32 protein-coding genes and 12 pseudogenes (1 of these 44 running past the window's edge) are annotated in these 57,671 nt (G+C 48.7%); 22 read left to right on the top strand and 22 right to left on the bottom strand.

What is annotated here, in order from left to right:
* From JCM11969_RS05985 to proB, 4 genes are all read right to left on the bottom strand, one after another.
* On the bottom strand, positions 1-3,346 hold the 5' portion of the coding sequence (locus tag JCM11969_RS05985) for a PD-(D/E)XK nuclease family protein (RefSeq protein ID WP_054709401.1). 224 nt of this gene lie to the left of the window's left edge; the window shows 3,346 of its 3,570 coding nt (coding positions 1-3,346); its start codon is at positions 3,344-3,346; its stop codon lies off the left edge, out of view.
* Between the two features lie 478 nt (positions 3,347-3,824).
* A complete protein-coding gene (locus JCM11969_RS05980) occupies positions 3,825-4,181 on the bottom strand; it encodes a hypothetical protein (RefSeq protein WP_054709398.1) in 357 nt (118 codons plus the stop codon).
* Positions 4,182-4,822: 641 nt separating this feature from the next.
* Positions 4,823-6,055, bottom strand: coding sequence for a glutamate-5-semialdehyde dehydrogenase (locus JCM11969_RS05975; protein WP_054709395.1), 1,233 nt, complete (start codon positions 6,053-6,055; stop codon positions 4,823-4,825).
* The gene (proB, locus tag JCM11969_RS05970; protein ID WP_054709392.1) at positions 6,048-6,884 is read right to left on the bottom strand and encodes a glutamate 5-kinase; all 837 of its coding nucleotides are present in this window, start codon (positions 6,882-6,884) and stop codon (positions 6,048-6,050) included. Before proB ends, JCM11969_RS05975 begins: the two co-directional genes overlap by 8 nt.
* 674 nt (positions 6,885-7,558) lie before the next feature.
* Here proB and JCM11969_RS05965 point away from each other — a divergent pair.
* Positions 7,559-8,583, top strand: a pseudogene (locus JCM11969_RS05965) (IS30 family transposase).
* A 454-nt stretch (positions 8,584-9,037) separates the two neighbouring features.
* Positions 9,038-10,375, top strand: a pseudogene (brnQ, locus tag JCM11969_RS05960) (branched-chain amino acid transport system II carrier protein).
* A gap of 110 nt (positions 10,376-10,485) precedes the next feature.
* Here brnQ and JCM11969_RS05955 read toward each other — a convergent pair.
* Positions 10,486-11,073 carry an NAD(P)H-binding protein gene (locus JCM11969_RS05955; RefSeq protein WP_054709389.1) on the bottom strand — a complete coding sequence of 196 codons (588 nt, stop codon included), beginning with the start codon at positions 11,071-11,073 and terminating at the stop codon, positions 10,486-10,488.
* A gap of 230 nt (positions 11,074-11,303) precedes the next feature.
* Here JCM11969_RS05955 and JCM11969_RS05950 point away from each other — a divergent pair, with 230 nt between their 5' ends.
* From JCM11969_RS05950 to JCM11969_RS05920, 7 genes and pseudogenes are all read left to right on the top strand, one after another.
* Entirely contained in the window at positions 11,304-12,617 is a 1,314-nt protein-coding gene (locus JCM11969_RS05950; RefSeq protein WP_054709386.1) for an NCS2 family permease, read from the top strand.
* Positions 12,618-13,254: 637 nt separating this feature from the next.
* On the top strand, positions 13,255-14,451 hold the full coding sequence (locus tag JCM11969_RS05945; protein WP_054709383.1) for an ABC transporter substrate-binding protein: 1,197 nt from the start codon (positions 13,255-13,257) through the stop codon (positions 14,449-14,451).
* An 873-nt stretch (positions 14,452-15,324) separates the two neighbouring features.
* A pseudogene (locus JCM11969_RS05940) lies at positions 15,325-16,202 on the top strand (branched-chain amino acid ABC transporter permease).
* Between the two features lie 6 nt (positions 16,203-16,208).
* Positions 16,209-17,168, top strand: a complete 960-nt coding sequence (locus tag JCM11969_RS05935) for a branched-chain amino acid ABC transporter permease (protein WP_054709379.1) — start codon at positions 16,209-16,211, stop codon at positions 17,166-17,168.
* Positions 17,165-17,943: pseudogene (locus tag JCM11969_RS05930) on the top strand (ABC transporter ATP-binding protein). The gene JCM11969_RS05935 and the pseudogene JCM11969_RS05930 overlap by 4 nt, the downstream one beginning before the upstream one ends.
* Positions 17,944-17,945: 2 nt before the next feature.
* On the top strand, positions 17,946-18,656 hold the full coding sequence (locus tag JCM11969_RS05925; RefSeq protein ID WP_054709375.1) for an ABC transporter ATP-binding protein: 711 nt from the start codon (positions 17,946-17,948) through the stop codon (positions 18,654-18,656).
* 3 nt (positions 18,657-18,659) lie between these two features.
* The gene (locus tag JCM11969_RS05920) at positions 18,660-19,313 is read left to right on the top strand and encodes a CBS domain-containing protein (protein ID WP_054709372.1); all 654 of its coding nucleotides are present in this window, start codon (positions 18,660-18,662) and stop codon (positions 19,311-19,313) included.
* Between the two features lie 947 nt (positions 19,314-20,260).
* Here the strand turns inward: JCM11969_RS05920 and cls are convergent.
* Entirely contained in the window at positions 20,261-21,715 is a 1,455-nt protein-coding gene (gene cls, locus JCM11969_RS05915) for a cardiolipin synthase (RefSeq protein ID WP_054709370.1), read from the bottom strand.
* A gap of 96 nt (positions 21,716-21,811) precedes the next feature.
* Here cls and JCM11969_RS18190 point away from each other — a divergent pair, with 96 nt between their 5' ends.
* Complete coding sequence (locus JCM11969_RS18190) at positions 21,812-21,961, top strand: hypothetical protein (RefSeq protein ID WP_169790388.1); 150 nt, start codon at positions 21,812-21,814, stop codon at positions 21,959-21,961.
* Between the two features lie 382 nt (positions 21,962-22,343).
* On the opposite strand, the gene JCM11969_RS05910 is transcribed toward JCM11969_RS18190, so the two are convergent.
* The 3 genes from JCM11969_RS05910 to JCM11969_RS05900 all read right to left on the bottom strand — a co-directional run bounded on the left by JCM11969_RS05910 (position 22,344) and on the right by JCM11969_RS05900 (position 25,725).
* Entirely contained in the window at positions 22,344-22,997 is a 654-nt protein-coding gene (locus JCM11969_RS05910) for an NAD(P)H-binding protein (RefSeq protein WP_054709367.1), read from the bottom strand.
* A 135-nt stretch (positions 22,998-23,132) separates the two neighbouring features.
* Positions 23,133-24,239: a hypothetical protein gene (locus tag JCM11969_RS05905; protein ID WP_054709365.1), complete on the bottom strand. Its 1,107-nt coding sequence runs from the start codon at positions 24,237-24,239 to the stop codon at positions 23,133-23,135.
* 637 nt (positions 24,240-24,876) lie between these two features.
* Positions 24,877-25,725 (bottom strand): DNA/RNA non-specific endonuclease, encoded by an 849-nt coding sequence (locus tag JCM11969_RS05900; protein WP_054709363.1) that lies wholly within the window; start codon positions 25,723-25,725, stop codon positions 24,877-24,879.
* A gap of 260 nt (positions 25,726-25,985) precedes the next feature.
* Between JCM11969_RS05900 and JCM11969_RS05895 the strand changes: the two genes are divergently transcribed.
* A complete protein-coding gene (locus JCM11969_RS05895; protein ID WP_054709360.1) occupies positions 25,986-26,549 on the top strand; it encodes a hypothetical protein in 564 nt (187 codons plus the stop codon).
* Between the two features lie 458 nt (positions 26,550-27,007).
* On the opposite strand, the gene JCM11969_RS05890 is transcribed toward JCM11969_RS05895, so the two are convergent.
* Together JCM11969_RS05890 and JCM11969_RS20335 are read right to left on the bottom strand one after the other, a co-directional pair.
* Entirely contained in the window at positions 27,008-28,120 is a 1,113-nt protein-coding gene (locus JCM11969_RS05890; protein WP_369523201.1) for a polysaccharide biosynthesis C-terminal domain-containing protein, read from the bottom strand.
* Complete coding sequence (locus JCM11969_RS20335) at positions 28,090-28,518, bottom strand: oligosaccharide flippase family protein (protein WP_369523200.1); 429 nt, start codon at positions 28,516-28,518, stop codon at positions 28,090-28,092. The genes JCM11969_RS05890 and JCM11969_RS20335 overlap by 31 nt, the downstream gene beginning before the upstream one ends.
* A gap of 599 nt (positions 28,519-29,117) precedes the next feature.
* On the opposite strand from JCM11969_RS20335, the gene JCM11969_RS05885 reads away from it, so the two are divergent.
* The 3 genes and pseudogenes from JCM11969_RS05885 (at position 29,118) to JCM11969_RS05875 (ending at position 31,816) form a co-directional block, all read left to right on the top strand.
* A complete protein-coding gene (locus tag JCM11969_RS05885) occupies positions 29,118-29,951 on the top strand; it encodes a phage integrase N-terminal SAM-like domain-containing protein (RefSeq protein WP_054709356.1) in 834 nt (277 codons plus the stop codon).
* A gap of 26 nt (positions 29,952-29,977) precedes the next feature.
* Positions 29,978-31,116, top strand: a pseudogene (locus JCM11969_RS20095) (NADH-dependent flavin oxidoreductase).
* Positions 31,117-31,501: 385 nt separating this feature from the next.
* Entirely contained in the window at positions 31,502-31,816 is a 315-nt protein-coding gene (locus tag JCM11969_RS05875; protein WP_054709353.1) for a hypothetical protein, read from the top strand.
* A gap of 214 nt (positions 31,817-32,030) precedes the next feature.
* On the opposite strand, the pseudogene JCM11969_RS05870 reads toward JCM11969_RS05875, so the two are convergent.
* From JCM11969_RS05870 to JCM11969_RS05830, 9 genes and pseudogenes are all read right to left on the bottom strand, one after another.
* Positions 32,031-33,205, bottom strand: a pseudogene (locus JCM11969_RS05870) (NADH-dependent flavin oxidoreductase).
* 16 nt (positions 33,206-33,221) lie between these two features.
* Complete coding sequence (adhP, locus tag JCM11969_RS05865; RefSeq protein ID WP_054709349.1) at positions 33,222-34,247, bottom strand: alcohol dehydrogenase AdhP; 1,026 nt, start codon at positions 34,245-34,247, stop codon at positions 33,222-33,224.
* A 279-nt stretch (positions 34,248-34,526) separates the two neighbouring features.
* The gene (locus JCM11969_RS05860) at positions 34,527-35,051 is read right to left on the bottom strand and encodes a MarR family winged helix-turn-helix transcriptional regulator (RefSeq protein ID WP_054709346.1); all 525 of its coding nucleotides are present in this window, start codon (positions 35,049-35,051) and stop codon (positions 34,527-34,529) included.
* Positions 35,052-35,217: 166 nt separating this feature from the next.
* Positions 35,218-35,553, bottom strand: coding sequence for a prenylated flavin chaperone LpdD (lpdD, locus tag JCM11969_RS05855; RefSeq protein ID WP_054709343.1), 336 nt, complete (start codon positions 35,551-35,553; stop codon positions 35,218-35,220).
* Entirely contained in the window at positions 35,553-36,158 is a 606-nt protein-coding gene (locus JCM11969_RS05850; protein WP_054709341.1) for a UbiX family flavin prenyltransferase, read from the bottom strand. The genes lpdD and JCM11969_RS05850 overlap by 1 nt, the downstream gene beginning before the upstream one ends.
* Positions 36,159-36,621: 463 nt before the next feature.
* Positions 36,622-38,095, bottom strand: a pseudogene (locus JCM11969_RS05845) (UbiD family decarboxylase).
* A 179-nt stretch (positions 38,096-38,274) separates the two neighbouring features.
* Positions 38,275-39,155 (bottom strand): annotated as a pseudogene (locus JCM11969_RS05835) (LysR family transcriptional regulator).
* A 3-nt stretch (positions 39,156-39,158) separates the two neighbouring features.
* Positions 39,159-39,281, bottom strand: coding sequence for a hypothetical protein (locus JCM11969_RS19735; RefSeq protein ID WP_263850014.1), 123 nt, complete (start codon positions 39,279-39,281; stop codon positions 39,159-39,161).
* Entirely contained in the window at positions 39,278-39,610 is a 333-nt protein-coding gene (locus JCM11969_RS05830; protein WP_225353152.1) for a GNAT family N-acetyltransferase, read from the bottom strand. Before JCM11969_RS05830 ends, JCM11969_RS19735 begins: the two co-directional genes overlap by 4 nt.
* 1,401 nt (positions 39,611-41,011) lie before the next feature.
* Here JCM11969_RS05830 and JCM11969_RS05825 point away from each other — a divergent pair.
* The 3 genes from JCM11969_RS05825 to JCM11969_RS05815 all read left to right on the top strand — a co-directional run bounded on the left by JCM11969_RS05825 (position 41,012) and on the right by JCM11969_RS05815 (position 43,995).
* The gene (locus JCM11969_RS05825; protein WP_054709332.1) at positions 41,012-42,070 is read left to right on the top strand and encodes a D-alanyl-D-alanine carboxypeptidase family protein; all 1,059 of its coding nucleotides are present in this window, start codon (positions 41,012-41,014) and stop codon (positions 42,068-42,070) included.
* 218 nt (positions 42,071-42,288) lie between these two features.
* Positions 42,289-43,464, top strand: a complete 1,176-nt coding sequence (locus JCM11969_RS05820; protein ID WP_054709331.1) for an ROK family transcriptional regulator — start codon at positions 42,289-42,291, stop codon at positions 43,462-43,464.
* A 273-nt stretch (positions 43,465-43,737) separates the two neighbouring features.
* Positions 43,738-43,995, top strand: coding sequence for a hypothetical protein (locus tag JCM11969_RS05815; protein ID WP_054709328.1), 258 nt, complete (start codon positions 43,738-43,740; stop codon positions 43,993-43,995).
* Positions 43,996-44,028: 33 nt separating this feature from the next.
* On the opposite strand, the gene adhP (JCM11969_RS05810) is transcribed toward JCM11969_RS05815, so the two are convergent.
* Entirely contained in the window at positions 44,029-45,093 is a 1,065-nt protein-coding gene (gene adhP / locus JCM11969_RS05810; protein ID WP_054709326.1) for an alcohol dehydrogenase AdhP, read from the bottom strand.
* A gap of 597 nt (positions 45,094-45,690) precedes the next feature.
* Between adhP (JCM11969_RS05810) and JCM11969_RS05805 the strand changes: the two are divergent.
* The 5 genes and pseudogenes from JCM11969_RS05805 to JCM11969_RS05780 all read left to right on the top strand — a co-directional run bounded on the left by JCM11969_RS05805 (position 45,691) and on the right by JCM11969_RS05780 (position 56,350).
* Positions 45,691-46,976, top strand: a pseudogene (locus JCM11969_RS05805) (homoserine dehydrogenase).
* A 1,326-nt stretch (positions 46,977-48,302) separates the two neighbouring features.
* Positions 48,303-52,765: pseudogene (gene gltB, locus JCM11969_RS17620) on the top strand (glutamate synthase large subunit).
* Between the two features lie 11 nt (positions 52,766-52,776).
* Positions 52,777-54,212 (top strand): annotated as a pseudogene (locus JCM11969_RS05795) (glutamate synthase subunit beta).
* Between the two features lie 594 nt (positions 54,213-54,806).
* Positions 54,807-55,310, top strand: a complete 504-nt coding sequence (locus JCM11969_RS05785) for a hypothetical protein (RefSeq protein WP_054709321.1) — start codon at positions 54,807-54,809, stop codon at positions 55,308-55,310.
* A 227-nt stretch (positions 55,311-55,537) separates the two neighbouring features.
* A complete protein-coding gene (locus JCM11969_RS05780) occupies positions 55,538-56,350 on the top strand; it encodes a hypothetical protein (protein WP_054709318.1) in 813 nt (270 codons plus the stop codon).
* Positions 56,351-56,414: 64 nt separating this feature from the next.
* Here JCM11969_RS05780 and JCM11969_RS20825 read toward each other — a convergent pair.
* Positions 56,415-57,350: pseudogene (locus JCM11969_RS20825) on the bottom strand (helveticin J family class III bacteriocin).
* Between the last annotated feature and the right edge of the window lie 321 nt (positions 57,351-57,671).

Raw genomic sequence — 57,671 nt, 5'->3', positions numbered from 1 at the left:
TCATTTCGGTAAACGACAGCAAATCTTTCAGCTCATCCGCCGTAACGATGGTCCCAACATTTTTCTTCAAACTCCCCGATTTGGTGTAAGCGTAAGGATAAACACTCGCCGGGTTCGAGTCGCGGTCCGGTTCCAGGTGCTGTAACAGGTTATCATCGTTAACCAGCAGTCCCTTGTACTGTTCCTTAGACAAAATGGCCGACATCAGATCCGTTTTTAAGTCGTTGGGTGCCAGCGTTGGATTCTTCAAATGCAGGTACAACGCACCGGCCAGCTCAGCATCTGGATCATCTGTCAGCAGTGCCATGTTGCGTTGCACCACATCCAAATAAGTCATCATCTGCATAGCGATACCGTGGTAGATATCGTTGAGGTCAACCTTATGAGCACTGGACTTATAATCCACGACGCCAACGTACTGGTTGCTGTTTTCAACTTTCATCGTATCGATCCGGTCAATTTTCCCACGGACCTGAACCTTCTTTTCATGAGGGAGGTCAAACTTTAGTGCAGGCAGACCGTTTTCCGCACCAATATGCCCGAACATCACTTCCGTTTGCTTGGCGCGCATCGGTGTATACTTCCCCTGTTCATGGAAGGCGCGAGCTGTTTGCTGAATCAGGGCGATTAATTGACGCTTAATATATTGCATCCGGTGACTGCTATTGAGAATGGCATATTGTAAATTCATGGGATCATCGAGCACAGCAGTAGTAATTTCGTTCACCAACTGTGTCAGTTGCTGGGCATCAAGTGCCGTCAGATCAATATGTTCCGCATTCACCCGTTTCATCAACATATCCAACGAAGCATGGAAAAATTCACCAGTGTTGGCAGGTGATAGTTCAAAGGCGTCCCGCTCCTGTAAATGAAGGCCATACTTCAAAAAGTAAGCGTACTGGTTTTGGTAAAACTCCTCCAGTTTTGAAATTGAACTATTGATTGTTGTGGAATAGAGCCCGTCAACGATATCTGGTGTTAACTGCACTGGTTGGTTGCGGTACGCAATGCTGCCCATTAATTTCTCGGTCAGATCATGTGTCCCGGCATCTTGATCCAGAACATGGTAGACATACTGCCAGCTTGGGGATAACGCGTGATTATTTTCACGACTGTTATTTGCTGCCTGAACTAGGTGCCGCAGTGTTGCCCGTTTAGCTCCCAAGTACGGTCGAAGCGTTTGGTCATCTGCCTGTGGAGTCGCTGCATGATGTTCAATCGTCAGGTTAAAGTGTTGCTGAATCTGGGCAACGTAAGGACTGATCTGGTTTTGACTTTCCCCATCTTCACTCAACGGATAGGTAAAGATCAGCCGTTCGCTCGGTGTCATGAACGCGAGATAGTTCAAATAGGGTTCACCCTGAAGTGTCATGACCCCGGTATCGCCCAAGTATTCACCTTCAGGAAGTACCAGCTGCTGCCGGTCTTGGTCATTCAACAATCGAGTCGGTAACGTATTATCCGGCATCACTTTATCGGTCGCACCGATCATGAAAGTGATTTTACGGTTATTCATCTGAATGATCCCGCTTTCGGAGATCACGACTTGATCCAGCGTTGACGGAATTTGCGAGTAATTGGCACCCTCGAAGCCTGCCAACAGTAGTGCTAAAAAGTCGTCAGACACAAACTGACGGTCACCCAGAATGGTGACGTACTCGTCCAGCAAGTCGCAAAATGTATTCCAAGTCTGTTCAGGCTGCCCAGCGGTAATCAGATCCCCCCTGTCAATCGCCTGATCTCGCCAGGACATCAACTGATCTACAACCCCAGCATTGGTCAAAAAGCGCACCAAAATTTGAGCCGCTTCCCGCCCATTCTGTGCTTGATCAAGTCGTTTGAAAAATGGTGGCAGTGTGTCGCGAACAAAGTGCCGAATACCATTGATCTGCTGACCAACAGTGTCATCAGCACTGGTCTGTGTCCCAAGGTCATCCGTGCGTAATCTCGCGTACGGCCAGTCTTCCTTTTGCAGCCATTTGCCACCCTGATACCCCATTTTCAAAACCCAATTTTCAGTTTTGAACAAGGCGTCACGAAACTTAAGAACACTCATCGATTGACCATCATCGGTCTTTGGCAGCAAAAGTTCGGTCTTCAACAACCGCATTAAATCAGCATACTGGTAATGCCGCCGCTTCACCTCAAATAGAGCCGAGATCAACTCAACCAACGGGTGATCTGCCATGAATTGCGACACATCACTAAAGTAGGAAATTTCTTGGGCACTCATAATGGGGCCCAGCACGTTTTGATACTTATCCAAGTGTCGGGTCACGATCAAAAAGTCGGCGTAGCGGTAGCCCTTTTCGGCAACCAGTTGTCTGATCATCGCCGCCACCCGGGCAACTTCCGCATAACGATTGTCTGCCTGAATGATTTGAATACTGTCCGCCGTTGATAAGGTTTCTGGCTGTGGTCGGCCAAGGCCGGTCGCACTTTTTTGCCAATAGGTCTCCAATCGCTGCAGATCTGGTGCAACTCGTGATTGTTTCGCGAGCACATCGGTCATCACCGGAACGCTCAAACTACGTGCGGTTTGATACAGTCGAAGATACGTCCGTGACGGCTGAAAAAAGAGACTCTGCTCGTTTATCGTTTCCGGCGTCGGTGTTCCATGATCCAGAGTCAGGGCCACTTTGACTTCATCGGCACCCTGCATGAGTGTGGTCAGCAATGCCATTTCTTGGGCTGAGAACTGGGTCTGAGAAAACCCGTCAAAATAGAAATGCGTGTGCGACAGGTCACGATTTTTAAGGTAGTCACTCAGTTGATTTAAAAGGTCAGTATTCGCAACGTACTTGTTTGCCATTGCGGCATCAAAATTATCATAAATCAAAACGAGATCATGCAGCTTGGCATCCAAGTCGGCACTTGACCCCGTGATCTTCTCGGCCACCTGGCCAAGGTCAAACGCACTGACCTGCCCCGTCTTCAGCTCCATTAATTGACGCGTCAATAAACTGATAAATCCTGGCCGATCAGCCTCCCCCGCAAAAAGTTTTAATTCCGAACGGTGGTCAATAATGGCTTGGTACACCAGCATATTCAACCCAGCTTCAGAGACTCGTGGCAACTGATAGTCAGGCGTATTTTTCATAAAGAACCAGGCAAGTCGTGTCATCGAAAGCACTTGAACAGCAGACTGTGCGTAGCCAGTATCTTGCTTTCCGGCCTGTTGCGCCAAGCGGTCAAGAATCTGAACTTCAGATTCGAATTTAATATGGTTAGGTACAATGTAGTAAAATTGGTCGCCCGGATGGGCTTCAAGACTGGTCGTAAGCGCATTTAGCAACTCAGCCTGATGGTCCACGCTGGCCGGCCCGATAATAAATTGAAGAGACATGTCACCGGCACCTTTCGCGATTATTTAATGTCCTTATCATACCACAGACGAATGTTTGTTCGGTGTGTTTTTTGTGACTTTCAGGTAACGTTTTGTAAAGATTATTGCGATGATGTTGAGAACTTGTAAATTTTGCGCAGGGTGTCATTTTTGCGCTGGTTTGCGGGTTTTTTGTATGAAAAAAGAGGCTGGCGTTTGCGTGCTGCCAGTCTCTTTTTCTTATGCTTTTTTACTGGTTTGGATGGTTGCTTTCGATTGACAGGGACGCTGTGCTGGTTCCATTTTCGCAAACGGTGCTATTGTCTACCCCAACTCAGGTACAAAAGTCACGTTCTTGTCCCTTCTAGGCAACTTCGTCGAAACGTGCTCCGAGAGGCAAGGGGCTACTACATAAGCGAGTCTGGTCACAAAAGTCAGAACCGGACTTTTCTGACCAGACTCGCTTATGCTCCGCCCCTTAACCGCCTCTCTCCGCACTCTAGGCATCTTCCTTATTAACCGCCAAATGATTCTCCATCAAAACTTCATTCGTAAAATGCTCAAGATCCGCCAATACATTCGGATCATCGTTTGCGCGAGCAGCTTGGCTCTCCGCAATTGCCCACTTCGCCAGGTTATCCGTGATGGGGACGATATCTTGTAAAATGTGCATATCTGCCTGGTCACCATGTTCCTGCTGAATCTCACGAAAGCTTTCGTAATCGGTGATCAACCTGAGTGAATCACCGCTTTGGCGTTCCGTCGATTCAAAAATAACGAAGTGCGATTTGCGGTTGGCATCATCCATTTGCTGTCGCAAAATTGCCAACTGTTCTGGGTTTGTTTTTATCGTCACAGCCACGTCACCTCTTTACGTCTAGTTTAGCAAACTTTGGGGTGTTAGACGATATAAAAACTGGGGATTTATGATTTTTTAAGTTGGTGGTTGGTGCGAGATCGATAGGAGGTTGTGTTGATGATTGGATTAGGAGTCTAGTGCTTGTTGAAACGGATCAAGGTTGGGATATTGTCCTGACTGATTCGGCTTATGGCTAAGATTCCTGCTGTTTTTGCCAATGGGTCGGTCTTGCTTTGCGGTCTTCTTTTTTGGCTTCTAAACGTGCTGCAGGAGTCCCTGCTTCTTTCCGCACTCTATTTCTTTTGCTAAAGACCTGGTCATCATTTGCGCTTTTCTTTCTTGGCGTCGAAACGTGCTCCAGGAAGCAGAGGGCGGAGTATAAGAGACTCTGACACAAATGCCAAAAACAGGCATTTCTGCCAGAGTCTCTTATACTCCGCCCTCTAACCGCTTCCTTCCGCACTCTATTTCTTTTGCTAAAGACCCGGTCAGCTCTTGCGCTCTGCTTTATTGGCGTCTAAACGTGCTCCGAGAGGCAAGGGGCTACTGCATAAGCGAGTCTGGTCACAAAAGTCAGAACCGGACTTTTCTGACCAGACTCACTTATGCTCCGCCCCTTAATCGCCTCTCTCCGCACTCTACTTCCTCACCTGTCCATCCCCATAAATAATATACTTAGTCGATGTCAGCTCATTCAGGCCCATTGGTCCGCGAGCGTGCAGTTTTTGGGTGCTGATGCCGATTTCTGCGCCGAAGCCGAATTCGAAACCGTCCGTGAAGCGGGTTGAGGCGTTAATGTAGACGCAGGCTGCATCAATGCGTTGCAAGAAGTTTTGGCCGTTTTGATAGTTGTCGGTAATGATGGCTTCGGAGTGTTTGGTGTTGTGGGCGTTGATGTGGGCGATTGCTTCGTCCTCTGAATCAACCACTTTCACCGCCATGATCAGGTCATTATACTCTTCGTCCCAATCGTCATCCGTCGCCGCAATCATCCCGGGAACCAGTGCCTGTGACCGTGCGTCACCGCGCAACTGAACACCCTGATCCTGCAATGACTTAGCAATCGTCGGCAGATAGTCGGCCGCAACGGCTTCGTGAATCAGTAATTTTTCCGCTGAATTGCAGACTGATGGCCGCTGCACCTTGGCGTTCACCGTAATGTCAGTTGCCATCTTCAGTTCCGCAAATTCATCGACGTAAATGTGGCAGTTGCCGGCACCCGTTTCAATAACCGGCACGGTTGCGTTTTGGACAACGTGCTGAATGAGGCCTTGGCCGCCACGGGGAATCAGAACATCCAAATAATCGGTCAGTGCCATCATCTCGTTAGCTGTTTCGTGAGAGGTATCGTGGACCAGCTGAATGGCGTTTTCATCCAAACTGATCTCGTTAAGTGCAGCGCGCAGAACACCGCTGACGGCAATATTAGTCTGAATAGCTTCCTTGCCGCCGCGAAGAATCACAGCATTGCCGGATTTGAAACACAATGCCGAGGCATCCGCCGTAACGTTCGGCCGCGCCTCAAAGATAATGCCGATCACACCCAGCGGCACCCGTTGCTGGCCGATCATGAGACCAGCCTCATTTTTCCACATCCGGTCGACCTTACCGATCGGGTCCGGTAACTGCGCAACCTGGCGCATGCCCTCAGCCATAGCTTCGATCCGGTCAACGAAACTCTGCTTGAGGTCTGTCGCATTGGCAAGGTCACGTTTGTTCGCGTCTAAAATAATGTCTTGGTGGTTAACCAAGGCAGCCGCCATTTGGACCAGCGCATCGTTACGTTGGGTGGCTGATAACTGTGCCAGTTGCGTTTCCGCCGCTTGTGCTAACTGGCCTAATTGGGTCAGATTTGTTGCCGTATTATCCATTTTTCAGTGCTCCCTTTCGTTCTGGGACAAACCAAGTGCCCAGTGGTTTTCCAGCTAAAATATCCAAAATAATGGCCGGATCAGCACCGCTGGCCAGGACCATTTCCTTATCATCGTTCATCATCATTTCGGCTGCGCGTAACTTCGTCACCATACCGCCCGTCCCGTAACGACTCCCCTTACCGCCAGCGACCGCATAAGTGTCGTCAGTGATGGTGTGAATCGTTGAGATCAACTGCGCATCATCGTGGGTCATTGGGTTCGCATCATAGAAGCCTTCAGTATCTGAAAGCATCACCAGCAGATCAGCATCGGTGCGCATGGCAACGATTGCTGACAGTTGGTCGTTATCACCAAATTTCGTCTTATGGTCCAGTTCGTCAACGGCCACGGAGTCATTTTCATTAACGATTGGGACAATGTGCATGCTTAACAACCGGTCAAACGTGTCTAGCACGTGTTGTTTACTAGCTGGAAAATCAAACACATCGTGAGTCAGCAACAGTTGACCAATCGCTTGATTGTAGTGGTCAAACCGCTGATTAAACAGGGTGATCAGCTTGCTTTGACCGATAGATGCCAGCGCCTGTTGCGCCGAAATGTCCGTGGGTCGCTCCGTTATCCGTAGTGCATTCAGTCCAACACCGATCGCCCCTGAAGAAACAAGGATCACTTCCTTGCCCTGACCACATAGTGTGCTCAACACAAAGGCAAGCTGATCGATCGTTTCAAGATTCATCTTGCCATTGGGGTAAACGAGGCTGCTGGTACCGACCTTAACGACCAAGCGTTTCACGTTCATCTTTCGGTTCTCTGAAGCTGTCTCCATAACTGTCCCATCTTTCGTTCAAATTTGGTGCCTATAGTAGTAGCTGAATCATACCGAATAACCAGTCTAATTACAAGCAGAATGCTGGTTATCCCAGTTTTAGCGTTACTGATGGCCGCACTGTTGCGTGGTTGCGTGAGGCAATTAGTCCTATCGTGTCGCTCCGTTCCGCCGTTCGGCCCTGCAGGCTGAGGCTAGAGTGTGGAGCAGGCCGGGTAACTCCCGGAGTGTAAGGCGACTTTGTCGGAAATTCCGGTCTTGAATTTCTGGCAAAGTTGCCTTACACTCCGGGAGTTGGCCTGCGGAACACGTTTCCGCAATATAAACTAGAAATTAAAGGCGCTCAGTCGCGAGCCACTACGACGGCCTGCCGAATTGCGGAATGCAATGGATTATCACCCATGACTATCGCGGCAAATAATCTAAAAAGTTTCTAATAAAAATATAACATAAACTTTTTTCAGGTTCTTGAGAATCCACTAAAACAGATTATCTTGTCCTAACGGGAGCCCATGACTACCAGCTACTACAGGCTTTACCAACATCACAAAAACACTAGTATGATCAAAACAAATTCCCGGATTTAAAATCCAAGTGCAACAAGTTCAAATTATACAAATAGGCCATGGAGACCTAAACTTAAAGTGCTGAAACTCTAAAGAAAGGACATCTCCATGACCCAATCCAAGCATAGCACTACCAAGCATTATCAACAACTTACCCCGGAAGAAAGAGGTGAAATTGAAGCGTACTTGAATGCTGGGAAATCTCAGGCTGATATTGCGCGCCTGACCAATCGCAGTCGCAGCACGATCTCGCGTGAAATTAAGCGTGGCACCATTCGACAACGTAATTCTGACTATCTCTTTTTCACCAAATACTTTGCGGACACGAGCCAGCTTATTCATGATAAAGCGCGTCAGAACTGCCGTTTTGGCGGACTAGAAAAGGTCTGCTGGCTGTTCTTTAAGATGCTTAAAACAGCGCTTAAGCGGCGACCACGGATTGATAGTGTTGATGGTTTCGTGCACGCCTTTAAGCAGACTCATCCTGACCAGCCGTGCCCTTCAACGCCGACCGTTTATCGGTATATTGATCAAGGCCGCTTAGACATTAAGAATATCGACCTGCCAGCCAAGCTGCGGCGCCATGTAAAGTCCAATCGTCACAACCACTCGCGTAAAAATAAGCGTCTGGCTGGTACTTCGATTGATGAACGACCAGACACTATTAATAACCGTGAACGCTTTGGTGATTGGGAAGGTGACCTGGTTAAAGGCAAGCGTCAAGCTAGTGAACCAGCACTGATGACCCTGACCGAACGGCGAATCCGTTATGAGATCATCGTAAAGATTCCCAACTACCACGCAGACACCTGCTTAAAAGAGCTTCAAGCCGCCATTGACCAGCATCCTGGCTACTTTAAGACCATCACTTTCGATAACGGCTCTGAGTTCAAACTGTTGGACCAGGTTCAAGGAGCTCAGATCTACTTTGCGCACCGTACTCGCCTTGGGAACGTGGCAGTAATGGGAACCAGAACGGCCTGATCCGAGAGTACATCCCTAAAGGCCTATCACTGCATGGCTTCTCTGAAGATGATATCGCAAAGGTTCAAGATGCGCTGAATCAAAAACATCGCAGGACACTCGGCTACGCTAACGCCGCCGAGCTTATTGAGGCCGCGCTAGCAAGCTAGCTCACGGTCTGGCTCCATGGTGTTGCGCTTGAGTTGACATTCCGGGATCAAAACAAATTCTAAATTTATTTTAACTTTCTTCTTGACATTTAATCTAAGCCATTTTATAGTGTGCACATAACATATTTTCCAACTCATATTTTTAACAAAGACTATGCGTAGAAGAGTAGTCGCTAGGAATATTTCCAGGGAGCCTCATTTAGTGGAACGGGGCAGTTGAACTAGCCGATGAAAGTAATCTACAAGTCGTGACCGCGACGTTTGACGAAGTGGTCACTGGGAGTGCGCCCATTATAGCAATGAAGTATCGCGGACAGATTGCGCATCTGCCGGCCGTACTTTAAAAGCCGATCACTGTGAAGCGGTCGGAAAACAAGGTGGTAACACGTTAATAACACGTCCTTAGCTATATAGCTAAGGGCGTTTTTTGTTACCCCGAACAGGAGGAATTCACATGAAAACATCTTTATCTAAGCGTCAATATATTATTTTAGGATCATTACTCTTCGGTCTCTTCTTCGGTGCCGGGAACCTGATCTTCCCCATCCATTTGGGTCAGTTAGCTGCTGGCAACTGGGGTCCCGCAACCATTGGCTTCTTACTAACCGCCATCTTACTGCCATTATTATCCATTCTGGCCATTAGTTTAACCCGTAGCGACAGTGTGTACAACCTCGCCCGTCCCGTTGGCCGTAAGTTCGCCCTATTCTTTCTCATTATGATTCACGCAACGTTAGGGATCCTGGTGGCCTCACCACGGACGGCCACCACGACCTTCTCAATTGGTGTTCAACTTCCTGCCAAAGGCATGGGACGGCATTGGCCTGATCATCTTCTCAGCCCTGTTCTTCGGTATCTCGTTCCTGCTGTCATACAATAAAAACAAGATCACAGATTACGTTGGTAAAATTTTAAACCCAATTCTGGTTGCCCTGTTAGCCTTCATTTTCTTCTTAGCCTTTATCATCAAAGGCGACGTTCGCAACATCTCGATCTTCCCACAATCAACCGGTGCCGGCAGTAACCTGATCAACGGGTTCCTGCAAGGGTACAACACAATGGATGCCTTAGCCGGGTTAGGATTCGGCGTTACCATCATTGCCGCTCTTCGGTTATTCGGGATGAACGACACGAAACTCCGGTCAAAAGCCGTTGCTAAAGTTGGGGCCATCAGCATGGGTCTCGAAGCCATCATCTACATTTTCCTGATTGCCCTTGGTGCTTCTAGTTTGAGTTACTTGAAGCTCACTCCAGATGGCGGGTCAGCATTTACCGCCATCCTGGGTGCCGTTACCTTCCTTGCCTGCATCACTTCATGTATCGGAATGATGACCGCCCTGTCAGAAGACTGGAGCCAACGTTTTCCTAAACTCAGTTATCACTTCTGCCTCGGCTTAACTTCAATTGGTGCCTTCATCGTTGCGAACTTTGGGTTGGATCAGATCATCGCATACTCCACCCCACTCTTGAGCTTCATTTACCCACTGGCAATCGCCTTGATCGCATTAGGCTTACTCAATCCCTTTATCGGCAAGAATGCTTCATCTACCGGACAACGATCATTCTGTCCTTCATTCCAGCCATCTTGGACTTCATCCACACCATGCCGCCATTCTTTGCAAACATGGGCTGGGCTAAAGCCATCAACGGTTGGGCTGCTGGAACCATTCCATTGTTTGCACAGGGTCTGGACTTCTTCCCATTCCTGTTGATCGGTCTGCTGGGCAGCTGGGCAATTGCGAAGATTTTTAACATCGCACCCGCTGCAAGTCTCTCAAACAACAACCACTAACCTAAACACATATCGACACATAGAATCGTTATCGCGGGTTTACCGCACACATAGCAGTAGTAAAAAGGCGACCGAGAAATCGGCCGTCTTTTTGTGATATATAGGAAAGATTATTGTGAAACGACCGCAATCGACTGGTTCAGATGCGTGCTGTGTAAGATTTCGTCCACCACAACGCTAACGAACGCCGTCTCACTCACGGGTGTGGCCGGAACGGGGGCACCTTCGTTGATCAATTGGGCCGCCCCAGAAGCTGCAGGATCGAGCGCAACCGGTCGTAAAATAGTGTACGGCAGCTCAGCCTCATCGACAATTTTAATGGCGTAACGCTGCTGTTTTAAGAACTCATCAGTATCTGTGATGCCAGCATAGGTCAGCGGGGCTGTGACTTCATTATCGATACCGGCAACCGAGCGCATGACGGTTCGACACTGCGTCCCCGTCTCACGAATGGCCGCAAAAACGGCTTCGAGCTTCCAATCCACATCCATGCCGATGAAATCGGAGTAAATAACGTCCACATCCGTCACGGCATCCAGGTAGGTGTTAGCCTTGCGGGCATCCCCATTAAACTGTTCGGCAATCGACAGACCTGCAACCGGCGCTTCTGCGAACCCGACCACCGTGATATCGGTGAGTTGTTCGGCAATTTGCTGTGCAACGGGGTGATCGACTCCTAAAATCAAACATCTTGTCATGGTGCAATTTCCTCTCATATTCGGTTATATTCAGTCTCTTCAATGCCCACTATACCAGAGGTTGACCAGTGATAACAGGCCGTTCATGAAATTCTCATTATTGTCAAAACTGGATTTTTAAACATTCGGCTATTGAAACGTAAATAAATAAATGTTACTATTAAAAATGGTTTTTAAAAGTAAAACACGAACATTATTTGAAATTATTACTTATTTAAGGGGTTTTATTTATGGGTCAGAGAATTGCGTCATATTTTCAGTTTGAAGAATTAGGGACCAACTACAAGAAAGAATTTTTAGCGGGATTAACGACCTTCATTTCCATGGTCTACATTTTGTTCGTCAACCCGAACGTTCTGAGTGTCTCCGGGATGGACAAGGGTGCGGTCTTTACGGCGACCGCGTTAGCCAGTGCGTTTGGCTGTTTCTTAATGGGCATCATCGCCCGTTACCCAATTGCCATTTCAGCGAGTCTTGGGATCAACGCCTTCTTCTCATACACCGTTGTATTGGGCATGAAGGTGCCGTGGCAGACTGCCTTAGCCGGCGTGTTTGTCGCTTCGATCTTGTTCATGATCCTGACCGCATTTAAGATTCGTGAAATGGTCGTTGATGCCATTCCGCGTGACCTTAAAATGGCGATTAGCGCCGGGATCGGCCTGTTCATTGCCTTCATCGGGTTAAGTGACGGGGGTCTGATCGTGTCCAACAAATCAACCATGGTTGCACTTGGGTCACTGCATGTCGGCAGCACATGGTTGACCATTATCGGATTACTGTTAACGATCGTGTTAATGAGTGCACGAGTCCCCGGTGCCATCTTTATCGGGATGGTCATCAACGTGATCGTTGGGCTTTCTCTTGGGTTGATCAAAGCACCGTCCTCATGGATTGCTGGTGTCCCAAGCCTTAAGCCAACGTTCGGGGTTGCCCTCTCACATATTGGCAGTATCAACACGCTGCAATTAGCCGTGGTCGTTTTGACCTTCCTGCTCGTGACGTTCTTTGATACAACTGGGACCTTGGTTGGTTTGGCTGAACAAGCCGGCTTCGTTAAGGACAACAAGATTCCTCGAATCGGCCGCGCACTGTCCGCCGATTCCACCACAATGGTCGTTGGTTCCATTTTAGGGACTTCACCGATGGGGGCCTTCGTTGAATCATCAGCCGGGATCGCCGTTGGTGGTCGTTCTGGGTTCACCGCTGTGGTTGTCGGCGTTCTCTTCCTCCTGGGATCATTCCTGTCACCACTGCTGACAGTCATCACTGACCAAGTGACCGCCCCAGCCCTGATTATTGTCGGGACCCTGATGGCGCAGTCATTGACTAAGGTTCACTGGGACAAGTTTGAAATTGCCGCCCCAGCCTTCCTGATCTTAGTTGGGATGCCATTAACTTACAGTATCTCAGACGGGATCGCCCTTGGGTTTATCACCTACCCATTATCAATGATTGCCGCCAAACGCGGTAAGGAAGTCAGCCCAATTATGTACGGGCTTGCCGTTGTCTTCGTCATCTTCCTCTGGATCTTGCAGGCAAGCTAACCCTTACACCTCTTATAGACGACATTAAAACAACAATTGTTTTTTATTACTGGAAAAGATCGAGAAATTCTCGGTCTTTTTTTGTGCGGTGTTAAATTGAATAAACACAAAACGCCCACATTAAAATAGCTTGTTGTTGCATTAAAATCAAAAAAGATTGTACGTATTACTCCTAGTGATATATCAACGTTTGTAAGCCTATTCGTCATTGAATATTAAAATAAAATTAAAAAAGTTGTTGACGGGTTAAAATTTCTCAGCTATACTGACGTCATTCAATCAAGCAAACAATTCTGACAAGGAGGTTACCACCATGAAAAACACAACGTTCACACATGCAACTCAAGTAACCTCTGTTCGCCAGAATTTAGTCTTATTATTAAAAACTAAGGACGCAACTTTGAACTAGCGTTTAGTCGCCACGGCCACTAAACCATTTCAAATAAGTTGAGCCCTATTTTCTTCGTTTTTAATGATGAGGGCTTGCTTCATAACTTCGACTTTACCCCTCATTCATTTACTGGATGAGGGATTTTTATTGCTCGAAACAAAGGAGGGACGTCACGAGCAACTCACTTTTTGGGATTAGGGATACATAGGCACCACACGAAAAAAATTTGGAAAGTAGGAATTCAATATGAAGAAGAACACATTTAAGAAAATGGCAGGAATTGCCGCAATTGTTATGTCAGCTGGGATCTTTGCAGGATGCAGCACTGCAACGACCAAGTCGGAGGGCAATACCGCTACTGGTAACACCATTAAAATTGGGGTCAACATGGAACTTTCAGGCGCCGCAGCCGGCTATGGCCAACAACAAAAACAAGGGATTCAATTGGCCGTGAGTCAGATCAACAAAGACGGCGGCGTCAAAGTGAATGGTAAGAAGAAAAAGATCAAGCTGGTCATCCGCGATAACAAGACCGCAACCAGCACCAGTGCTTCCGTTGCCGCTCAGTTGGTCAACAACGACAAGGTCAGCGCCATCGTCGGACCAGCCACGACCAACGCCGGTACTGCCGAAATTCCAACGATCACCAAAGCTGAAGTCCCTAGTGTGAGTCCTTCAGCCACCGACCCCGATTACACGTTGAAGAAGAACGGCAAAGTACAACCATACGTCTTCCGGGCTTGTTACCAAAACAACTTCCAAGGGTCAACCGCAGCGAAATTTACATATAACACACTCAAGGCTAAGAACGTCGCCATCCTGACCGACAATTCAAGTGACTACGGTACTGGATTGACGAAGGCCTTCAAGAAAACATTCAAGGGCAATGTCGTTTCAAGTCAGACCTTCCAAGAAGGCGACAAGGACTTCAACGCTATCTTGACCGCGATTAAGAACAAAAAGATCGACGCCATCTACGCACCCGGCTACTACTCAGAAATCGGCTTGATCATCAAGCAAGCTCGTCAAATGGGCATCAACGTTCCAATCGTCGGTAGTGATGGTATGGCTGATCCTAAATTGGCCCAAATCGCTGGTGACAAGAACGCTTCTAAGGTTTACTACACCACCCCATTCTCAACCACTGTTGCTGAAAAGTCGAAGACCGCTAAGCAATTCATGGCTGCCTACAAGGCACGTTATCACGCTGAAGCCCCAACCTTCTCAGCATTGGCATATGACTCTGTTTATATGATCAAGGACGCTATCCAAAAGGAAAACTCCACTAACTCCGTTAAGATCGCTAAGGGCTTGGCTAAGACCAAGAACTTCGACGGCGTTACCGGGACCATCACCGTTGACAAGAAGCACGATGCCAACAAACCAATTGCCGTTGAACAACTTACTGATGGCAAGGTTAGCGCTTCTACTGAAGTTAAGTAATCTCTAACTGTTGAAATCATTCCTGTCTTTGGTGGGGATGATTTTCGCATATTGGGTTTGATGGATAGATGAGTTGAATCCGGCCGTTGCATTCTGCAATTTGGCACTCCGCCGTTGTGGCTCGCGATGAAGCTAACTCGATTTCCGCTGCGCGGCTCTCGAGTGGATCTTCATCGTCTCGCACATCAGTAACCGACCCAAGTACGGTCGCTAACTGATGTCGACACCACGGTTCCGTGCCAAATTGCGCCATTCCACTTACATTGCTGAAATGAATGACTGTTGGTTAAGCATCACATGTGTATTAACCCTAGTTTGCGGATTATCCGCTCTCGACTGCTTGTTACACCATGTTAGATAACCTTTGGATGTAACCGCATGTTGATCGTCTTTCACCGTTATTTCAGGCTTAATGTTCGACTTTATCGCTGTAATCGTCTCCTTATTTGGCAACTTTTACAGCCACTATCAGTGGAACGCAGTGACAGTTAGCTCGATATCATCCACAACTTTACCCATTTATTTATTGTTTAACTTCTTGTCACGGCTCTTTGCTTTTACCTAGCCGAAACGTGCTGCAGGAAGCAGAGGGCTCCTGTATAAGCAACTCTGACAGAAATGCCAGAATCGGGCATTTCTGTCAGAGTTACTTATACTCCGCCCTCTAACCGCTTCCTTCCGCACTCTATTTTAACTTTCGCCGAATTTCAGATAATGGCTCTTTACTTTTATCTAGCTGAAACGTGCTGCAGAAAACTGAGGCTCCTGCCTAAACGACCTCTGGCAAAAATGCCAAGTTCGGGCATTTCTGCCAGAGGTCGCTTAGGCTCCGCCCTCAACCCGTTTTCTTCCGCACTCTCTGGAGGAATAAATGTGCAAACACTAATACAACAACTCATAAACGGCCTTTCGCTTGGCAGCATTTACGCACTGCTGGCGCTTGGCTACACCATGGTGTATGGGATCATTAAGCTGATCAACTTCGCGCATGGTGACATCTACATGCTTGGGGCCTTTTGGGGCTACTACGTGATCAATTACTGGCACTTTAACTTTATCTTCGCGCTGTTGTCAGCCATGCTGGTCTGTGCCGTCAGTGGTGTGATCATTGAATATTTGGCTTACCGGCCACTGCGGCACTCACCGCGGATCGCCGCTTTGATCACTGCCATTGGGGTCTCGTACTTCCTTGAAAACGGGATGTCCTACCTCTATGGCTCAAGTACTCGGAGTTTTCCGCAGATTATTAAACAAGTGAACTACCACATTGGTGGCGTTCAAATTTCAAACATTCAAATTTTGATTCTCTCACCGCCTGCCTGTTGATGATCCTGCTCCAACTGATCATCAAACGCACAAAGATGGGCCGGGCCATGCGCGCTGTGTCGGTTGATTCAGACGCGGCTGAGCTGGTCGGGATCAATATTAACCGCACCATTTCGTTTACCTTTGCCTTAGGGTCTTCAATGGCCGGGGCTGCTGGAGTGCTCATCGGACTGTACTACAACTCGATCGACCCGTTGATGGGGATGACGCCTGGGATCAAAGCCTTCGTTGCCGCCGTTGTTGGTGGGATCGGCTCCGTGCCCGGTGCCTCACTGGGCGGGTTCCTGATTGGCCTGCTCGAAACGGGCGTTCAGGCGATCGGCCTTTCCGCTTACAAGGATGCGGCCGTGTACCTCGTGCTGATCATCATCTTGTTGATCCTGCCATCCGGGATCTTCGGTAAGAATACGAAAGAGAAGGTGTGATCACATATGAGAGCAAATTTCAAATACAATCTGTGTTGGCTGATCGTGATGATTGCGGGGTTTTACCTCATTAACACCCTCATTCTCGTGGGCGTGATCAACGCGTTTATCGAAAACATGCTGGTGACGATCGGCATTAACATCATCCTGGCAGTTGGGTTGAACCTGGTGATCGGGTTCGCGGGACAGTTCTCGCTGGGCCACGCTGGGTTTATGGCAGTCGGCGCCTACGCGACAGCTATCATTACGTCGGACCATGCAAACGCTGCTGGCTTTTGGACCTCCATTGTGGTCGGTATCATCATCGCCATCGTGGCCGCCTTGATCGTTGGGATCCCAACGTTGCGGTTGCGGGGCGACTATCTGGCCATTGCGACGATGGGCGCAGCCGAGATCATTCGGATCATCATCAATAACCTCAAAATTACCAACGGTGCTGCCGGGATGTTCAACATTCCGCAATTTGCGACCTGGCCAGTGGTGTACATCATGGTCTGCGTCACCTCAATTCTTATCGTGAACTTCATTCACAGTCGTGGTGGCCGGGCTGCCATGGCCGTGCGTGAAGATGAGATTGCCACTGAATCTGTGGGGATCAACACCACCAAGTGGAAACTAGCCGCCTTCGTCTTTGGCGCCGCTACCGCTGCCATCGCTGGTTCACTTCAAGCCTCTTACGTACAAACCATCGCGCCAACGAACTACAACATCATGGAATCCATTGCCATCCTGATCATCGTCGTCCTTGGTGGGACCGGCTCGATCACCGGCAGCTTCGTCGCCGCCTTCGTTTTGGGCGTGCTGGATACCGTTTTACAAGATTTTGGTACCCTGCGCATGGTCATTTACGCCGTCGTCCTTGTTGTGATGATGGTCTTCAAGCCATCCGGCCTGCTGGGCACTTGGGAATTCTCATTTAAACGACTCTTTAGCCGTCGCAAACCAAAGGGGGAAACGCAAGCATGAGCACAATTCTAAAAGTTGACGACCTCGTCAAAAACTTTGGCGGGTTGGCCGCCGTGTCCAACGTTTCCATGCAGTTAAACGACGACGAACTCGTCGCCCTCATTGGCCCAAACGGTGCGGGGAAAACCACCGTGTTTAACCTGCTGACCGGCGTGATCGTCCCAATTTCGGGCGCCATCACGTTTAACGGGCCAAATGGGACGGTACCGATCAACGGCATGAAGCCGTACAAAGTCGCTGATCTTGGTCTTACACGGACGTTCCAAAACATCCGTCTGTTCAAGAATCTCAGCGTCATTGACAACGTGCTGATTGCCATGACCAGCCACTACAAGGAAGGCTTCATTCAATCTGTTTTCCGGCTGCAACCTACTACAAGACCGAGGCGCGCATTCGCCAAGAAGCCATTGACCTGCTGAAGATTTTTGACCTGCAGGACGACATCGACGTCCTCGCCAAGAATCTACCTTACGGGATCCAGCGCCGACTCGAAATCGTCCGCGGTCTCGCGATGAAACCAAAAATTCTGTTTTTGGACGAACCAGCAGCCGGGATGAATCCCGAAGAAACAGCTGATCTCACGCGCTTGATTCGCCAGATCCAACGTGAATTTCACATCACGGTCCTGCTGATCGAACACGACATGTCACTGGTCATGAATTTGGCCGAACGCATCTACGTGCTCGACCACGGCTCCCTGCTTGCTGAGGGCACCCCAGATGAAATTCAACAAAACGACGCCGTTATCAAGGCGTACTTGGGAGAGGAGGCCTAGAAATGGCCATGCTTACAGTCGACAACCTTGCCGTTAATTACGGTGTCATCACCGCCGTCAAGGGCGTCAGTTTCGAAATTAACGAGGGCGAAATCGTTTCCCTGATTGGGGCAAACGGTGCCGGAAAAACGACGATTCTCAAGACCATTTCTGGTCTGTTGAAACCCGTCAGCGGCACGATCACCTATGAAGGTAACCAAATTCAAAAACAAAAAGCACCTAAAATCGTGGCTCAGGGCATCTCACAAGTTCCCGAAGGCCGCCATATTTTCCCCGGGTTGACCGTCAAAGAAAACCTGCAGATGGGTGCCTTTCTCCAGTCTAACCGCCAACAGATCAGTGACACGTTTGACGAGATCTACAAGCGGTTCCCCATTTTAAAGCAACGGGAGAATCAGGATGCCGCCACCCTCTCCGGTGGCGAGCAGCAGATGCTGGCCATGGGTCGGGCGCTGATGTCCAAGCCCAAACTCATTTTGCTGGACGAGCCTTCCATGGGACTCGCGCCCATCTTCATCAATGAAATTTTCGACATCGTGAAGGCGATCCAGGAACAGGGCACCACGGTGCTGCTGATCGAACAAAACGCCAAAAAGGCCCTCTCCATCGCGGACCGCGGCTACGTGCTGGCATCCGGCGAGGTCAAGTTAACCGGGACTGGCCAGGAACTGCTGGCGAACACCGACGTCCAGAAAGCATATCTAGGGGGTTAAACAATGAGTGTTGCAGATTATATGACAAAAAAGGTGATCACCATCTCACCGGATACTAAGATCAACGTGGCAATTAATACCATGAAAGACAACGCCATCCATCGGTTACCCGTAATCGACGGCAATCAGTTAGTCGGTCTCGTGACGGAATCGTCCATCTCAGAAGCTTCGCCATCCAAGGCCACCAGTTTGTCGATCTATGAGGTCAACTACCTCTTCAACAAGATGACGGTCGGCGAGGTGATGATCAAAGACGTCAAGACGGTCCCACAAACGGCACAGCTGGAAGACGCGATTTACCAGATGCGGCAAAATAACATTGGCGTCTTACCCGTCATGGACGGCGCTGACGTTGTCGGCATCATCACCAGCAACGACATTTTAAACGCCTTTTTGGACATCACCGACTACTACAAGGAGGCCACGGTCGTTCAGATCTTCATCGATAACGACCGCACCGGCGTCATTGGCGAGATCGGCACGTTAATGGCCGACAACCACTTCAATATCCAAACGCTGATGGTCACTCGTAATTTAGGTGAGATCATGATAGAAATGCACGTCGACCGCGCCGACCGCGATGCCGTTAAGGCGGCGTTGACCGAGGCCGGGTTCGAGGTTCGGTTCGTGATCGATCAGCCGGAGCATCAAGCGTAGTTTGTGGTCATTCAGCTGATATGACGTTTCATCTCAATCGCTTCCCATTGCTGGCACCTATTTCGAATGCCAAACAGCGAAATGGCTTTAGCCCCTGTTGCTTACTGTCCATTCACACCTGTTGCCTAGTCATCGCAGAGTTCGCTCTGTTAGGCTAACAGCTGGGGCATTACCAACCGGAGATGTCGGCAATGTGCTGCGCGTCATCAAGTACGAGACACTTCATCTCGCCGGCATCGCAGTGATGACCCGCGATGCGCTAATTTCTACTACACACCCAAAAAGCACCGGCACAACTGCCTCCACAGTTTTGTCGGTGCTTTTTTGACGATTCAGTTATAAATTCAAGTGGCGTTGCGTCCCTATTTTTGATCTGGCACACTAACCTTTGACCAGTCGATCTGTCGGTCTTTAAAGTAGTAGGCACGGTCATGGTCGTTCACTTCACGCATCACGTGCGCTGGGTTGCCAACTGCCACACTCTACAAAAAAACCACTCCCACAAACTACCTGGGGAGCGGCTCTGGAACTTATATCCGAATGCACTTAACGCATGCATCCGTTGTACCTTGCAGAAGGTTATCGACCAATTCCTAGATGAATCTAATCTTGGAGCTTAATCTATGCGGTTTCGTCTGGTTATGCCAGAAGGTTTTTCAGCGGGCACTCATCGTTCTTAGCCACCCGACTCCTCGATCATTCTGCTGGTCATAACGTCACTGAGTACTTCCCATGACTTCCTACACACGACCCGCATGGTCTAGTATCGCCAAACAGCGGGCCACGTTGCTTCTCAGCAACGGTACTTCTCACGTTTCGATGCTTCTTGGAACAATTGTTAAACTGGTACAAGCTACATGTGACGTGGTGCCGTGTTACATTGGTCTTATCTAACCTTCCATGGATGTTATACCTGAAAATGTAACCGTTTACAAGCGATTAGCTCATCACAAAATTGGGGATAATAACCGGGAAAAACTTTGCTTGAAACGCAGGTAAAACGACTGATCTGCGAACATCTTGGCGGTAATCAACTCGCTTTGGCGAATGTCTTCTTCGTAAATGTCGGCCAACTGTTTTGCCAGCTTCTCATCATACAGGAAGGCGTTGATCTCAAAATTGAGTTTGAAGCTCCGAAAGTCCATGTTCGCTGACCCAACGGACGCTAAGTTGTCATCGACCACCATGGTTTTCGCATGCAGGAACCCATTTTGATAAAAGTAGATCTTGACCCCGATTTTCGCCAACTCATGGGCATAATACTGGGTTGCCCGGTAAACAAAGGCGTGATCCGGCATGTGCGGCACCATGACCCGAACGTCTACACCCGCCATGACAGCGATCCGCAGGGAATCCATCACACTATCATCGGGAATTAAATATGGGCTTTGGATCCAGACCCGTTTCTTCGCCGACTGGATCAAACGAATATAACCCATTTTGATCTGCTGCAGGTCGGAATCTGGCCCACTTGTCACGATCTGGAGGTTGCTATCACCCTTTACGTGGGTCAGTGGGAAGTACTTTGAATCTACGTGGTCAGTTGGCAAATGCGCTGACCGTGCCGTCACGTTCCAATCAAGTGTGAACTGGCTTTGGAGGCCAAACACGCCTGAGCCAGTAATGCGCAAATGAGTATCCCGCCAATTACCAAATTTTTCCTTCCAACCGAGATACTGGTCGCCGATGTTAAAGCCACCAACGTACCCGACTTTCCCATCAACCACCACGATTTTTCGGTGATCACGGAAGTTCAGTCGAAAATCAGTAAAGAGTGATCTGGCAAGAAACGGTTCAGCATAGCCACCGGCATCCAGTAACGGCTTAAAGAAGCGCCGGTAAGTCCCTAATGACCCAAACGGATCATAGATGACCCGCACTTCGACACCAGCCTTCGCCTTTTTCACCAGTTGATCCAGGATATGATTACCGATCTTGTCGTTATAGAACGTGTAAAATTCGACGTGAATACTAGACTTCGCACTTGCCATGTCCTCAACCATGTCATGAAATAACTGGTTGCCATCCGTAAAGATCTTCACGCGGTTCTTTCGCGCAAGGAAAGCCCGGTTCGTGGTCATGAACATGCGGACCATTGACTTCATCGAATCGGAAACGCGGTCAGCGGGCAGACTTTCGTTTCCCAAAAATTCTCGCTGGCGCTTCAGTAACTCATCCAACTGCATCGTCACGTTGGATTTAACCTTGTACATCTTGTTTCGCGGCAGTTGCCGGCCCAAAAACGCGTACAGGATGAACCCAACAATTGGCAGAAATAGCAACACCAATAGCCAAGCCCAGATGGCAGCGATATCTCTTCGCTGTCTAAATACGGTAATTATTGCTAAAATAACGTTAATGAAATAGATTATTTCAAAAATCATCGCCCAAGAAATCGACATGTGACGCCCCCTTATATCCTTATACGGGAAATTATATCGTTTTAAAGGCTGATTTTCAAAACACGCGTTCAAAATGATATTAAAGGAGATCTTTAAATGCTGTCACAACTCATCACTGGCTTCTACCACTTTGGCATGTTCCACATGTTTCACATGATGTTTCGTGAAAATCCACTTATCGGTACCGCCGTCATCGTTGCCCTGATTCTTTGGCTTGTTTATCGGTATTTTAATAATCGCCGATAGTGCCACGTACCTGTCACGCCCGTTACTCTCCGTGAATTTGGCGGTCGGCGGGTATGGGTCGCTCCGAAGCTATTGAATTTCTTGTCAGAAATTCAAGGATCTCCTCCGGCTCCCGTATCAGTAAGCGGCCTGAGAAACGTCCGCAACCTGATACCGACGCACCAGCCGACCGCCAAATTCACTCCGAGCAACTCATATTATTGTGCTTATTTAAATAACTTAAGCATCAAAACAGAATTAGCCCTAGTTTGGCATTGAATCCGCGCTCGACAAGCGGTAATCCGCATATTATCTTAAGCCTGAAATATTCTAAATCGTCACCAGATTCCAACAAATCTCGCCAACACAGCCGTGTTCAGCGAGATTTTTTTGTTGAGTCGATTTAATTCACAACACTCGGTGCATCCTTCGTTTCAGGATCCGAGATGCCGATGACCTTGTTTGCGTACAATGTTGGGTCGGCAATCATCTTTAAAATGGCATCCGCCATACTCTTTCGTGAGCCGGAACCGCCCGCGAATTTTTCACCCTTTTCGGTGATGGTGTAGTTAATAGCATCGTGGTTATTTAACCAGGCGAACCGCATCGTCGTATAGGTGAGTCCCGACTGCTGTAACAGCTCTGATGCTTGCCGCATCGGTGCCAGAGCCCCACTGAGCGTACTTTGATTCCAAGCATGAAATTGAGGATTTGGCTCCTCAGCATAGATACCGATGGAACTGGCAGCCAAGACACGGTCCACATGTTGCGCCTTCATTGCTTGAATCACATTGGTTGTAATGGTGTTTTCTGAGTCGGTATCAACAGTCGCAATAAGTACCAGTTGCTGCCCCGCCATTGCTTGTTGAACCGCCTTTTCATCCGTTAAGTTACCTTCAACCAGCGTTACCCGTGGGTTATCTGCCAACTGCTGCAGACGCGAACGATCCCGCAGGAATAACGTCAATTCAATATCCTTAAATTGATCTTCCGTCAGAATCCGGTTTTCAACAAATTTCGCAATTTGGCCATTTGCGCCAAGAATAAGTACCTTCATACCAACGCCTCCTAAATATCATGTTTGACTCATCACAAGTGTACCGTGTTATGCCGCTTTTAGGGTCGAGAATGCTTGATTATCGAAAATGAACGACATTTCACTAGTCAGTTGAGGGTAATCACCGTGTTCTCATCAATACCGGTGACTTGATTCCAGCACTTCCGGTTGGTGGTTACTCAGCAAGTACCCGTGGCCACTTTTATCGAAGGCCAATCCCTCTAGTTCCCGTTTTGGCGACAACGACGACCAGTTAAAATTACTGTTGGTCAGCGACCCGCGACCCTTCAACCGGCTGGCAGAAAAGCTGGCAATGGAGCCATCTGAAACCAGATAGAGCCGCTTTCGTACGGGGTTATAACCCATGGATTGAATCCGCGTCCCTGGAAAGTGTTTGATAATTTGATGGGTCAGGCGAAACGACACGTGTTTGGCACTGATTTTCCCCTTGTAGACGTAGCCACCAGCGCCAGGATTCGTCCAGAAATAGGCGTTACCAGACTTATCAAATGCGAGGTCGTGACCACCCGGCAAATGCATGCCACCTGAGGACAATTTAAACCGTACCATTCTATCCGGCCGCAGTGACTTAGGACTAATGTGCTGGATCTCACCGTACATACTCGTTGGCACGCGGGCGCTCTTTTCCTTATCGCGCCACATGTAAAGCGCACCGCTCTTGAAGTTGTACGCTAACGACTGACCGTGCCCCGTGGTAAACATGGGGCCGACTTTGATAGCCTTTTGAATTCTCTTTTGCAGCGCAGAATACTTGCCCTTATGTTTCACATACACTGACTGTAATAGTTTTGGCGAAGATCGAATACCCAGTTTATCCAGTGTATTCAGGTTATACCGCACAATTTGACCCTTATTTTTCAAATTCGTTGGACAATAGACGACGTACATCAGCCGCCCCTTTGAAATAGCGATCGACTGCGGATTTCCCCAGCGCGCCTTATTACGTCCGGGCGACGGCAAGAGATACTTGGTCGTAAATGAAACTTTAGTTCCCTTCGTTGATTTAATCGTATGCGTGCTGCCGCTGGCGTGCACGTAACTTTTAGGCACCTTCACAAAGTGCACCTTTTTATCATTGATCTTGCGCATCAAGTAGCGATGATAACCCACTAACCCCGATGATTTTTGATGCACGATCTTCCAACTTGCTGACGCTGACAATGGCAGCATAAACACCACCGCTGCAATGAACGCAACGAGGCCTGCCTTTCGATACTTCACACTTACATCCCCCTAAAACACGCTATTCTTCCAAAAGTAACATCTGAAATGATGTCACGCTTCTTATTTTCATCAATACTTCTATAATAGAACACTTTCAGAGCGTCTCAACATCAAACTTTTCTCGATTTTTGCATGATTGTGACTATTTTGTAATGATTGGCTTGAAAATTTCATTTCTTGATAGACGAAACTGCCGCTTCGTTGCGCCGGTCGGCCCTGCCGGCTCCACTACGCTACATAGTCGAAATAATTAACAGCTCAAAAGTTCGCACTAAAGTAGTATCTTTAAGCTGTAAATCGAGTATTACCACCAGACTTAGCACGGTATTATACATTGCTCTCACTGGAAGTATCAGCAGTCGAGGACGGATTCTCTTCAAACTTGGTTGAATGACATCGTGATTTTTAATCAGTAGTACGAAGCAAGCTCACAATGAGTGAAATACAGCAATTTGGCATGGAGCAATGTTGTCGACATCAGTTAGCGACCGTTCTGTGGTCGGTTACTGATGTGCGAGACGATGAAGATCCACTCGAGAGCTGCGCAGCAGAAATCGCGTTAGCTTCATCGCGAGCTACTATTGCGGAGTGCCAAATTGCGGAATGGAACGGGCCTAGACCTCCTGAAAAGGACCTACTTCGAATTCGAAACAGTCGAATAGCCGGTACTATAATCAATCGTAGCACCTGGTTGTATATTAAAAATGTAGATATTAAACCGTACCTGGTGGTCACCGATCGATTCACCCTGCATGTGGACGCCGCGGGCAACCAGTTCCTTGCCGCGAAAAATCGGTGTGACTTGGTAGCGCAGATAGTTGTGTGGGTGTTCCTTGAGATAACTGGCAACCTCGTCTTCATACTGCTCCATGTCGGGCGCATTCAACGACCGCGTGCCAGTCATTAAATTTTTCAGGTTGTTGTTCTTACCGGTCAGCTGATAGCCAATCAAATGACTGCGGTTATACAGCCAGTCCGTCTTGCCGTCATAGGTGATCCGCTTGTTGTGAAAACCCGTTGGATCCACGTACAGCGGTTCCCGTTCTGCGGTTGGCATTAGGGACTTGTTCAATAACGCATCCGCCCCAGTCACTCGGTTCAATGAATCCAACTGATGGTATTCCTGCCAGGCGCCCTTCGATGTGCTCAACTGTGCCTGCGTAAACGTGGGGACATTTTTGTTCACCTGCACGATCTGCTGATCGGTGTAGGTCAAATTGGCCAGTTCAGTGGTGCCCTTTGCCTTCGTGGTGCCGGTCCCAGTACTGGTACTCGTGTCGAGGCCACCGCTGCCGGTACTGTTGCTACCCGCGGTAAACGATTTGATGATCGACGACACTTGGCCCGTGATGGTCGACTGGCTGGCAGCCGTTTTCGAGCTTGAACTGTCGCCCGTTGTGGCCGCGATGCCGATGATAACGGCCACAAACAACACTAGATATGTGAAAAATGAATTATTGCGTCGGCGATACCGTTTTGGCATGCTGTGATTCCCCCTGTTTGGGTCGCGCCAGACCGCTGATCACCGTCACTTCCCTGACGATAGCCAGTAAATTGTCTGATAAAGATGAGCCACTTCATGGCTCATCGCGCGTTCCCGATTATTGTGCACCCCTTATTTTACTAGGAAACGTATGTTCGTGTAAAGGGGCAGTCGTTATATTAATTTAACCTTTTATTAAACGGCTGGTTATCTGCGTGTCACTTAGATATGCTATACTATCGGCAATGAGGTGATATAAAATGAAGAAGAAGCAGACAAAAGCCCTGCTTTACAGTCTTGTTGCAGTGATGGCGATCTTTTTAGCCGCCTGCGGTAAGCAAAGCCAATCAAAGAGCAACGAATCGGCCAGCTTCAAAAACGAGCCCACCACGTCACAAACATCTGACGTGAAGAGCACGGTCCTCAAGGGGGACGGTTTCTGGTACCTAGCTGGGTCCATTAACGGTAAGAGTAATTCAGGCATGGAAGCCATCGCGTTTGATTCAGATACCGGCAAAGCCACCATGTACAACGTTGACAAGTACTACATGTCTTACGGTAACGCGCAAAAGGCGAATGCGCTGAACAAGGAAGGCACGGTCAACTACAGCTTCAAGCAAAATGATAATAACCAAACCGTGATCAAGCTCTCCGGTAAGATGTCCGGTGTCCCATTTGATGAGACGCTGACCGTCAAGACGAAGACCCACGGGAAAAACAAGGATAAGACGCTCAACATCAGCGGCTACAAGGCCGTCCGTGACGTGGACGCTGACAAGACGAACATTGTGTTTGTCAGAGCTAGTGCGCCGAAGACTAAGTAAGAGTGTGGAAGAAGGCGGTTAAGGGGCGGAGCATAAGCAACTTTCGGCAGAAATGCCTGAACTTGGCATTTCTGCCGGAAGTTGCTTATGCAGTAGCCCCTTGCCTTCTGGAACACGTTTCGGCTAAAGGCTAATAGAAAGCCGCTGCCAGTAGTAATTTATAGCTTAAGAAATTCCATTTAGATTTTGTGCCAGAAGTTGCTCAAGTGCCACTCCTTGCCTTCTGGAACACGTTTCAGCTCTGTAAACAAAAAAAGTCTAGCAAAATTATGCTAGGCTTTTTATTTTTGCTTTTTTAACAATTCCAATCCAATATCGCCAAAATATCAGGCAACTTTCCCGGTATTTCCCAGGAAATAATCATTACCGATGCAGCATGCTCAGCCCAATGCGCTGCCCAAATACTTTCTCGGCAACACCAGTCGCGTTGGCCAGTACCACATAGACCGCCACGTAAATTAGCCTAATACAGCCGCCAGCAACAAGGCCAGTATCTTTGAGGCAACCGCCGTCAACAGGTGGCTTAACAGGAAGGTTGCGGCCAGCAGAATGACCGCGAAAATGAGGTTCAGCCGCACGATCGACCACAGTTCGCGTAAATGAAGGCGGTAGTACCGACAAATAAAGTGGAGCCCCATCAAAATGACGATGCCAAACGCAATTGTGGTGGCAATGATGGCGCCTAATCCCTGAAGCGCGTATACGAGCGGCCATTGAAGAAGAAGTTTAACACCCAGACCAACCAGCAACGTCACGGTGGCCAGCTTGCTCATCCGCAACGACTGCATCAGCGTTAACACGTCAATCCCAAGTCCTAAAACAAAACTTTGAATGACGTTGTAAACGAGATAGTGGGCACCAAGGTTATCGAAGTTGAAAAAGACACCATAGATTGGATAGGAGAGTGCACTGATCATGATAACCATCGGCAACAGCGTCACCAGCAACAGTTTCAGGTTATCCGTAATCAGTTTTTCAATCGATTTATAGCTCGTTTTAACCGACGATAATTTGCCGGAGATCAGTGGCAAGGACGACTCGGACACCGCCATGGCGAGGGAGATCACCACCGTCGTGATCTTATTCGGATTAGCGGAAAAAATCGTGTAAAGATACTGCGTGTAGCCCGCCGATAGGTGCAGGCTGCCGACCAGAATCTGTTTAAAGAACAATTGATCAACGAGCTGACAGAGCGTGATGCCAGACCCAACGATGACAAACGGAATCGACTCATAGCTGATCATGAGCAGCGTCTTACCTAGTTGGCTCACGGACGGTTTTTCAGTCGACGCGGCGACTGCCGGAGCCCCGCGCCGTTGCCGGATCAGGCGCACCAACAGGTAGCCGTAGCTAAACACCGCCCCAAAGAAGGCGGCAGCCACACTGACGTAGACCGCCTGGATATAGTTTTGGTGGAGCACCTCAATGATCAGATACGTGCCCGCCAAAATGACAATGACCCGCACCAACTGTTCCCACAGTTGTGACAGGCCGTACGGTTTCAGGTCGCCATTTCCTTGAAACCAGCCCCGCAACGCGCTCATGGATGGTAAAATGACAATAGCGGGCACCAGGCGCGAATCGCCAACGTTGCATCGCAGGTCGACTTGACCGGACTGCTGGCCGCCAGCAACGGCGCAAACGTGTACAGCAGAATCCCGCAGATGATACCGGACAGCAGCATGATCACAAACCCAGTCTGCGTCACCCGCTTGGCGCTCAGCGGTTTTCCCTGGCCATTGTAGTAGGCCACCCGCCGCGCGATGGCGGACGGGAAGCCTGCCGTTCCCAGCGAGATAAACAGCGCATACGGCGTGTAGGCACTGTTAAAAATTGCCTGCGCCGTCGTCTGATGACTCGGACTGCCCAACATCGCCAACCACGGGATTAGGTACACAATACCCAACACCCGCGAAAAGATACTCCCAAACGAGAGCCAAAACGACCCAGAAATTATTTTCGAATTCATACGCGCATCAACCAACCATCTTCCTTTAAGCTTTTCTTCTATATGTTATATTGCGTTTGGTTCGCTACTTTCGCTGCGTTGCGTAACTTTTTCCAGTTTGCAACGTTACGTTGCGTCACATTACTTATTTGTAATCATGGTTCTTATCAGCAAGTTACTGACATTGGTTCCAACTATATTGGCTGGCTAGCAGTCGAGTGCGAATAATCTACGAACTAGCCTTAACTGTCTTGTGATACTTAACAAGTATATGTGGCTAGCTCACAATCAGTGGAATGGAGCGGTTTGGCACGGAGTTGTGGTGTCGATGGCACTTAATGGGCGTGACTTTCGGCCATTTAGTGCCATGCGAGACGATGAAGATCCATTCGAGAGCTGCGCAGCAGAAATCGAATTAGCTTCATCGCGAGCCACCACAGCGGAGTGCCAAACCGCGCAATGCAACGAACGTCGAACGCAAACGCCGAGTTCTAAAACTACCATTATCAGCCTACAGGAACACTGCTGGCAACACAACACAGTAATCGTTTACAAAAATTATTCTTTACCCGTTGTATTTAATTACTTACTAGGTTAAAGTAAATAAAGGAGGCGTTTACATGGCGCAAGCAACCCAATATCCCTACCAGGACGTCTTCGAACCCTACCTGGAAAATGAAGGTTTGGCGCAACCGACGATCAATGAGTATCGGACGGTGCTGACCGATCTGTTTAGTTATATGAGTACGTTTAACACTGGCTATCAGCGTGATCATCGGGTAGCGGCGCTGTTTGACCGCGATGTTGAGCAGTATTTAGCGATGCTGATCAATGAGCGTCACGTGACGAATGGCACTTATAATAAGATGCTGTCACATATTAACATCTATTTCAAATACCTGTTTACCCACAATTTGATCTCGCAGTTTCCGACGCTGACCTTAAAAGGGAAGTCCAAGGAACAGCTTCGTGCACCGTCGACGAAGTGGCTGTACGCGTTGCCGGAGATCATGGGAAACGATCAGTTGTCATACTATACGCGACTGACGTTGTTGCTGACGAACCGCGGGTATACGGTGAAGGAAATGTTGACACCAGGATTTTACACCCAGTTTGATCCGAATTCCTTTAACGAATGGGAAACGACATTCTGGGCCGAATTCACCCGGTTCATCACCCCGATTCAGGCGCGCCAGCACAGCCAAGACCTGTTTTTAAAACAACGGTTCGACGGCGACCCGCACCTCACTGTGCCTGGTATGCATAAGTATTTGAAACCGGATGAAAAGGTGCTCGGCATTCCGCTGACGCCCACCAAGCTCTACCAGAGCATGGTTGTTAACTATTTTCTGACCCACGACAAGCTCACGGATCAGGAACTGGCCGCCGATCTGCGGCTCGACCCTCAATCCATTGCGTATTATCATCAATTAGCGGCTGCCGTGAAGGCTTAGGCGGTCGTTTTGAAAGGAAGATTTCAATGACCAACTATCAATTTTTAAAGCCCTACACCTTAAGAAACGGCGTCACTATCGCAAACCGAATCGCCATGTCACCCATGACCGAGCAGTCCAGTTTTGAGGATGGCACCATCACCAGTGACGAAACGGCCTACTACAACCTGCGTGCTGGCGGGGTCGGGATGCAGATCACCGGCTGCGCCAACGTCAACGATTTAGGCAAAGGTTTTGAAGGCGAACTCAGCGCCGCCCACGAAGACATGCTGCCAGGTCTGACAAAATTAGCAAACGCCATGAAGGTCGGCCACACCAAGGCCATTTTACAGATCTTCAGCGCTGGTCGCATGAGCAACTCCAAGATCCTTCGCGGCGAACAATCTGTTTCAGCCGGTAACGTTCAGGCTGACCGACCAGGTGCCGAACAGCCCCGTGCCCTTTCTACGGCTGAGGTCGAAGAAACCATCATGGACTTTGCCAAGGCCACTCAACTCGCCATCGATGCGGGTTTTGACGGCGTGGAACTCCACGGTGCCAACACTTACCTCATTCAGCAGTTCTTCAGCCACTGACCAACCAGCGTGACGACAAATTCGGCGGCTCATTGGAAAAGCGCATGACTTTCCCATTAGCCGTGGTCAAAATCTGCGCCCAGGTCATCGCCAAAGCCAACCGACCATTCATCCTGGGATATCGTTTATCCCCTGAAGAACGCGAAACACCAGGCATCCGCATGGCTGACACACTCGCCTTAGTGAAGGCGCTGAACCAGACCCCCATCGACTACCTGCACATCTCGCTGGCCGACGCCTGGGGCAGCTCCATTGTGGACGCCGACGACAAGCAACCCGTCTTCGAGAAAATCAAAGAAGTGCTCGCACCGGGCCTGCCATTGATGGTCGTCGGCCACCTCGCCAGTCCCGCTCAAGTCGAAAAATTGATCGGCGAAAACGTAGACTTCGCAGCGTTAGGCCGAGAACTGATCCGCGAACCACGATGGGTTCAAAAGGTCGAAGCCGGCGAAGAAGACAGCATCCGCTACACGTTCGCACTGAGCGATGTCGACGAGTTGAAGGTAACGAAACCATTGCTCAACTTCTTGCTGACAGTGTTCAAGTGCGGGTTCCCGTTGATTACTGATGAACAGCAGATAAGGCATTAGAGCGTGGAGGAAAACGGTTTGAGGGCGGAGCCTAAGCAACTCTGACAGAAATACCTGGGCTTGGTATTTTTGTCAGAGTTGCTTAGGCAGTAGCCCTCAGTTTTCCGAAACGCGTTTCCGCTCGAGGACAGAGAACCACAATCGCTTAATTCTAAACTTAACAGAGAACACCAAAACCGTCCTTTCTAGCATCCGTGCCGTAACGAGTTCCACAAAGCAAGGGGCGGCCATGTAAGGGACTCTGGCAAAAATGCCAAAAACGGACATTTCTGCCAGAGTCCCTTACATTCTGCCCCTTAACCGCTTTGTTCCACTCTCATTCACAATTAAATCGCTTTCATTCCCCAAAAAATAAGGTATGATAAAGAGAAAAGGAGTGATGGAAATGGCAAAAGAGATTACCGTTGATCTGTCAGACTTACAACGTATTGCTGACAAACACACTGAGATTATTAAAGAGTATCCCTGGTTAATTCCAGCAGGACTGGCATTGGAAATGATTCCACTTGCTCTATTTATTCACGGCCGAGCACAGAATGGCATTTACCGCAAGAAGTTGCAGATTGAACGCGAACGCACAAAGCAATTGATGCTGCAATCTCAAGGTCATCGCCACCACCACTACAAGCATAAGGGTGGCCACGGCCACCATGGTCCCGCAATCAAGCAGTTGGCTGACACCCGTTCAAAGAATTATTGACAGATTGTCTTCATATGACTAAAAAGCGACACATTTCTAAACCTAATAATTGGGATTAGAACATGTGGCGTTTTTTAGTCTCATCTTTATCTCTTTATCTCTACCCATTTCATATGTTTCACGTGAAACACCGATGTGCCAAGCAATAAAAAAGGAAGACAGCGACTGCTAACAGCGCGTTGTCATCCTTTTTATTGTTTTATACAACCATCCTTTAAAACTTATCCCAAGGCGCAGCGGCATTAGCGAAAGTTTCTTCAGGTGTTGCTTCAGTCGAAATACCCGCAATTGGCTTGAAAACAAAGTTCAAGAAATCCCAAAGTGGTGCTGGAATATTGAGGTCATCAATATCAGATGGTGACAATTGGTAACGGATCGTGCCTTCATCATTAGCAATGATTTTTTGAACCCATTGTGGTTCGCGAATCAATTCACGGCCGATAGCAGCAAAATCGATACCGGCATCAATTACTTTTTCTGCATCTTCTGGCTTCTCAATGTTGCCGACACCAATCAATGGAATCCGGTCGTCCAGTACACGTAAAATTTGTGGAAGGATTGGTTCTGTTGCTTCTTTATCGTTCAATGAAGTCCGCCAAACATTCCCCATGGAAACATGAAGGTAATCGAGTGGTGCATCCGCTAAACGGTCAACGAAAGTTAGTGTGTCTTCCAGCCGAATCCCCGGTGTTTCGATTTCTTCTGGACTGATCCGGTAGCCAACGATAAAGTCGTGATTAGCGTACTGATCGGCAACCTCCTTCACTTGGTCAATGACGGCCAGTGGGAAACGCATCCGGTTTTCAAGGTTGCCACCCCATTTATCTTCACGTTGATTGGAATTTGGTGAATAGAATTGTTGAATCAAGTAAGTGTTGGCACCATGGATCTCAACTCCATCAAATCCGGCTGCAATGGCCCGACGTGTCGCTTCACCAAAAGCTTTGATTTCATCCAAAACTTCAGCACCGGTTAAGGCGCGCGGTGTTTCTGAACCTGGGCGTCAGCTGCAATAGCCGAAGCGCTAACGGGTTGTTGTCCACGCAGAATCTTAGAATTTGTCATCCGACCAGCATCAAAAATCTGCAGAATCGCCTTAGTTCCGTTTAACTTCATTGCTTGCGCCAACTTGGCTAAACCGGGAATCATGCGGTCGCTGTCAACACCGAGGTTACCTTCAAATCCCTTACCTGCAGGTGTCACGTAAGCACAGGCCGTAAGTTCCATACCAACGCCACCTGAACGCATGCCATAATAATCGATTTGATCTTTAGTAATTGCGCCATTTTCATGAGCACTCATTTCGGTCATTGGTGCCATCACGATCCGGTTTTTGACAACGGCACCATTACGGAAACGGTATGGGTTTAAAAAGTTATAATCTGTCATTTTTAGTAAGTCCTTTCTATGCTTCAGCTTTGATATCGATAACAGCGCGACCCTGAATCTTACCGGCGTGCATCTGGTCAACGATTTTGTTGATATCACTCATTCGACGTAACGACGTGATTGGTGAAACGAGTCCCTTTGATGCATACATGAAGGCTTCAGCTAAGTCATTCCGGGTCCCAGTTAACGTGCCTTTAACCTGAGTACCATCAACGATCATCTTGGCAATACTCATTTCCATGTTGCCAGCAGCCATCCCGACAGCGACTACTGTCCCATGAGCTTTTACAACGTTTGCTGCTTGGTCAAAAACGGTCGCAGCTGGTGCCGTAACGATTGCTGCAGCAACACCTTCTGGTAAGTGCTCGTGAACAAATTGAGGCGAGTCATTATTGCTGGCATTGTATACCAAGTCAGCACCGGCATCCTTAGCTAAGGCAAGTTTTTCATCGAAGATATCAACGGAAATAACGTTCAAATTAAAGACGTTCTTTGCGTATTGAACGGCCAAGTTACCTAAACCACCAGCACCATAGACAACGATCCAGTCGCCGGGTTTTGTGTTTGATTCCTTGATTGCTTTATATGACGTCACACCAGCACAGGTAATGGATGTTGCTTTAACAGGATCCAATCCAGCTGGCACTTTAACCGCCCAGTCAGCTTTAACAATAGCCTGTTGCGCCATCGCCCCATCCACATCAAAACCAGATTCGTGACGATTTCGGCAAAGATTTTCTAGACCCTGTTCACAGTATTCACAATGACCACAGCCGGCAAAGAGCCAAGCAATCGAAACCCGGTCACCAGGTTTAACTGAAGTCACATCCGGGGCAACTTCACGAACGATACCAACGCCTTCGTGTCCTGTGATCCGGCCAGGATGTTCTCCCTGAGCACCACTGGCAATCAACAAATCTGTGTGACAGACACCACAGTATTCCATATCAACTAATGCTTCCCCAGCTTCAATTGGACGTAGCGTGACATCTTTAATGTCAAAGTACCCGTTTGCTGGTTCTTTAATCGTGACTGCTTTCATTCTTGAACACCTTCTAATTTAGTTTAACTTATTAACGATTACAGCTTACCACCAGATTAGTCAGAGTCAAGAACTTTTTTCACATTATAGTTTTTATACAAGTGAAATAATGTTTTAATCGCTAATATATAGTGTTTTATTATTAATTAACTATTCACAAAAATATTCATTAAGCGTTTACATAAATTCCATAAACGTACATATATTGTTTCGGCTTGTTAACTAATATAGTGATAAAAAAATAACGCAACGGTCACTTACGTTGCGTTATCTTTTAATTTAATCGTCTGTATGCTGTTCTTTGCTTTTCGTAATTGAACCACCTTCAACAGGAAAATAACCATGCGTATCGCTAATAGCATCCTGAAATTCGTCCAAAAAACTGAAAAACTCTTGAATTCGACGAGTTCCCACACGATCTTGCCAAGTTTTGACATTTACGCGCTCATCCGCCGTCACGGCACGGTCGACCTCTTGGCCCTTTGGTGTAAGTTGCCAGATTTTCTGACGTTTGTCAGTACCTTCAGTCTCAATAATGAGCTGTTTTGCGACCAACCCTTTTAACAACCGAGTCATTGCCGGTTTACTGACTTGATGTCGTTCCGCTAAATCAGAACTAGCCATATCGGTGGTTGCCATGGCAATGTCGTGCATAATCAAATACTCATCAAATGTAATGTCATACTTGGCTTTCGGTGCGTTAGCATAAGCTCGAATAAACTTGCGTTGAAACAGATATGCCCGTTGAAATTCCATCATCATGATGTCCAGACTGACGATATTATTTTGGTCGTTATTAGCCACCGCCACTCACCTCGTTTTGTCTCAAAATATTACTTCTAGTGTACCGCATAGCAGAAAAAAAAGAATGACTTAGTGCCAAAATAGCAGATTGTCATCCTTTTCAGTTCTATTTCGAAAATCGTTCCACCGGTTTCGCCGCCGGATGTGCGCCTAACCAGGCAATGATCTATTCGCCCAAACTAGTTACCATCGCCTGGGTAGCCTGCATCTGTTCCGGCGAAATTTCATTAACGTGCATCCCGCCAACGATCATCGCATTAGATTGCAAATGCGGTTGCAGCATTGTCGCTAACTGCTCAGTCAACACCCCTTCTTGGTGGTGATGACCGGGACGGCTGGGCATCGCAATGGTTGTCGGCGCTTCCTGCTGACTTACAGTGGTCACCACGCCATAGTGCGGCACGTCGCCGCCAATCAACTGAATCAGCAAGTACTGACTCTGCCGGTCAACGATGGCCTGCATGGAAAAACCAGCTTGCGTAACTGAAAACGTGCGGGTCATTAGGCATTCCCCTCTCGTTTAGCAGCCGATTTAGCTTCGTTAAGACCCTGCCAACGTCCCTGAAAGTCGTTTTGAATATGCAGGTGATCCAGCAATTTCATGGTGTTGTGGTCGATCAAATCATCGATCGTTTTCGGATTATTATAGAAGGCTGGAATCGGTGGGATAATTTCCACGCCCATTCTTGCCAGCTTCAGCATATTTTCCAAATGGATCTGATTAAACGGGGATTCCCGCGGTACGATCAGCAGTGGTCGGCGCTCCTTCAGTGTCACATCCGCCGCTCGCGCAATCAAATTATCCGCTAGCCCCATTGAAATGGCCGCGACGGTCTTCATGCTGGCGGGAACGATAACCATGCCGTCATGCTGAAACGAACCGCTGGCAATCGTAGCACCTAAATTGCGGTCGTCTTCCACAACATCGGCTAATGCCTGCACGTCCCTGAGCGACCATTCTGGCGTTTCCACTGCTAGGTTCTCCTTGGCCCAGCGGCTCATGACCAGGTGCGTTTCAACGTCTGGCTGGGCGTGAAGTGCCTGTAGAAGACTAATGCCGTAGATAGTGCCGGATGCACCGGTGATGCCAACTACGATTCGTTTCATGTTTGATCATCCTTTCGGTGGTTGTTTTTTTGTAATGGGTAAGTGTTCAGAGGAGTGTTTTCTGTATTTAAAGTTCAGAGTTGATTGGCAACCGTGCCGAAACGTGTTCCAGGAGGCAGAGGGCTACTGCATAAGCTAACTCTGACAAAAATTCCAAGGGCAGTATTGCCGGTTTTTTGTCAGCCGAATGGGTATGGCTACTGACTTTCTTGGCAACTGTGCCGAAACGTGTTCCGCAAGGCACGGGGCTAACGTGTAACGGACTCTGGCCAAAAAGTCAGGCCCGGAATCACTGGTTTCTTCAACTGAATCGGTCTGGCTACGCCTTTCTTGGCAGCCGTGCCGAAACGTGTTCCGCAAGGCAGAGGCTACTGCGTAAGCCAACTCTGGCAAAAATGCCAAGTTCAGGCATTTCTGCCAGAGTTAGCTTACGCTCCGCCCTCTAAGCGCCTTGCTCCACACTCTACTCCAAATACTCCCTCCAATCAGGCATCTCCTTAAACGGTGCCCGCTTAAACTTATCCTTCATATCAAACGGCACAGTCCCATCCAACACGAGCTTTGAACTCATGCCGCGAATTCGGATTCTTGCCGGGTCGTATTCTGGTAATTCTGACGGATCCAGTGGGTGATTGCGCATGCCTTCCAGCACCATGATATCCTTATCAGCTTGGAAGCGCGTGTTAATGGTCCACATCACATCATTCCAATCAAAAATATCTACGTCCTCATCGACCAAAATCACGGTTTTGAGTTCCTTAAATGCTGAGAAAGCTAAGATTGCAGCCTGGCGTTGAATCCCTTCATCCGCCTCGTCTTCCTTGTGGATCTGCATGATGGTCATGAGCTTCCCGTCACCAGCTGGCGCGTTGTACACGTTCTTCACCTTACCCGGAATAGCACGGTCGACCAGGTTCAAAATGGAGCTTCGGTTGGAATGCCTGCCATCGACACGTGTTCTTCGGACGGGCCAATCACCGTTTGCACGATTGGGTTGTCCTTCCTGTGCGTCACTGCCTTGATCTTGACCACGTTCACGGCCGGATTAGCGGTACCGTTATAGCCGGGAAACTCTGGCATGGCGAACCCAGTATTGGTGTTGATGTCCTCTTGCATGTGAGTGTTAGGTAAAATTTCGCCCTCAATGATCCACTCAGAACGGGCAATCCCCAACTGGTTCACAGCAACGCCATCGACCAGCTGAACGGGTTCATCACGCAACGCACCGGCGACCTGTAATTCGTTATAGCCGAGTGGGGTTGTCGGCGGCTCGAACGTCGCGCCAATGGTAATGGCGGGATCCAGCCCGATGTTGATCGTAATCGGCATCGGTTCGTTCTTTGCTTCGTATTCCTTCAAGAAAGCACCCAAATGACGACCACCAGGCATGATGTACATCCCAATAGTGTCCTTGTCTTCCAGCACCATCCGGTGAATCGTCACGTCGCTTTCCCGGTTGTCAGGACTAGAACCGTAGACCACCCCAACGGTGATGTAGGGGCCAGCGTCAACCGGGGTGTTGGTTGGTGCCGCGAGGAGTTTACGAATATCAAAGTCCGGATCAGTTGCCTTGTGCACGACTTCTTGGGCTGGGGCAGCGTCGTGGTCGACCTTGACCGGCTTAACGGGATGGGTCACTGCGTCGTTTAACAAATGACCCAGCGTCTTATAGTCGTGATGCAGGATCTTACCAACCGCTTACGACTGGCCATTAGCCCGATCAGCACTCGGCTATCTGGGAATCCAGTGACGTTGTTAAACATCATCGCTGGCCCTTCCGTCGTTGGTCGTTGTACAGTCCCACCAGCGCCAATGTAGCGATAAACACCCGCCAGATCAGCATCCGGGTTAATTTCTTTATTCGTTTCATGGTACTGCGTCGGATCGGACTTGATCTCGGCCAGCACTTTTCTCAAATCATACGGTTCTTCACTCATGTCATGACCTCCATTTCTTGTTTACGAGTCCTATTATGCCGGGTCTTGGATGCGGAAACAATTCTTATTCAAAAAAGAACCATTCCATTATGGAATAATTCTTTGAATTGGTAGGCTTCATTGGAATGCCGAAAACTGTGCTCGCTGACAAGATCGTAGAACGGCCAACACAGCAACTCTCATTTAATATGGGTATCCTGAACAAACTGCCAAAACAGATCGGCAGCCCGACTATGATGCAGTGGTGATCGCAGAAACGCCAGGTAGCTGACGCGTTGCGGGTCGAGGGGAACCGTGGTAATGGCGGGGTAGTCGGTGAGGTCAAGGGAGTGCTGCATCATGACGGAGAGCCCCATGCCGCGGCTGATCATGCCAAGAATGAGGTCGATGCGTTGACCCTTATAAATGATGTTGGGCGTGACCCCGGCAGCGTGGGCGGCGTCCATAACGGCTGGTAGAGGTCGGTGGTCTCGTTTAAAAGTAAAAACGATTCCCCGCTCAAGTCTGCCATGGTCAAGGATGGCCGCTGCGCTAACGGACTGGTCTTAGGCAGTACGACCGCAAACTGGTCCTGCTCCTCCACCAGTTGTTCGTATGGACTGGCCGCCAGACTAAAGAGCCGCAGAAACACTACGTCACTGTGCCCATTATCCAGCGAGGTCAGCAGATTTTCGTTTTCCGCCTCAGCGAAATGCAGTGCCATCTCAGGATGCGCAGTATGAAACGCGGCAATCAAATTGAACGCCCGATACTGTGAAATCGACGGAATGCTGTGAATTGTCAGCGTGAGGTCGGCCGTTTGCTGGTACTGGCTCACGGTTTCGGTTAGCTGGTTGGCTTCGTGCAGTAACCGTTTCGCATTGGGTAAAATGGCGATCCCAACCTCGGTTAGCGTGACCTGCCGATGCGCGCGGGTGAACAGTTTGACGCCGAGTTCCTTTTCCAGTGACAAGATTTGCTTCGACACGGTCGCTTGCGAGCTGAACAGGTGCGCCGCCGTTTGGGTGTAGTTCAGCGTGGCTGCCAGATCAACAAACGCCTGAATCTTTTTAATATCCACCAGCTACTCGCCCCGCTTTCGACACCAGTAGCGGTCTTCCAGCGTGTCGATCATCGTGTAGTTAGCCGGCACCGCCAGTCGATTCTCCCGGTGGATGACAAAGCCTTCCTTGTCGTAAAACTTCAAGCTTCCGTATTCGCCATCACGCACTTTAACGTGATCAACCCGCTGGCCTGTTGGCGCATCCCTTCAATCAGGGCGTGGCCAACCCCCTGCTTGCGACAGTTAGGGTCCACAAATAGCAAGTGAATGAAGTTCATTAACCGGTACAGACTGGCGAACCCCACCACCTGCCCGTCCAATTCAGCGACCAAGATGTATTCCCCAGTGGAATCGCGGTCAAAATCGGTCAGCGCCGGTTTTGCCACCCACGGAAACTGTGCCTGATCCATTTGATAGATCCAGGCCACTGTATCATGATCTTCCGTTTTCATTTCGCGAATAAATAGTGCCATTAAAATGACCTCCCTTTTTCAGTCCATCACGTGATCCAATTTGTGAAGAACACTGGTTAACGCCCTAAACAGTGGCGTTAACGTAAACATTATTTTTCTAAATTAAATAATCACTTATATAAACGATAATGAAAATAAAATGTAATTAATGGTTTCATTTATCACCTGTTCAAAAAGATGGTTAAAACAGGTGCAATTCCCCGTGGTTTGCGGTATAGTAATCACATACCAAATAACCTAATAACCAATCTATGTTCCCTTTACTGATCCGAAACGCTCGGACAATAAAGTGTCTTTTTTATTGTTTATACAAACTATAATTACCATCTAATTAGTTAAGAAACCCTTACCAAATCGCAACGCAATCTTTACACTTTTGTTGGAAAACAAACACCAGTTGGCATGCTATACTATTGGGTGACTTTTGATTAAGGTAAGAGTGTGAAGCAAGGCGGGTTAGGGGCGGTGTGTAACGGACTCTGGCCGAAAAGTCCGGGCCTGACTTTTTGGCCAGAGTCCGTTACACGTTAGCCCCTTGCCTTGCGGAACACGTTTCGGCAATATAAAACTGAAGCGCGTCGCCAAGACTACTTTGTAACAAAAAGGGCTCCAATTCCGAACCTGACTTTTAGCCCAGAGTCCGTTACACGTTAGCCCCGTGCAAAACACGTTTCGGCAATATAACCGAGAACCAAAAACCATAGCCCATTGCACCCCAAATCCACAACTACCCCGCTCTTCCCATCATTATAAAGCGCCACTGCATCCACGGATAGTCAAACGCACGCCTATTAAGAGCTAAACAACCGCTATAAGTAACAAAACGTTACTTCATAATGGCCAGCTCATCCGCCATACCAGACAACTAGGTTACCACAATATAGAACAACCAGCAGTCGAGAGCGGATAATCTAGGAACTAGCTTTAACTGTCTTTAGATACTTAACACTTGCTTGAAGTCCGCTCAATTTGAGTGGCGTGGAGCGATTTTGCGCGAAGTAGTGGTGTCGATGGCACTTAATGGGCGAGGTCTTCGGCCATTTAGTGCCATGCGAGACGAATAAGATCCACTCGAGAGCCGCGCAGCGGAAATCGAGTTAGCTTATTCGCGAGCCACCACAACGGAGCGCAAAATCGTGGAACAGAACGGCCAATACAACAATACTTCAAAAATACAAAAACCCAATACTCGGAGGTTAGTCCTATTTTAAACCTGAAACTAAAACAACCAAAGACTTGGCTACTCATGCTGAGTTGTCTGGTGATGGTGTTTGCGCCAGCATTGCCGTCATTTGCTGCAAAAAAGAATACGAAAATGTCGAACTATAAAACCGTCAAGAGTGCCTATGTCATGGACGCAACAACGGGACAAACGCTCTACAGCGATAATGGTGACAAGCGTTGCCGATTGCGAGTTTGTCGAAATTGATGACCCTCTACCTCACCACGAAGGCGATTCAGGATCACAAGATCAGCTGGAACGAAAAGGTTCCCGTCAGTAAAGAACTGATCAAGATGAGTAAAAACTACGCGCTGGGTACGTTTAAGATCAAGCGAAGCAAGGAGTACACCGTCAAACAGCTCTATCAAGCAGCACTGATTGCGTCATCGAATTCCTCAGCAATTTCCCTGGGCGAGTTAGTAGCTGGCGGTAATAATAGCAAGTTTATCAATGAAATGAACCAGCAGGCGAAAAAATGGGGCATTGACGCCACCTTTATCAGTGCGTCTGGGTTGGATAACACTGACCTGCGCCACTATGGCCTGCAGGTGGCGGGGACGTCAAAGAAGGCCCAAAATGAGGTCAGCGCAAAAGCCATTTCAATTGTAGCGCAAAAGCTCCTGAAGCTGGACGGCGGCATCACCCGGTGGAGTTCCCTGACGTCAAAAACTATCGGTAATCAGACGCTAACCAACGTCAACACGTTGCTGAAGGGCGGCGCGTACTACCGCAGCAGTAATCACATCACTGGCCTGAAAAACGGTTATACGGAAACGGCCGGCCTGTGTCTGACCACGACCTACTATCGTGACGGCCACCTGCTGATTGCGACGGTGCTGGGCAGCGACACGATCTTCACCACGACAAACGGCCTGATCACTCATCTAGATAAGGTGTTGAACCACAAGGAAGTCACGCTGAAAACGCCGACTTACCACGTTAAAAATCATCAAGTCAAAACGACAACCAGCACCAAGAAGGTATTGGTCTGGTATCTCAAGAATAAGGATGCCAACAACGTGAGCGTTAAGGACACCCTCACCGCCAAAACGTTGCCGGTTAAAAAGGGCGCCACCGTTGCGACGACGAAATTCACCAATACCGGACTGCCAACCGCAACAAGTTTGACTCTGCAGGCGAAAAACAAGGTTGGTAGTGACAAGGCGACCCAGTCAAAAACGGCTAAGCAAGAATCATTAATGCAAAAGATTGCTGATTTCTTTGGCCATTTATTTTAATTTGAACGCAACAGACTTAAATTGTAAATCCGCTAATTAACTAATGAGGTGTCAGTCAAAACCAGAGTCTTGGTTTGGTTGGCACCTCTTTTTGCAGGTCATATGACGCCCCGCTCTCCAGTTCGTACACTAACTGAACTTTCCCGTGACCACCACAACTAAATGCGGTAAACTCAAGATAGCAGCTTTATGTAATCGTTAACAAAGGAGGCACTATCATGACCCTCTCCATGATGAGCAAAACGCAGTTGCACCGCCGAAATCTGCAGGTGGTGCTGGCGTACATTTTTAATCACCAACCGGTTGCTCGAACGCAGATTGCAACCGACCTGAACGTGACGAAATCGACCATTTCCACCCTTTATAAGGAGTTGAAAGAGCGCGGGCTGGTTACCGAATCCGGCATTGGCGACTCGACCGAAATTGGCGGCCGCAAACCAGTTCTCGTGTCGTTGAATACGCGCTACGGCTACACGATAAATATCGACCTGGGCTACCCCAGCATGCTGATCATGCAAAATGATCTGGCGGGTGGTGTGGTGACAATCAAACCAGTGAACACGACTTACTTGCCCATCGAGTCGATCTTAAAACGGATCGATCAGCAGGTAGACTACGCGGCCAAAACAAACTGGACAACAAACGGCCTGCAGGGCATCAGCCTGGCCATTCACGGCCGCGTCGCAGACCGGCAAGTTATGGATTCGCCATTTCTGGACATGCATGACATCGACATTGCGGCTTATTTGCAAGACCGGTATCAGGTCCCGGTGACCATCGCCAACGAAGCAAACCTGGCAGCCGTGTACCACCGCGATTTCGATAATCGGGACAACCAGTTAAACAACCTAGTGCTCGTCAGCATCCAACGCGGGGTAAACACGGGACTGCTCCTTGACCACCATTTGTACCAGGGTGGGCAGGGCCGCGCAGGTGAACTGGGCCACGTGAGAGAAAACGGCCAACAACTGACCAGCACCAGCTCGGAAGCCACGATCATTAGCCATATCAGCAACGCCAAGGGTGAAAATCAGCTCTCATTGGCGGAGGTCAAAAAGTACCACCAGCATCGTGATAACACGACGGAGATGATCCTGACCGACTGGATCAATCAGTTGGCCCAGATTACCCTGAATCTGACATCACTGTACGACCCGGACGAAATCATGTACAAGTCCCCACTAATGGATGCGATCCCAGAACTTTTCGACCGTTTAAAGACAATCACCACGCAACTCTCCCCAATGCAGGAGACCCCAACCCCACTGAGTCTAGTGGCCCACACAAAGTATGCCTCACTGCTGGGTGGCTGCGCAATGGTGACACGAAAGATCTTGGACCTGGAGGACTTGGAACTTAACTTCACGCCAGTAAGAGAACGGGCGCCGGTATAACCGAGACGCTCACTAAGGCGTTATTAAACCAGCATGTTCAATAACTGAACGAACCAACCTGGAGTAACATCAAAAGCGCTCAATTAATTCCTAAGCACACTGTTGACACTTAATTCCCACCGCATCAATAGGTTACCAATTGGTCGAAAAACAGGCAGTCGAGAGCGGATAATCTAGGAACTAGGGTTAACGCGCTTTCGATTTTTAACCAAAAGAAACATCGCTCTTCTCAATAAGTGGCGTGGAGCGATTTTGCGCGGAGTAGTGGTGTCGATGGCACTTAATGGGCGAGGATTTCGGCCATTTAGTGCCATGCGAGACGATGAAGATCCATTCGAGAGCTGCGCAGCAGAAATCGAATTAGCTTCATCGCGAGCCACCACAACGGAGCGCAAAATCGCGGAACAGAACGGCAATCAAACGCAAGTCAAAACCCAAAACAAAAGAAGCCAGGAGCTCAACCCCGACTTCTTTTGGTGTGTGAAAAAATTGATAAACAGCCGTCATTCTAATGAATCAACAAAGCTTTAAAGATGTGAAGTGTTTAAATTTGGAACACTGTGATTAACGTCCGGTAACTGCGTGAGCCTCTTTTTTGACAGGCGCATCAAGTGGTAAGCCGAAGTCAACGACCATCCGGCCTTCGATCTTGCCGGCTTTCATTTCGTCGATGATGTCGTTGACGTCAGCTAATGGCCGGGTAGCAACGATTGGGTGGATGGCGCCTTCAGCAGCAAGCTGGAAGGCTTCGGCAAGATCCTGCCGAGTGCCGACAAGGGAGCCGGCAATTTGAATGCCGTCCAAAACGACTTTGACAATGGAGAGTTCCATGTTCCCTTTAGGCAGCCCAACAGCAACCACCCGAGCACCGGCACGGACTGACCCAACAGCTTGGTCAAAGGCAACTTGTGAAACGGCGGTCACAACTGCTGCGTGAGCCCCGCCGACCTTGTCTTGAATCCATTTGCCGGAGTCTTCTGTCCGTGAGTTAAAGGTCAGATCAGCGCCCATCTTCTTAGCAGAAGCCAACTTGTCATCGTTGATATCAACGGCGATAACGTGGGCTTTGAAGACGTTCTTAGCCCATTGAATGGCCAGGTTGCCTAAGCCGCCGACACCGTAAATCGCAACCCACTCGCCGGGGTGGATGCTGGCGGTCTTCAGGGCTTTGTAGGTGGTCACACCGGCACAGGTGATGGAACTAGCTTCGATTGGATCCAGGTCATCCGGAACCTTAACGGCGTAGTCAGCGTCAGCAATGACTTCTTCAGCCATGGCGCCATCCACGTTATAACCAGCGTTTTGAACGTCACGACAAAGTGTTTCACGACCAGTCAGGCAGTATTCACAGTGACCGCAGCCCTTGTAGAACCAGGCGATTGAAACGCGGTCGCCCTTCTTCAAATTCGTCACATCACTACCGAGTTCTGTAACAATACCAACCCCTTCGTGACCAATGATCCGGCCAGGTACTTCACCAAAATCACCGTTTGCAACGTGAATATCAGTGTGACAAAGCCCACAGTACTCGGTTTTAACCAAGACTTCGTTGGGTTTGATTGGGCGTAACGTAACATCTTTAATATCAACATAACCATCTGAGTTGGAACGAACTACGGCTGCTTTCATAATCGTGATCCCTCGTTTTCTTCTTTTGAGTTTTATACTTGTTCTGTATCGCCTTAACACACCCACATTATGTGAAACTTCCTACAATAGCGCAATATTTTTTACCAAACTATTTTTAAAAACGAGTCGCCAAGTTAGTGAAATGCGGTGTTGAAAAATTAAGTTTCAATCTTAAAGCGCGTCCATGAAAGCATGCTAACACGCAATAATCATCATAAAATCCGGCCATAAACCTTTTAAAAATAAATTCAGCAACTCATTCGTTCGGTTAACATACTAAGGAAAAATACTTGTGTTTTAGGTAACAAAATTAGCCAATATTTCACTGGTTTTGACTAGTTAGTTGCAAAATAGGCAACATATGCTTCCATCTATCTGTTAAAAGCACCGTTTTTGACCAACATCGGCGCTAATGACCCGGCAAATTTTGTTTCATACCTATTTCCCATGGAAAACACCCCACTAGTTCAGTTACTGTACAAACCCATCCTGACAGGTGCGTTCTCTCATGTAACTCCCGATTATTTTTAACCATGTTTTAATCCTAAGTTCTCTGCTATACTATTTCCAAGAGAAAAAAGAGCAAGGAGCTGTGACATGAATACGATAAAAATCGGCCTCATTGGCCTAGGCACCGTCGGCACGGGCGTCCTTCAGATGGTGATGAACAACCAGGATAAGGTCTCTAACATTACGGGTCAAAACCTGAGTGTCAAAACGATCGTGGTCCACGACGTCAACAAGCCGCGTGACGTTGACACCGGCGATATCACGGTCACTGAAGACTTAAATGCGATCATCGACGACCCGGAAATTAAGATTGTCGTTGAGGTCATGGGCGGCGTTCACCCGGCCAAAGAGATCATTGCTAAGGTGCTCAACGCCAAGAAGCATGTGGTCACGGCCAACAAGGACCTGATTGCCTCCGCCGGCGAAGAACTGGCAGCCATCGCGCGCGAAAACCACTGCGATCTGATGTACGAAGCGAGTGTGGCGGGCGGGATCCCGATCCTGCGCACCATCGTCAACAGTTTCTCAGCCGACAACATCATTGAGGTCAAGGGGATCGTGAACGGGACCACCAACTACATCCTGACGCAGATGCAACAGCACCACTGGAAGTACGCCGACGCGCTGAAGAAGGCCCAGGAACTCGGGTTTGCGGAGTCCGACCCGACGAACGACGTGGCCGGTATCGACGCCGCCTACAAGATGATCATCCTGAGCCAGTTCTCGTTTGGCACCCACATCACCATGGACGATATGGCCGTGGAAGGGATTCAAAACATCCAGCTATCAGACGTGAAACAAGCCGCAGCGTTTGGCTACACCATTAAACTGCTGGGCATTGCGCGCCGCATCAATGGTGGCGTATTCGCCGAAGTTGGCCCCGTCCTGGTGCCACTCGATCATCCGTTAGCCACCATCAACAACGAAAATAACGCTGTGATGGTCACGGGTCAGGCCGTGGGTGACACCCTCTTTTACGGCCCCGGTGCCGGTGGGTTGCCCACTGCTAACAGTGTGTTGAGTGACATCGTTTCCGTCACCAAAAACATCGTCCTCAAGACACCGGGAATTCGTTTAACAACTTCCAGGATCAAGTCAGTTCTGCCGCGGCCAGCGAAGTCGTTTACCCATACTACCTGGCGCTTAAGATGCCCGACGTCCCTGGCGAAATGCTGAAGGTCACCAAGATCATGACCGATATCAAGGCCAGCTTCAGCCAAATCATCCAAACCAAGAACCCAGACCAAACCGCCCGCGTCGTCATCATCACCCACGACATGTCCAAGGAACAACTCGCCCAACTCACTGAACGTCTGCGTCAAACGCAGACCATTGAGCTGCTGGCTGCTTATAAAGTGATGGACAAAGGGTAGTGTTTCTACTATATTAATGTGTTACTTTTGCCCCTAAGCGGTTGCTTAGGGGCTTTTTGTGTTGTCATTCCGTTCTGTTCCGCGATTTGGCCCGGCGTTGAAGTGGCTCGTGAATGAGCTAATTCGATTTCCGCTATGCGGCTCTCGAATGGATCTCATTCGCTCGCATGGTAGTAATCGACCAAAGAACGGTCGCCAACTACCATCGACACCACAACGCCGGGCCAAGTCGCTCCACGTCACTGACTGTCAGCTTACCCATTCAATAAACTGAGAATTAACCAAGAATTAACCCTAGTTTGTATAGAATCCGCCCTTGACTGCTTGTCATCCGCAATCGTAATAAGCTTTGAACGATGACGCCAGGCACTGTAGCGCTTTAATTGAAAACAGCCTTTATCTTTCTGTAAGTGTAAATAGAAATACCCGACGTTTGTCATGCGGACATCTTTCAATTCGGGTCTTTCCAATGTTTGGTGAATTCAATAGCACTGATATGTACGGCCACATAAGATACGTTGGGTCATCATTATGGGTCACTTAATCTACGTGTGAAGCATTGCTATCAAGGGACTTACTAGCAGTCGAGGGCGGATTCTCGTCGAACATGGGTTAACGCCATTACGATGCTTCACTAGTGGTAAAAAGTGAGCTCATCGTTAGTGGAATGGAACAATTTGGCACGGAGCTGTGGTGTCGACATCAGTTAGCGACCGTTCTTTGGTCGGTTACTGATGTGCGAGACGATGAAGATCCATTCGAGTGGCGCAAGGCGACAATCGAATTAGCTTCATCGCGAGCCACTACACGGAGTGCCAAATTGTGGAATGGAGCGACGTATCACCTGTTTGTGAACTGACCTAGTAGCCACCACAACGGAGCGCAAAATCGCGGAACAGAACGAACAAAACAGCAATCTCCCACCCAGAAAATATCACATATGTATATAAACTGAATATTCCATCATCTAGTAAGTATTTATTAGCTAAAGTCACACTAAATTCATCATAATCCACCAGTTAAATGATAATAACATAAGACTTACTGATTGAAAATGCATAAACAAGACGTCAGCAAAGACCAAAAGTCGAAGAATACCAACCTCACAGGGATTCATAGTGGTATTAATTCCGACTGTATAACGTCTATTAATCCAAATTTCACACGAAAATAAGAAGTAAAAACCGAACTAACCTGAATAAATTATCAGAATTATTAGCAAAACCCATTGTAATCCCGTTAAGATTAGAATATCATTAGAATATATTTCCAAAAGTGTCACTAAATTCAAAAATTGAGACTGTTAAGTAAAAGTAGGTGTTCTGAATGCAAAACCCAACTTCACATGAGAAGCTGATGTATGACCCGCGCTTTGAGCATGATGCGTGTGGGATGGGGTTTATTACCCAGGTCGATGGCCGTGCGAGTCACGACCTCGTTGAAAAAGCGCTGACGATGCTGCGGCGGATGAACCACCGTGGCGGGACGGGTGCGGAACCGGACACCGGTGATGGTGCCGGGATCCTGATGCGATGCCGGACCCCTTCTTTAGACAGCAAATGAAACAGGCTGGTCTCGCACTGCCTGATAAGGGTGACTACGCGGTGGGGCAATTCTTCCTGCCGCACGATGCCCAGGCGCGCGACATTATGCTAAAAGCCGTCACGCAAAAGATCAGCGACGCCGGGTTCCAAGTCCTCTGGACGCGCAACGTACCGTTTGTGTACGAAAACTGTGGTCCGACTGCCCAACAGACGATGCCCAGTTTCATCCAAATTATCATCCAGCGCCCATATGACAGCGCGGCAGGCCGACCGTTTGAAGACCGCCTCTATCATTTGCGACGGCAACTGGAAAAGACCTATGATCCAGAAGCGCTGGCGATCTGTTCCCTCTCCAGCCGGACCATCGTGTATAAGGGCATGCTTCACGCTTACCAAGTGGGTCTGTTTTACCCGGACCTGCACGACGAGACCATGGCCAGTTGTATTTGTCTGATCCATTCGCGGTTCTCGACCAACACGTTTCCGAGCTGGAACCGCGCGCAACCGTTCCGCTTTCTTGCCCACAACGGTGAAATTAACACGTTGAAGGGTGCCGAAAACTGGATGACTAGCCACGGTATCGAAATTTATGACGAGGACGATTCGGACTCTGCCAAACTCGAAAACTGCATGGAGTACCTCTACCGCCACGGCCGCGATATTCCGCAGGCACTCATGATGATGATTCCCGAAGCCTGGGGACCAGACGCAAAGTTGCCGAAACAGCAGCGCGCGTTTGACGAATACAACGCCACCTTCATGGCGCCGTGGGACGGGCCGGCCGCCCTGTGCTTCACCGACGGCATCCAAGTCGGCGCCTTTTTGGACCGGAACGGGCTGCGGCCATCGCGCTACACCCTGACCAAGGATAACCTCCTGGTCGTTGCCTCTGAATCCGGCGTGGTCGACATTGCCCCCGGCGACATTGCGGATAAGGGGATCTTGGCACCGGCAGAAATGCTGCTGGTGGATACCAGTACCGGCAAGTTGTATAAAACAGACGCCCTTAAAAAGAAATACGCCAATGCGCACCCGTACCAGCAGTGGTTAACAGGGAACCGGTTGGCACTCGAGTCGCTACCAGATGTGAAGGCCGACAACACGATGAGTGCGACCGACCTGGACCACCTGTGGCGTCGGTATGGGTACACTTACGAAGCGATCAAGACAGCCATCATGCCAATGGCCGAAAACGGCAGTGATCCCACCGTCGCTATGGGTTTTGACTCGCCGCTTGCGGTGTTGAGTCACAAGGCTGAATCCCTGTTTACCTATTTTAAACAGTCCTTCGCCCAGGTCACGAACCCGCCGATCGACCCCCTGCGTGAGCAGGTCGTCATTAGTACCACGCTGTTTCTCGGGCGCGATACCGACATCACTAAGGACGCTGCCGAGAACTGTCAAAAACTCAAAATTGAAACGCCGTTACTTAACGATCAGGATTTCGCGAAACTCACGACCCTGGACCTGCCAGAGTTGAAGGTCGCCACCCTCTCTCTGGCCTACGACATTACCGACCGGCCAAACCGGTTGGCGCACGCGTTAGACGACCTGTTCAAGCAGGCCGAAAACGCCATTGATAACGGCGCCACCATTCTGATTTTATCTGACCAGCACGCCCAAAAAGGACAACTGACGATTCCGATCCTGCTAGCAGTCGCCGGGTTGCACAACGACCTGGTGCGTCAGGGTAAGGGTACCGATGCGTCCATCGTGGCGGACACCGGTGAAGCGTGTGAGATCCACCACTTCGCCTGCCTCGTGGGCTACGGTGCCGCTGCCATTCACCCCTACGGCGCCTTCGCAACGTTGAAGGAACGCGGCTGGGTGATCAGATCGACACTTACTGTGATGCCGGCACCAAGGGCATCATCAAGATCATGAGCCGAATGGGCATCTCGACGGTTGCCGGGTATCAGGCGCCCAGCTGTTTGAAGCAGTTGGGCTCGCTGACGACGTGGTCAACCAGTACTTTACCGGGACCCCAAGTCGGTTAGGCGGCATCTCACTCGACCAGATCGAGACCGAGACCAAACGCCACTACGACGACATCTACAGCAGCAAGGCCATTGACGACCTGCCTCAGGCGGGAGCTTCCAATTTAAGGAAGACGGCGAGGCGCACCTGTACAACCCGATGGCTATCTACCGGTTCCAAAAGGCCGTCCGCTCAGGCGACTACGACGAATACAAGACCTACGCAAAAACAATGGCTCAAGATTCACTAGATAACCCCGTTACCCTGCGATCCATGTGGCAGATCGACCAAGCCGGCAACAAGGCCGTGCCGATCAGCGAGGTCGAACCCGTCAGTGCCATCGTCAAACGGTTCAAGTCTGGTGCCATGAGTTTCGGGGCCCTTTCTGAAGAAGCCCACGAAACGATTGCGATCGCCATGAACCGGCTGGGCGCCCGCAGTAACTCTGGTGAGGGTGGCGAGAACCGCAACCGGTTTAAGATCGGCGCCGACGGTGAGAACCGTAACAGTAAGATCAAACAGGTCCCAACAGCGCGGTTCGGTGTGAATACCGAATACCTGATGAGTGCCGAAGAAATTCAAATTAAAATGGCCCAGGGGGCTAAGCCTGGTGAGGGTGGTCAACTGCCTGCCAAAAAAGCCTACCCATGGGTCGCAAGTATCCGGGGCTCGATTGCCGGCGTGCAGCTGATCTCCCCGCCGCCGCACCATGATATCTACTCCATCGAAGACCTGGCGCAGCTAATTTACGACCTCAAGCAGGTCAACCCTTACGCCAAGATCAACGTGAAGCTCGTTTCTTCCACTGGAGTCGGCACAATTGCGACCGGGGTGGTCAAAGCAGGTGCGAACACCGTGGTTATCGCCGGGTACGACGGCGGGACCGGGGCCGCACCGCGTAACTCCACTCGTGATTGCGGGTTACCGTGGGAAATGGGTCTTGCTGACGCCCACCAGACGCTGGCAATGAACAACCTGCGGCAACGGACCACGCTGGAAGTTGACGGGAAACTCATGACTGGTCGCGACATCGCCGTGGCCATCATGTTGGGCGCTGAGGAATTCAGCTTTGCTACCCTGACCATGGTCTCGATCGGCTGTGTTATGATGCGCAAATGCAACCTCAACACCTGCCCCGTCGGTATCACCACCCAGAACCCCGACCTGCGTCGACTCTACGCCGGCAAGCCGGAATACGTGGAAAACATGATGCGCTTCCTCGCACAGGATCTGCGGGAAACGATGGCCAAACTCGGCTACCGGACCGTGAACCAAATGGTGGGTCACGGCGAACACCTGACACCACGCTACGTGCCAGCTGGTAAGGCCAAGACGCTGAACTACGACCGGCTGATTCAAAAGACCATCCCGATCGAACGCAAGGTCACCGATCCGTTCAAGCCGAAGTACGATTGGCCTGATCTGGACCAGTTTGCCGAAACGAGTTTGCAGGCCGACACCGAAACAGCGGTTGACCTGCCGATTGATAACACGCAACGTGCTGTTGGGGCCCGTATGGGCGGCTGGATCGCCAGTCACTTCGGTAACGACGGCCTTAAACCTGGCCGCATGAAAGTTAGCTACAAAGGCACTGCCGGTCAGTCCTTCGGCGCCTTTATCACCCAGGGACAGGAACTCAAACTCACTGGTGAAGCCAACGACTACGCCGGTAAAGGTCTCTCTGGTGGTCGCTTGATCGTTGCAGCGCCCAAACAAGCGCAGGCGCTCTACGCCCACTCCCCCATTATCGGAAACGTGGCCTGCTTTGGGGCCACCAGTGGTGAAGCCTACTTCAACGGCCGCGCTGGTGAACGGTTTGCCGTTCGAAACTCCGGTGCCAAGGTCGTGGTTGAAGGTATCGGCAACAACGGTTGTGAGTACATGACAGGCGGCGTTGCCGTCATCCTTGGCCGGACGGGGCGGAACTTCGCTGCCGGTATGTCTGGCGGAGTTGCTTACGTCTACGACTGGACCCATGATTTCAAATCCAAGTGCAACCAGGATCTCGTCGACCTCTACAAACTCGGTGAATCCGACGATGATAGCGACTTAAAGGATCTCATTTCACGGCACTACTACTTCACGAACTCGGCTCAGGCCAAGCAGATCCTCGATGACTGGGACAACCAGAAGCAAAACTTCGTCAAGGTCTACCCACGCGACTTCCACAAGATGCGTGACCTGATCGCCAAGTACCAAAAAGCCGGCATCCCAGAAGACCAAGTTGTGTCAAAGGCCTTCTTCGCTGCCACGAACGACCAGCAATAGGAGGCTAAAACATGGCAGATCCAAATGGTTTTTTAAAATACGATCGTAAAGACGACCCCATGCGGCCTATTTCTGAACGTATCAAGGACTTTAACATCATGGAACTGGACCTCGACGACGCTGACCGCCGCCAGCAGGCCGCCCGTTGCATGAACTGCGGGATCCCGTTTTGTCACCACGGGCTCTTCTACGCCGGTAACCGGGCCGTCAGCGGCTGTCCCAACGACAACCTGATTCCCGAATGGAACGACATGGTCTACGAAAACGAGGACAAGCGCGCCTTCGAACGGCTCACGCGGACTAATTACCTGCCCGACATGACCGGACGGGTGTGCCCGGCCCCCTGCGAAGTTGCCTGTGTTCAGGCACTGAACGGCCCCGGCATCACCATCCGCAACAACGAAAAATTCATCATCGAAAAAGCCTTCGAAAACGGCTGGGTGGTGGACTCCGGCAAACCTAACAACCGCACCGGCAAGAAAATTGCCGTGATCGGCAGCGGTCCCGCCGGTATTTCCGCTGCCTGGCGACTAAACCAGCTCGGTCACTCCGTTACCATTTTTGAGCGTGACGATCGGTTTGGCGGCTTCCTGATGTATGGCATTCCCAACATGAAGTTGCCGAAGGAAGTGGTTGACCGCCGCTTCGACGCCCTGAAACAAATTGGTGTCAAGCTGGTCGCTAACACCGAGATTGGCAAGGACATTTCGGCTGACGACCTGAAACAGGACTTTGACAGGGTCATCATCTGTACGGGTGCCGCCAAGCGCGGGAGCTCAACGTTCCTGGTCGCGACCTCGACGGTGTGCACCAGGCTGCCGAATACCTGAAGACGACGACGCAGCACGTCCTGAAAAATGGCACTCGCGCTACCACGGAACTCCAGGGTAAGCACGTCCTCGTCCTCGGAGGCGGCGATACAGGAAACGACTGTATCGGTACCGTCATCCGTCAGGGCGCAGCCGGCATCACCCAGCTAGAGATCAACCCCGCGCTGCCAGACGAGCGTACCGCGCAGAACCAGTGGCCTGAGTGGCCGATGGTCAAAAAGCACGGTTACGGTCAGCTGGAAGCCCAGTCGTTGTTTGGCGACGTCACCAGCTACTCGGCAACAGCCACGCAAGTGTTCGGCAAGAACGGCCACGTTACCGCAGCAGAGATCAGCGAGGTGGGGCCGGACTTCAAACCGATCAAAGGCACCGAAAAACGCATCAATGTTGACCTGATCCTCCTCGCCATGGGCTTCACAGGCGCAGAACAGTGGTTATTTGACGCGTTCAACATCACCGAGTGCCACGACGATTACACAACCAACGACAGCCAGATCTACGTCGCAGGCGATTGTCGCCGCGGTCCAAACCTCGTGATCTGGGGCGTCTATGAAGGCCGAACCTGTGCTGAAAAGGTCGATGCATCCTTGAAGATGGCATCGGTGGCTGTGGACTGAGCCTTATGTCTCCAAAAAAGAGACTAGCAACCTCTATTGGCTTGCTGGTCTCTTTTACTGTGCCGTTTATTTGTCGGTAAGAGTCTAAAGTAATTGTAATGCACACCGTTGTTTCACGTGAAACTTTTAGTGCCAGATTGAGCCTATGGATATCCGATTCACCTATGGTTGTATTTTGCCTGGGTGTATACTTTGGACAACCAATTTAAATTAGAGGACAGCATCACGTTTTATAAAAAAGCAGTCATCAGAACAGTTTCAGTAATTGTCACACTTTTAGCTGGCATATCTGTGGCGACAACCGTTCAAGCTAAATCCTACTCATGGTCATCAACATCTGACGGACAGCGTGTCGAAACATATTACACTAAACCAACGCAAAAAAACGCCTACATCTGGAACACCACACATACCAAACATACCCACAATCTCAAGAACTATGGCAGTACTATTTGGCGTGTTAACAGAGCGACGACGCACACATCTTAAAACGGCAGTAGCATATACTATACCATCCAATCCGCTTCTAACAGTAAGGTAAACGGTCTTGTATGGAGCGGTTATCTATACCGGCCAATCGCAAAATCTCCTTACATGTTTAATAGCGACACAGCGTACACTAATTATCTTAAGACGGCCAGCACCCAGCGCCTGACGCGAGCCATCCTCAAGCTTTTCCCCAACACGCCAGTTAGCGTCAGCTTGTTCAGATCGTTTGACAACGTTACTGCAACAAAACCATTCGCAAACACTAGTTACACGGATTTCGTCAATATTTCAAGCTTAAATCGAACCGACACATCATCTAACTTCAACCGTAGTATTGGTGCTTATCTCAACAGCACTGCGCTAAAACCGGTCAGTTCACGCGTCGCAACTGTCGAAAAGATACTCGATGAAAACGGCTATACTGCTTCTAAACGGGCATCAATGTCTAACGACGTGATTGGTATCCAAATCGCTGATGATGTCGTTTACGAAACAAGCGATAAAGACAATGAAAACGTGATGTACTCTGGGTTAAAACTCTCGCAATACCCTAATAGTAGTATTGGAGAAAGCTTGAACTACCACATTACGATAGCAAAGGCTAAATAATTAGCCGTCATATTCTCCATTGTTTCGTCAAATTAAACCCATTAAAAAGAGACTGTCCACAACTGGATAGTCTCTTTTAATGATCAAACTACTTTAAATTAACATTAACTCAAGCGCACCTTGAGTTATAGCAACCAGTTAAATTAATCAGAAACGCTTGAACCATAATAATAAGAGACTATAATGAACAATATTAAACTACAATTTACCTTTTTGGGGGAGACAACATGAAACCAATCAAATTAGCCCTTGCTGTGACAATCGCTCTTGTAGGAATCGGCACTCCAGGCATTAAAAAAGCTAACGCAAGTAGCTACACTATTACTCATACTGAATATTATCAGACACGTCCAATTTATCATGCCGCTAATAAATCGCAAAGCGCCTATGTATGGAATAAAGCACATACAAAAAAGATCCATAATTTAAAAAATTACCCCAATACCAATTGGAATGCGACTGCCGCTATCACACTTAAACATAATGGTAAAAGTGCACTTTACTACGCTGTTATTGCTTCAACGCCTAACAATAAAACCAATGTTGAAGGCTACGTATGGCATGGCTATTTAACTAAGGGATATAACAAAAACTATGCCGTTTGGAACAACCTCGCACTGCAAGGATTCACTTCGACTTCCGATTATCAATCCTATATTAACCAGTCAAGCTCCCAGCAACTAACCAGAGATGTTTTAAAGCTTTTCCCAAATAGCTCGCTATCCCTATCACTTTCAAACTATGTTGAAAACCGTGATATGTTAGCAGATGATTCCGTTACATTTAATAAAAGCTATAGTAATGCAGTGATTCCAAGTAAGGCTAACAACTATTTTTATCACAGTTATAAGGACACCCGTTCAACTACAACACGCCTACAAGAAATTGAGACGGCTCTAAACGCAGAAGCTACAATGCCACAAAACGAGCATCACTTAAAGGATACCAAATTGGGATTTATTATGTTGATAAGTACTATGGTGATACAGATGATACTGGTCTTGGTATTATCCTTGCAAAACCAACCAACTAGTCATTGAGTCCCTTGGAACATTAATGGCTGTATTCAAAAAGCCTCCAACTTGGGAGGCTTTTTAAATACAATTAACTAAAAATATATTTAGGAACCGTATAAATATAGTTATCTGAAACTGAATCCCCTGTATAATGTGCAACGGCAAAGTAGATATCGTCACCTTTTAGCTGAATACCCTCAGTTTCAGTAACACCGACAGTACCATCAGATATCGTCTGAACTTCATTGGAGGTGAACTCCCAAAGCGATTTTTGAATTTTTGTTTCCTGTGTTTTACTACCGCTTGTAAAGTACATTGCACGCCCATCTGAAAATTCTAACCCTTGAATTGATTCGTTAGCAACTTCTCCATAGGCATGAAATTTGTTTAAAGGCGCATACGCCAAAACAGTACCAGTTACATCTTGAAACGACGTAAATTTCTGACCGGCAGCTTTGTTCGTATCTAAGATATCATTCAAAGCCTCATTATCATAAATTGTATAATTACCGATTCGAGGAGAGGCATCATTGATGGAGAGAACTAACAACTCAAGCTTTTTACTTGGTGTATCTGTGTCGCTTGATAAAGCTGCTTCAAACCGAGTAAGATTACCAGACGATGAGCCATCGTAATTGGCACGGATAACAGATGATAATCTTGTTGCGTCTGTATAGTTATAGTCATTAGGCTCAGTCTTAGATGGATCGTACGTAATTCAAGCAAGTTGAGTTGCCCAATAAGTTGTATCATTTTCACTTATTAAGGTTTGTTCACCCTTAGTACCAATCCAGAAGTAAGAAATTCCTTTATGACTGAACCACTGTAGCGTTTCACTATGCCCAAAGTTCGTCAGATACATATCATCAATACGTGCCCCAGTCATATCACATCGCGTTAAAATGGCATCGGTGTCAATACGCTGTAATGCGTAAATATACGTAGTTCCCACATAAAATGTTTGAACTGCATTTGTATATCGCAGTCCACTAAACGTCACAAATTTTGTTGCTGTCACGGCCATAATTATTACCTCTATTCATTATTTTGTATAATCACCGGCGATTACAATCTCAATACTAATATCATTCATATTTCCTATGTTTCCATTTTATTTCCGAGATATTAAAGTAATAATTTACTTCGAAACAGTTGCCGCTAACGCTGATAAATCAGCGTTAGCCGGCAACTGTTTTTTAAAATTAGATTTTCCCCTTAAGCGTTAATGTTTTAAAAACACTATTAAGTTACTGCTTATTATTACAAATGCAGAAAAAATTCGAAATGAGAGTGTCAAATTTTATGTGTAAATGAAAAAGCCTCTCACTTTTGAACTAAAACATTG

The sequence above is a fragment of the Secundilactobacillus paracollinoides DSM 15502 = JCM 11969 genome (assembly GCF_001311135.1).
Classification (GTDB): Bacteria; Bacillota; Bacilli; order Lactobacillales; family Lactobacillaceae; genus Secundilactobacillus; species Secundilactobacillus paracollinoides.
The sequence above is the reverse complement of the archived record's forward strand: the minus strand, read 5'-3'. Positions and strand labels throughout refer to the sequence as shown.

Excerpts from the sequence above, each read along its gene's own strand:
- JCM11969_RS05815 (WP_054709328.1), top strand. The coding sequence starts at position 43,738 with ATGGCACTTAATGGGCGAGGATTTCGGCCATTTAGTGCCATGCGAGAC.
- JCM11969_RS18190 (WP_169790388.1), top strand. The coding sequence starts at position 21,812 with ATGCTGTCACAACTCATCACTGGCTTCTACCACTTTGGCATGTTCCAC.
- JCM11969_RS05920 (WP_054709372.1), top strand. The coding sequence starts at position 18,660 with ATGAGTGTTGCAGATTATATGACAAAAAAGGTGATCACCATCTCACCG.
- cls (WP_054709370.1), bottom strand. The coding sequence starts at position 21,715 with ATGTCGATTTCTTGGGCGATGATTTTTGAAATAATCTATTTCATTAAC.
- JCM11969_RS05935 (WP_054709379.1), top strand. The coding sequence starts at position 16,209 with ATGAGAGCAAATTTCAAATACAATCTGTGTTGGCTGATCGTGATGATT.
- JCM11969_RS05885 (WP_054709356.1), top strand. The coding sequence starts at position 29,118 with ATGGCGCAAGCAACCCAATATCCCTACCAGGACGTCTTCGAACCCTAC.
- JCM11969_RS05900 (WP_054709363.1), bottom strand. The coding sequence starts at position 25,725 with ATGCCAAAACGGTATCGCCGACGCAATAATTCATTTTTCACATATCTA.
- JCM11969_RS05950 (WP_054709386.1), top strand. The coding sequence starts at position 11,304 with ATGGGTCAGAGAATTGCGTCATATTTTCAGTTTGAAGAATTAGGGACC.
- JCM11969_RS05910 (WP_054709367.1), bottom strand. The coding sequence starts at position 22,997 with ATGAAGGTACTTATTCTTGGCGCAAATGGCCAAATTGCGAAATTTGTT.
- JCM11969_RS05975 (WP_054709395.1), bottom strand. The coding sequence starts at position 6,055 with ATGGATAATACGGCAACAAATCTGACCCAATTAGGCCAGTTAGCACAA.
- lpdD (WP_054709343.1), bottom strand. The coding sequence starts at position 35,553 with ATGACCCGCACGTTTTCAGTTACGCAAGCTGGTTTTTCCATGCAGGCC.
- proB (WP_054709392.1), bottom strand. The coding sequence starts at position 6,884 with ATGGAGACAGCTTCAGAGAACCGAAAGATGAACGTGAAACGCTTGGTC.
- JCM11969_RS05925 (WP_054709375.1), top strand. The coding sequence starts at position 17,946 with ATGGCCATGCTTACAGTCGACAACCTTGCCGTTAATTACGGTGTCATC.
- JCM11969_RS05780 (WP_054709318.1), top strand. The coding sequence starts at position 55,538 with ATGAAACCAATCAAATTAGCCCTTGCTGTGACAATCGCTCTTGTAGGA.
- adhP (WP_054709326.1), bottom strand. The coding sequence starts at position 45,093 with ATGAAAGCAGCCGTAGTTCGTTCCAACTCAGATGGTTATGTTGATATT.
- adhP (WP_054709349.1), bottom strand. The coding sequence starts at position 34,247 with ATGAAAGCAGTCACGATTAAAGAACCAGCAAACGGGTACTTTGACATT.
- JCM11969_RS05895 (WP_054709360.1), top strand. The coding sequence starts at position 25,986 with ATGAAGAAGAAGCAGACAAAAGCCCTGCTTTACAGTCTTGTTGCAGTG.
- JCM11969_RS05945 (WP_054709383.1), top strand. The coding sequence starts at position 13,255 with ATGAAGAAGAACACATTTAAGAAAATGGCAGGAATTGCCGCAATTGTT.
- JCM11969_RS05785 (WP_054709321.1), top strand. The coding sequence starts at position 54,807 with ATGTTTAATAGCGACACAGCGTACACTAATTATCTTAAGACGGCCAGC.
- JCM11969_RS05875 (WP_054709353.1), top strand. The coding sequence starts at position 31,502 with ATGGCAAAAGAGATTACCGTTGATCTGTCAGACTTACAACGTATTGCT.
- JCM11969_RS05830 (WP_225353152.1), bottom strand. The coding sequence starts at position 39,610 with ATGGCACTATTTATTCGCGAAATGAAAACGGAAGATCATGATACAGTG.
- JCM11969_RS05850 (WP_054709341.1), bottom strand. The coding sequence starts at position 36,158 with ATGAAACGAATCGTAGTTGGCATCACCGGTGCATCCGGCACTATCTAC.
- JCM11969_RS05820 (WP_054709331.1), top strand. The coding sequence starts at position 42,289 with ATGACCCTCTCCATGATGAGCAAAACGCAGTTGCACCGCCGAAATCTG.
- JCM11969_RS20335 (WP_369523200.1), bottom strand. The coding sequence starts at position 28,518 with ATGAATTCGAAAATAATTTCTGGGTCGTTTTGGCTCTCGTTTGGGAGT.
- JCM11969_RS05955 (WP_054709389.1), bottom strand. The coding sequence starts at position 11,073 with ATGACAAGATGTTTGATTTTAGGAGTCGATCACCCCGTTGCACAGCAA.